At 60.2% G+C, this 56761-nt stretch carries 52 protein-coding genes and 1 riboswitch (2 of these 53 cut by a window edge); of the genes, 30 read left to right on the forward strand and 22 right to left on the reverse strand.

The features are described from left to right. Window positions 1–456, forward strand: partial view of a class I SAM-dependent methyltransferase gene (locus DW732_RS06215; RefSeq protein ID WP_117734563.1) — the 3' portion only. It extends 249 nt beyond the left edge of the window; the window shows 456 of its 705 coding nt (coding positions 250–705); the start codon falls outside the window, past its left edge; the stop codon is at window positions 454–456. 48 nt (window positions 457–504) lie between these two features. Here the strand turns inward: DW732_RS06215 and DW732_RS06220 are convergent, their stop codons facing one another. Then, window positions 505–801, reverse strand: coding sequence for a hypothetical protein (locus DW732_RS06220; RefSeq protein WP_055310006.1), 297 nt, complete (start codon window positions 799–801; stop codon window positions 505–507). A gap of 76 nt (window positions 802–877) precedes the next feature. Between DW732_RS06220 and DW732_RS06225 the strand changes: the two genes are divergently transcribed. The 4 genes from DW732_RS06225 to DW732_RS06240 all read left to right on the forward strand — a co-directional run bounded on the left by DW732_RS06225 (window position 878) and on the right by DW732_RS06240 (window position 6770). Continuing rightward, the gene (locus DW732_RS06225) at window positions 878–1366 is read left to right on the forward strand and encodes an N-acetyltransferase (RefSeq protein ID WP_117734562.1); all 489 of its coding nucleotides are present in this window, start codon (window positions 878–880) and stop codon (window positions 1364–1366) included. 254 nt (window positions 1367–1620) lie between these two features. Beyond that, the gene (locus DW732_RS06230) at window positions 1621–3624 is read left to right on the forward strand and encodes a translation factor GTPase family protein (RefSeq protein ID WP_117798950.1); all 2004 of its coding nucleotides are present in this window, start codon (window positions 1621–1623) and stop codon (window positions 3622–3624) included. 46 nt (window positions 3625–3670) lie between these two features. Beyond that, on the forward strand, window positions 3671–4225 hold the full coding sequence (locus DW732_RS06235; RefSeq protein ID WP_117743304.1) for a GNAT family N-acetyltransferase: 555 nt from the start codon (window positions 3671–3673) through the stop codon (window positions 4223–4225). A gap of 52 nt (window positions 4226–4277) precedes the next feature. After that, window positions 4278–6770, forward strand: coding sequence for an excinuclease ABC subunit UvrA (locus tag DW732_RS06240; RefSeq protein WP_118099074.1), 2493 nt, complete (start codon window positions 4278–4280; stop codon window positions 6768–6770). A gap of 29 nt (window positions 6771–6799) precedes the next feature. Here DW732_RS06240 and DW732_RS06245 read toward each other — a convergent pair whose 3' ends face one another. The 4 genes from DW732_RS06245 to DW732_RS06260 form a co-directional block, all read right to left on the reverse strand. Then, window positions 6800–7399 (reverse strand): tRNA (cytidine(34)-2'-O)-methyltransferase, encoded by a 600-nt coding sequence (locus DW732_RS06245; protein ID WP_117794365.1) that lies wholly within the window; start codon window positions 7397–7399, stop codon window positions 6800–6802. Between the two features lie 99 nt (window positions 7400–7498). Continuing rightward, on the reverse strand, window positions 7499–8629 hold the full coding sequence (locus DW732_RS06250) for a GTP-binding protein (RefSeq protein WP_117763684.1): 1131 nt from the start codon (window positions 8627–8629) through the stop codon (window positions 7499–7501). 86 nt (window positions 8630–8715) lie between these two features. Beyond that, window positions 8716–9057 (reverse strand): arsenate reductase family protein, encoded by a 342-nt coding sequence (locus tag DW732_RS06255; RefSeq protein ID WP_055252194.1) that lies wholly within the window; start codon window positions 9055–9057, stop codon window positions 8716–8718. A gap of 17 nt (window positions 9058–9074) precedes the next feature. Next, window positions 9075–9698, reverse strand: coding sequence for a flavodoxin family protein (locus DW732_RS06260; RefSeq protein ID WP_117763685.1), 624 nt, complete (start codon window positions 9696–9698; stop codon window positions 9075–9077). A gap of 257 nt (window positions 9699–9955) precedes the next feature. Between DW732_RS06260 and DW732_RS06265 the strand changes: the two genes are divergently transcribed. Then, on the forward strand, window positions 9956–10825 hold the full coding sequence (locus DW732_RS06265; RefSeq protein WP_117743299.1) for a patatin family protein: 870 nt from the start codon (window positions 9956–9958) through the stop codon (window positions 10823–10825). A gap of 100 nt (window positions 10826–10925) precedes the next feature. Here the strand turns inward: DW732_RS06265 and DW732_RS06270 are convergent, their stop codons facing one another. Genes DW732_RS06270 through thiM form a run of 3 tightly spaced genes read right to left on the reverse strand, consistent with a single transcriptional unit; the run spans window position 10926 to window position 12802 of the window. Then, complete coding sequence (locus DW732_RS06270) at window positions 10926–11621, reverse strand: thiamine phosphate synthase (RefSeq protein WP_117743298.1); 696 nt, start codon at window positions 11619–11621, stop codon at window positions 10926–10928. Further along, the gene (locus DW732_RS06275; RefSeq protein WP_233505090.1) at window positions 11618–11959 is read right to left on the reverse strand and encodes a thiamine-binding protein; all 342 of its coding nucleotides are present in this window, start codon (window positions 11957–11959) and stop codon (window positions 11618–11620) included. Before DW732_RS06275 ends, DW732_RS06270 begins: the two co-directional genes overlap by 4 nt. Before the next feature lie 3 nt (window positions 11960–11962). Then, complete coding sequence (gene thiM, locus DW732_RS06280; protein ID WP_117763686.1) at window positions 11963–12802, reverse strand: hydroxyethylthiazole kinase; 840 nt, start codon at window positions 12800–12802, stop codon at window positions 11963–11965. Window positions 12803–12853: 51 nt separating this feature from the next. After that, a riboswitch (TPP riboswitch) is annotated at window positions 12854–12964 on the reverse strand. 61 nt (window positions 12965–13025) lie between these two features. Between thiM and DW732_RS06285 the strand changes: the two genes are divergently transcribed. From DW732_RS06285 to DW732_RS06300, 4 genes are all read left to right on the forward strand, one after another. Next, window positions 13026–13934 (forward strand): HAD-IIB family hydrolase, encoded by a 909-nt coding sequence (locus tag DW732_RS06285; RefSeq protein ID WP_117798948.1) that lies wholly within the window; start codon window positions 13026–13028, stop codon window positions 13932–13934. Between the two features lie 10 nt (window positions 13935–13944). After that, window positions 13945–14841 carry a LysR family transcriptional regulator gene (locus tag DW732_RS06290; RefSeq protein ID WP_118099075.1) on the forward strand — a complete coding sequence of 299 codons (897 nt, stop codon included), beginning with the start codon at window positions 13945–13947 and terminating at the stop codon, window positions 14839–14841. A gap of 156 nt (window positions 14842–14997) precedes the next feature. After that, window positions 14998–16131 (forward strand): 5-methyltetrahydropteroyltriglutamate--homocysteine S-methyltransferase, encoded by a 1134-nt coding sequence (locus tag DW732_RS06295; protein WP_118099076.1) that lies wholly within the window; start codon window positions 14998–15000, stop codon window positions 16129–16131. 122 nt (window positions 16132–16253) lie between these two features. Beyond that, window positions 16254–17588, forward strand: coding sequence for a uracil-xanthine permease family protein (locus DW732_RS06300; RefSeq protein WP_117743294.1), 1335 nt, complete (start codon window positions 16254–16256; stop codon window positions 17586–17588). Window positions 17589–17649: 61 nt separating this feature from the next. On the opposite strand, the gene DW732_RS06305 is transcribed toward DW732_RS06300, so the two are convergent. Further along, the gene (locus DW732_RS06305; protein ID WP_118099077.1) at window positions 17650–18273 is read right to left on the reverse strand and encodes an alpha/beta hydrolase; all 624 of its coding nucleotides are present in this window, start codon (window positions 18271–18273) and stop codon (window positions 17650–17652) included. 179 nt (window positions 18274–18452) lie between these two features. After that, complete coding sequence (locus tag DW732_RS06310; protein WP_117763691.1) at window positions 18453–19766, reverse strand: NCS2 family permease; 1314 nt, start codon at window positions 19764–19766, stop codon at window positions 18453–18455. A 193-nt stretch (window positions 19767–19959) separates the two neighbouring features. On the opposite strand from DW732_RS06310, the gene DW732_RS06315 reads away from it, so the two are divergent. Both DW732_RS06315 and bsh read left to right on the forward strand, forming a co-directional pair. Beyond that, window positions 19960–20379, forward strand: a complete 420-nt coding sequence (locus DW732_RS06315) for a peptide deformylase (RefSeq protein ID WP_117734546.1) — start codon at window positions 19960–19962, stop codon at window positions 20377–20379. A 243-nt stretch (window positions 20380–20622) separates the two neighbouring features. Further along, complete coding sequence (gene bsh / locus DW732_RS06320) at window positions 20623–21588, forward strand: choloylglycine hydrolase (RefSeq protein ID WP_117734545.1); 966 nt, start codon at window positions 20623–20625, stop codon at window positions 21586–21588. Between the two features lie 79 nt (window positions 21589–21667). On the opposite strand, the gene DW732_RS06325 is transcribed toward bsh, so the two are convergent. Both DW732_RS06325 and DW732_RS06330 read right to left on the reverse strand, forming a co-directional pair. Next, the gene (locus DW732_RS06325) at window positions 21668–23917 is read right to left on the reverse strand and encodes a KUP/HAK/KT family potassium transporter (RefSeq protein ID WP_118099078.1); all 2250 of its coding nucleotides are present in this window, start codon (window positions 23915–23917) and stop codon (window positions 21668–21670) included. A 140-nt stretch (window positions 23918–24057) separates the two neighbouring features. Then, window positions 24058–24969 (reverse strand): DMT family transporter, encoded by a 912-nt coding sequence (locus DW732_RS06330; RefSeq protein WP_118099079.1) that lies wholly within the window; start codon window positions 24967–24969, stop codon window positions 24058–24060. 118 nt (window positions 24970–25087) lie between these two features. Between DW732_RS06330 and DW732_RS06335 the strand changes: the two genes are divergently transcribed. Then, window positions 25088–25945 carry a LysR family transcriptional regulator gene (locus DW732_RS06335; RefSeq protein WP_118099080.1) on the forward strand — a complete coding sequence of 286 codons (858 nt, stop codon included), beginning with the start codon at window positions 25088–25090 and terminating at the stop codon, window positions 25943–25945. Window positions 25946–26147: 202 nt separating this feature from the next. Further along, window positions 26148–27629 carry an aminotransferase class I/II-fold pyridoxal phosphate-dependent enzyme gene (locus DW732_RS06340; RefSeq protein WP_117734733.1) on the forward strand — a complete coding sequence of 494 codons (1482 nt, stop codon included), beginning with the start codon at window positions 26148–26150 and terminating at the stop codon, window positions 27627–27629. A gap of 75 nt (window positions 27630–27704) precedes the next feature. On the opposite strand, the gene DW732_RS06345 is transcribed toward DW732_RS06340, so the two are convergent. Beyond that, on the reverse strand, window positions 27705–28115 hold the full coding sequence (locus tag DW732_RS06345; RefSeq protein WP_117734541.1) for a peptide deformylase: 411 nt from the start codon (window positions 28113–28115) through the stop codon (window positions 27705–27707). Between the two features lie 214 nt (window positions 28116–28329). Here DW732_RS06345 and DW732_RS06350 point away from each other — a divergent pair, with 214 nt between their 5' ends. Continuing rightward, entirely contained in the window at window positions 28330–29223 is an 894-nt protein-coding gene (locus tag DW732_RS06350; protein ID WP_118099081.1) for a hypothetical protein, read from the forward strand. A 67-nt stretch (window positions 29224–29290) separates the two neighbouring features. On the opposite strand, the gene DW732_RS09885 is transcribed toward DW732_RS06350, so the two are convergent. The 3 genes from DW732_RS09885 to pdxS form a co-directional block, all read right to left on the reverse strand. Continuing rightward, window positions 29291–29467, reverse strand: coding sequence for a hypothetical protein (locus tag DW732_RS09885; RefSeq protein ID WP_158557570.1), 177 nt, complete (start codon window positions 29465–29467; stop codon window positions 29291–29293). 184 nt (window positions 29468–29651) lie between these two features. Further along, window positions 29652–30239 carry a pyridoxal 5'-phosphate synthase glutaminase subunit PdxT gene (gene pdxT / locus DW732_RS06355; protein ID WP_117743387.1) on the reverse strand — a complete coding sequence of 196 codons (588 nt, stop codon included), beginning with the start codon at window positions 30237–30239 and terminating at the stop codon, window positions 29652–29654. Between the two features lie 20 nt (window positions 30240–30259). Next, window positions 30260–31150: a pyridoxal 5'-phosphate synthase lyase subunit PdxS gene (gene pdxS, locus DW732_RS06360; protein WP_117743388.1), complete on the reverse strand. Its 891-nt coding sequence runs from the start codon at window positions 31148–31150 to the stop codon at window positions 30260–30262. A 145-nt stretch (window positions 31151–31295) separates the two neighbouring features. Here pdxS and DW732_RS06365 point away from each other — a divergent pair, with 145 nt between their 5' ends. The 3 genes from DW732_RS06365 (at window position 31296) to DW732_RS06370 (ending at window position 34154) form a co-directional block, all read left to right on the forward strand. After that, entirely contained in the window at window positions 31296–32735 is a 1440-nt protein-coding gene (locus tag DW732_RS06365) for a PLP-dependent aminotransferase family protein (RefSeq protein ID WP_118099082.1), read from the forward strand. Window positions 32736–32802: 67 nt separating this feature from the next. After that, window positions 32803–33030 carry a hypothetical protein gene (locus DW732_RS10090; protein WP_233539384.1) on the forward strand — a complete coding sequence of 76 codons (228 nt, stop codon included), beginning with the start codon at window positions 32803–32805 and terminating at the stop codon, window positions 33028–33030. Beyond that, window positions 33027–34154: a hypothetical protein gene (locus tag DW732_RS06370; RefSeq protein WP_158567369.1), complete on the forward strand. Its 1128-nt coding sequence runs from the start codon at window positions 33027–33029 to the stop codon at window positions 34152–34154. Before DW732_RS10090 ends, DW732_RS06370 begins: the two co-directional genes overlap by 4 nt. A gap of 242 nt (window positions 34155–34396) precedes the next feature. Here the strand turns inward: DW732_RS06370 and DW732_RS06375 are convergent, their stop codons facing one another. After that, window positions 34397–34960: a ferritin family protein gene (locus DW732_RS06375; protein ID WP_118099118.1), complete on the reverse strand. Its 564-nt coding sequence runs from the start codon at window positions 34958–34960 to the stop codon at window positions 34397–34399. Window positions 34961–35212: 252 nt separating this feature from the next. On the opposite strand from DW732_RS06375, the gene DW732_RS06380 reads away from it, so the two are divergent. The 8 genes from DW732_RS06380 (at window position 35213) to DW732_RS06420 (ending at window position 43687) form a co-directional block, all read left to right on the forward strand. Further along, window positions 35213–36433 carry an iron-containing alcohol dehydrogenase gene (locus tag DW732_RS06380; RefSeq protein ID WP_118099084.1) on the forward strand — a complete coding sequence of 407 codons (1221 nt, stop codon included), beginning with the start codon at window positions 35213–35215 and terminating at the stop codon, window positions 36431–36433. Window positions 36434–36441: 8 nt separating this feature from the next. After that, window positions 36442–37821, forward strand: coding sequence for an aldehyde dehydrogenase (locus DW732_RS06385; RefSeq protein WP_118099085.1), 1380 nt, complete (start codon window positions 36442–36444; stop codon window positions 37819–37821). A gap of 478 nt (window positions 37822–38299) precedes the next feature. After that, entirely contained in the window at window positions 38300–39262 is a 963-nt protein-coding gene (locus tag DW732_RS06390) for an MFS transporter (RefSeq protein ID WP_158567370.1), read from the forward strand. 226 nt (window positions 39263–39488) lie between these two features. Continuing rightward, entirely contained in the window at window positions 39489–40253 is a 765-nt protein-coding gene (locus tag DW732_RS06400) for a ChbG/HpnK family deacetylase (RefSeq protein WP_118099088.1), read from the forward strand. Between the two features lie 401 nt (window positions 40254–40654). Next, the gene (locus DW732_RS06405) at window positions 40655–40981 is read left to right on the forward strand and encodes an HIRAN domain-containing protein (RefSeq protein ID WP_117821479.1); all 327 of its coding nucleotides are present in this window, start codon (window positions 40655–40657) and stop codon (window positions 40979–40981) included. 18 nt (window positions 40982–40999) lie between these two features. Next, a complete protein-coding gene (locus DW732_RS06410) occupies window positions 41000–41179 on the forward strand; it encodes a hypothetical protein (protein WP_118099089.1) in 180 nt (59 codons plus the stop codon). A gap of 66 nt (window positions 41180–41245) precedes the next feature. Beyond that, entirely contained in the window at window positions 41246–41791 is a 546-nt protein-coding gene (locus DW732_RS06415; RefSeq protein WP_118099090.1) for a metallophosphoesterase, read from the forward strand. 138 nt (window positions 41792–41929) lie between these two features. Next, window positions 41930–43687, forward strand: coding sequence for a DUF2130 domain-containing protein (locus DW732_RS06420; RefSeq protein WP_118099091.1), 1758 nt, complete (start codon window positions 41930–41932; stop codon window positions 43685–43687). A 78-nt stretch (window positions 43688–43765) separates the two neighbouring features. Here DW732_RS06420 and DW732_RS06425 read toward each other — a convergent pair whose 3' ends face one another. The 3 genes from DW732_RS06425 to DW732_RS06435 form a co-directional block, all read right to left on the reverse strand. After that, entirely contained in the window at window positions 43766–46447 is a 2682-nt protein-coding gene (locus DW732_RS06425) for an RNA helicase (RefSeq protein WP_118099092.1), read from the reverse strand. A gap of 309 nt (window positions 46448–46756) precedes the next feature. Further along, entirely contained in the window at window positions 46757–47596 is an 840-nt protein-coding gene (locus tag DW732_RS06430) for a tRNA (guanosine(46)-N(7))-methyltransferase TrmB (RefSeq protein WP_118099093.1), read from the reverse strand. 117 nt (window positions 47597–47713) lie between these two features. Continuing rightward, complete coding sequence (locus DW732_RS06435) at window positions 47714–48709, reverse strand: class I SAM-dependent methyltransferase (RefSeq protein ID WP_158567371.1); 996 nt, start codon at window positions 48707–48709, stop codon at window positions 47714–47716. Window positions 48710–48851: 142 nt separating this feature from the next. Between DW732_RS06435 and DW732_RS06440 the strand changes: the two genes are divergently transcribed. The 4 genes from DW732_RS06440 to DW732_RS06455 all read left to right on the forward strand — a co-directional run bounded on the left by DW732_RS06440 (window position 48852) and on the right by DW732_RS06455 (window position 53348). Then, entirely contained in the window at window positions 48852–49568 is a 717-nt protein-coding gene (locus DW732_RS06440) for a helix-turn-helix domain-containing protein (RefSeq protein WP_118099094.1), read from the forward strand. Then, window positions 49568–50464, forward strand: coding sequence for a DUF4097 family beta strand repeat-containing protein (locus DW732_RS06445; protein WP_158567372.1), 897 nt, complete (start codon window positions 49568–49570; stop codon window positions 50462–50464). The genes DW732_RS06440 and DW732_RS06445 overlap by 1 nt, the downstream gene beginning before the upstream one ends. Before the next feature lie 97 nt (window positions 50465–50561). Then, on the forward strand, window positions 50562–52469 hold the full coding sequence (locus DW732_RS06450; protein WP_118099096.1) for an elongator complex protein 3: 1908 nt from the start codon (window positions 50562–50564) through the stop codon (window positions 52467–52469). After that, entirely contained in the window at window positions 52470–53348 is an 879-nt protein-coding gene (locus DW732_RS06455) for a spermidine synthase (RefSeq protein WP_118099097.1), read from the forward strand. Between the two features lie 26 nt (window positions 53349–53374). On the opposite strand, the gene DW732_RS06460 is transcribed toward DW732_RS06455, so the two are convergent. Then, window positions 53375–55819 (reverse strand): DEAD/DEAH box helicase, encoded by a 2445-nt coding sequence (locus tag DW732_RS06460; protein WP_118099098.1) that lies wholly within the window; start codon window positions 55817–55819, stop codon window positions 53375–53377. 116 nt (window positions 55820–55935) lie between these two features. After that, window positions 55936–56761, reverse strand: the 3' portion of a protein-coding gene (locus DW732_RS06465; RefSeq protein WP_118099099.1) for an ATP-binding protein. 470 nt of this gene lie beyond the right edge of the window; only the last 826 of its 1296 coding nucleotides appear in the window; the start codon falls outside the window, past its right edge; it ends in the stop codon at window positions 55936–55938.

Genomic DNA, 56761 nt, shown 5'->3' on the forward strand with positions numbered 1-56761 from the left:
GCCACGGGCTTTACCGTCGATCTGTATGAACAGGATTGCGTGATTGCGGCATTGCTCAAGGATGCCTTGGACCGCGCGGCGGATGATCCGGCGCTTGCGGCTGCCGTGGCACGCATGCGCTTGCATGCGGGCGAGGACAGCATTGCCGGCCTTCGCCATACGGCTGAGCTGGTCGAGCGCGGTGAGCTCGCGGCTCCCGATGTGGTGTATTTGGACCCCATGTTTCCCGAGCGCACCAAGAGCGCGGCGGTTAAAAAGAAGTTCCAGCTCTTGCACCATTTGGAGCAGCCGTGTGCCGATGAGGAGACGCTGGTCGAGGCTGCTCTTGCGTCGTGCCCGCGCAAGGTTGTTATCAAGCGGCCAGTGAAGGGGCCGCTGCTTGCCGGTGTTAAGCCGAGCTATCAGCTTGCGGGCAAGGCCGTTCGCTACGATGTTTTGGTGCCGCCGCGCCCGTAGCTTGCGTGCGATGGTTGGCGCTCCGTCAGTGCCGTGCCGATGCGGCGTCTATTTCCATGGATGCGACGTCAGATGCCAGCCGCCGCAGTACTCGCATTTGTAGCAGGCCAGCCCGCGGCGTCCGCGGTTTTCGCAGTCAGCCATAACTGCCTCGGCCTCGGCGCGCGTGTCGTAACGGTTTTTTCGCTCGCACGACTTGTAGCGCCAGGCCTCATCTCGCTCGGCGTCCAGGGCGTCGCGGCGCTCATCCTCGCGCGCAAACAGGTCGCTCATATCGCCGCCCGTAGCAGCGCCCAAAAACTCGCTTTTGGCCTTTGACCAGGCGGCTCGCTTTTTGCTCCCCATCTGCTTCGTGTCCTTTCCAAACGCTGGTATCATTGCTCAATCAAAGTGATACCAATAAACGTGAGGTCGCCGCGTGATGATCAGAAAAACCCTCGATACCGACATTCCTGCCGTCATGGCCATCTATGACGTCGCCCGCGCCTTTATGCGCGCGCATGGCAACGCCACGCAGTGGCCCGAGGGCACGCCTTCGGCCGAGCAGCTGACTGCCGATATCGCCGCCGGCGGCAGCTATGTGTGCGAAGTCGACGGTCGCGTGGTGGCGACGTTTGCCTTTTTGCCGGGCCCGGACGAGTGCTATGACGTCATCGAGGACGGTCAGTGGCGTAGCGACACTCCGTACGCCGTGCTGCACCGCGTGGCGTCCGACGGCACCGTGCACGGTATCGCGGCCGCGATGTTTGCCTTTGCCAAGGAGCGTGCCGACCATCTGCGTATCGATACGCACGCGGACAACCTGCCCATGCAGGGTGCGAGCATGAAGGCGGGGTTCGAGCGCGCCGGAGTCGTGTATGTGTCGGACGGCACGCCGCGTGTTGCGTTCGACTGGCTGCGCGAGGCATAAGAGCGAGGACGCGTATCAACAATCCATGTACATGAAAATGGCCCCGGGCGGGGCCATTTTCGTTCGATGCGCTGTTTTGCAAGCCGGCTTTCGCAAGGCGCGAACCTGCGAAAATCGCCGCGCGGCAACGCGGGGCGATGAGCTCGGTCGGGGGATAGGGCCCGCTTCGCCCGCCGGCCCGTAAATTGTATCATCCAGTGTGGAACGAGGGTGCCCGTTGCCACGTGCGATGGGCTTGCAATAAGAGGAGAGCCATGTCGAAGCAAGCGGTCGTTGGAATCTTGGCGCATGTCGATGCCGGCAAGACTACGCTGGCCGAGGCCATGCTGTTCAACGCAGGTCGCATTCGCAAGCGCGGCCGTGTGGACGACGGCGACTCGCACCTGGATACCAACGCTATCGAACGCGAGCGCGGCATCACGATTTTCTCGTCGCAGGCCGTGCTCGACCACGGAGATGCCCACGTCATGCTCGTGGATGCACCGGGGCATGTCGATTTTTCTGCCGAGGCAGAGCGCACATTGCGCGCGCTCGACTACGCGATTTTGGTTGTGGGCGCCAACGACGGCGTGCAGGGACACACCGAAACCCTGTGGCGCCTGCTTGCGCGCTATGACATCCCGACGTTCGTCTTTATCAACAAAATTGATTTAGAGAATCCCGGCCGCGATGTTTTGCTGGCGCAACTTGGGCAGCGTCTTTCCGAGGGCTGCCTGGATGCCAGCGAACTGCTGGCGGGCGGTGCCGCTTGGGAGGACGCTGCCGCGTTGGACGAGGCGGCGCTCGAGGAGTTTCTTGAGACGGGTGAGCTTTCCGTTGCAACGCTGTCGCGCATGGTTGCCGAGCGCAGGCTCTTTCCCTGCTTTGCCGGCTCGGCGCTCAAGGACCAAGGCGTGGGCGAGCTGCTGGATGGCATGTGTACACTGATGCGTGAACAGGCGTGGGCCCCGGAGTTCGCCGCGCGTGTCTATCGTGTCAGCCGAGGCGTTCGTGGCGAGCGCTTGGCTTGGGTTAAAGTGACCGGCGGCGCGCTACGTGCAAAACAGATGATCGAGGGGCGCTCCGGTGCCGAGGTATGGGGGCAGAAAGTCGATCAGGTGCGCATCTATAACGGAGAGAAGTACGAGCTCGCCCAGGAAGTTGCTGCTGGCGGTATTTGTGCCGTGACGGGTCTTGCGCACGTTCGCCCGGGGGATGCCTTGGGTGCGGAGCCCGGGTGCGATGCACCCGTCATTGCGCCGGTCCTCACCTATACGGTGCTACCGGGCGAACATGATGTCCATGCGGTGTTTAAAGCGCTGATCGAGCTGGCGGACGAAGACCCCATGCTCGGCGTAAGCTGGAACACGCATCTTGAGCAGATTCACTTGCAGTTGATGGGCGCCGTGCAGCTTGAAGTCGTGCAGCGGGTGTTGGCCGATCGCTTTGGCCTTGCGGTCGAGTTTGAGCCTGGCGGCATTCTCTATAAGGAGACTATTTCGCAGCCGGTCGAGGGCGTGGGCCACTTTGAGCCACTGCGCCACTATGCCGAGGTGCATCTGCGCCTGGAGCCGTTGCCAGCGGGTTCGGGCGTGCAGTTTGGGACCGTGACCTCGACCGACGAGCTCGATCTTAACTGGCAGCGTTTGGCACTCACCAACGCCATGGAGCGCGATCACCTGGGCGTGCTGACCGGCTCGCCCATCACCGATGTGCGCATTGCGCTCACGGGCGGCCGTGCGCATGCCAAACATACCGAGGGCGGCGATTTTCGCCAGGCCACGTACCGCGCGATTCGCCAGGGTTTGATGCAGGCGCGTGAGGCCGGCGCGGCGGTGCTGTTGGAGCCGTGGTACCACTTTGAGCTCGAGGTGCCGGGGGAGTGCGTGGGCAGGGCGTTGTCAGACGCTACGCGCATGGGTGCCGAGTACGAGCCGCCGACGATAACAGGCGACCGGGCGAAGCTTGTGGGTCGCGTGCCGGCATCCGAAGTGCAGGATTATGCGCTGGAGGTGGCTGCCTACACGAGCGGTCGCGGTCATCTGTACCTGGAGTTCGCCGGCTATTCGGCTTGCCATGATGCCGAGCGCGTAATCGAGACGGCCGCCTATGAGCCCGAGGCCGATCTGCCCAACACGCCCGACTCGGTCTTTTGCTCTCACGGCGCCGGTTACACGGTCAAATGGTACGACGTGCCCGCCGCGGCGCACGTAAAGGTCGATCCCGCCACCTTCCGTCCCTATCGCCCCGCCGACGCGGAATTTTTCGGCTACATGTGACAAAGGGACAGTCCCTTTGTCACATCGATAATTGAGAGGTTGAAACGTGGTGATTCATACTGAGCGCTTGGTGCTTCGTCCGTGGCGCGAGACGGATGCGGCGAGCCTGTTTGCATACGCGAGCGACCCGGACGTGGGGCCGGCTGCGGGCTGGCCACCCCATCGAAGCATTGAGGAAAGCAGAGAGATCATTCAGACGGTCTTTACGGCGCCCCATACCTTTGCCATTTGCCTGCCCGAGACAGACGAGCCCGTGGGCAGCATTGGACTCATGCCGCCGCGCTGCGAATCGAACGGCCAAAGCGTTGGACTTGAGCTCGAGGTGGGGTATTGGATCGCCAAGCCGTTTTGGGGTCGAGGCTTTGCTCCGGAAGCAGTGCGAGCTATGCAACGCTATGCGTTTGAAACGCTTGGCTGCAAGGCGCTTTGGTGCGGATACTATGAGGGCAATAACAAGTCGTTACGCGTCCAACAAAAATGTGGGTTCGTGCCACATCACGTTGAGCGCGACGTGCCCTGCGAGCTTATGGGCGATGTGCGTACCGAGTACTTTACCTATTTGACCTGCGAAGACTGGCGCGGGCGAGCACAGTGCGAGTAACGTGACAAAGGGACAGTCCCTTTGCCACGTTCGGCTAACAGGAAGGGGAGCGATGACGGTGTCGCAACAACCAAGTGCTATCGAGGTACGTGGCGCACGTGTCCATAACCTTAAGGACATCGATATCGATATTCCGCTGGGAAAGCTGGTGGGTATTGCCGGCGTATCGGGTTCGGGCAAGAGCTCGCTGGCGCTGGGGGTTCTTTATGCCGAGGGCTCGCGTCGCTACTTGGAGGCGCTCAGCACCTATACTCGACGTCGCCTGACGCAAGCCGAGCACGCCCAGGTGGACGAGGTGCTGCACGTGCCGGCGGCGCTCGCATTGCATCAGCGCCCCAGCGTGCCGGGCGTGCGCTCGACCTTTGGCACCATGACCGAGCTCAACAACAGCCTGCGTCTGCTCTTTAGCCGCTGTGCCCATCACGTTTGCCCGCACTGCGGGGCGCGCGTGGAGCCGAGCCTTAACGTCGCCGCGGGCCTGTCGCTCACGTGCCCCGCATGCGGCCGTGAATTCTACGCGCCGAGTGCCGAGGACCTTGCCTTTAACAGCGGCGGCGCGTGTCCTACCTGCGGCGGTACCGGCGTCATGCGCGAGGTGGACGAGGCGAGCCTGGTGCCCGACGAGTCAAAGACTATCAACGAGGGCGCGGTGCTTCCTTGGGGCACACTCATGTGGGATCTGATGAAGCAGGTAGCCGGCGAGATGGGCGTGCGTACCGACGTGCCGTTTAGCCAGCTCACGCCCGCCGAACGCGACATCGTGTTCCATGGTCCGGCGGTTAAAAAGCACATTCTCTACGTTCCCAAAAACGGTGAGGGTGCCACGCCGCTCGACTTTACCTATTACAACGCCGTCTATACCGTTGAGAATGCGCTCGCCAAGGTTAAGGACGACAAGGGGCTCAAGCGCGTTGCACGCTTTTTGCACGAGGGGCCGTGCCGCGACTGCGGAGGCACGCGTCTTTCCGAGGCCGCGCGCCAGTCTCAGGTGCGCGGTATCAATCTGGCGCAGGCGGCGGCCATGACGCTGGGCGAGGCGATTGAGTGGGTGCGTGGGGTGCCCGCATCCTTGCCGACCGAGATGCGGCCCATGGCGACGGACATCTGCGATTCGTTTTTGAGTACGGCTCGCCGCCTGATCGATCTGGGCCTCGATTACCTTTCGCTCGACCGCGCCGGTGCCACGCTGTCTACGGGTGAGCGCCAGCGCGTGCAGCTTGCCCGCGTGGTGCGCAACCGATCGACGGGCGTGCTGTATGTGCTGGACGAGCCTTCGATCGGCTTGCATCCTGCCAATGTCGACGGCTTGGTGGACGTGATGCGCGATCTGGTGGACGACGGCAACACCGTGGTTGTTGTCGACCACGACACGCGCGTACTGGCGGAAGCCGACTATCTGGTCGAGATGGGCCCCGTTGCTGGAGCAGGCGGCGGTCATGTAATCGCCGCCGGTACGGTGGGTGAGGTCGAACAATCGCAGGACAGCCGCATCGCCCCGTTTTTGCGCGCAGAGCCCAAGCGTCTGCGCCCGCAGGTGGCTGACGACGAAATGTTCGACCAAGGCCATATCCGCATAGCGACCGGTGCCATCCATACCGTCAAACCACTCGAAGTCGATATCCCGCGCGGCCGCCTTGTCGCGGTGACGGGCGTTTCGGGTTCGGGCAAGACGACGCTGGTGCTCGAGACGCTCATCCCGGCACTCAAGGCGCAGGCGGCCGGCGAGCGCCTGCCCAGACGCGTGCGTTGGGTCGATGCCGAGGGTATCGCGCGCGCCAACCTGATTGACGCCACGCCCATCGGCGCCAACGTGCGCTCGACGGTGGCGACCTATGCCGACATCCACGATGAGCTGCGCCGTGCCTTCGCCCGCACGCCCGAGGCCAAGGCGGCGGGGTATAAGGCGGGTGCCTTTAGCTACAACACCGGCGCTTTGCGTTGCCCTACGTGCGATGGCACGGGATCGATATCGCTTGACGTGCAGTTTTTGCCCGATGTCGAGATCGTCTGCCCTGCATGCCGTGGCTCGCGTTATGCAGACGCAGCATCACATGTCCATCGCGAGGGAAAGGACGGCAGCCTGCTTACGTTGCCGCAACTTATGGATATGAGCGTGGATGAGGCCCTCGACGCGACCGTCGGACTCAAGAAAGTTCAGGCACGCCTGCAGACGCTTCACGATCTGGGGCTGGGATACCTGACACTTGGCGAGCCCACACCGGCGCTTTCGGGCGGCGAGGCGCAGCGCCTTAAGCTCGCGAGCGAGATGGGCCGCGTGCAGGATGATGCCGTATTCGTATTTGACGAGCCCACGATCGGCCTGCATCCGCTCGATGTTCAGGTGCTGTTGAACGTGTTTGACGGCCTCGTTGCCAAGGGCGCCACGGTTATCGTGATCGAACACGATCTCGACCTTATCCGTAACGCCGACTACGTGATCGACATGGGCCCGGGCGGTGGCGACGCCGGCGGGCAAATCGTCTGCGCCGGCACGCCGGACGACATCGCGGCCTGCCCCAAGAGCATCACCGGTCGCTACCTATAACCGAATGTGACAAAGGAACAGTTCCTTTGTCACATTCCCGGAAAGCCTGTTTGGCGCAGGGCCTCGTAGAGGACGATGGCGGCGCTGTTGGAGAGGTTGAGTGCACTAATGCGGTAGTCGGCCGGGTCGATAAAGTTGCCGCAGATATCCTGCCGAAGGATGGCTTCGTGGCTGTCCTCGGTATGTCCGAGCGCCTCCTCGTGGGCTTCCCAAGCCTCGGCGTTATCGAGTGAGTCGCAATCGCGCAGCATCGGGATGCGCTCACAGCGCTCGGGCGCCGCGGCAAGCAGTGGCTCGGGAATCCCCGAGCTCTCACTGCCAAAGACCAGATAGTCACCGTCGCGGTAGGTGCTTTGCGCATAGGTGCGGCGCGCCTTTTTGGTCAGCAGGTGCAGGCGTTCGTCGGCGGGGGAGAGGTCGTTGCGCGTAAGGAAATCCTCCCAGCCGGCATAGATCGTCACGTCCAAGTTTTGCCAGTAGCCCAGGCCGGCGCGACGTACCGTCTTGTCGTCGAGCGAAAAGCCCAGCGGCTCCACCAGGTGCAGGCGGGTACCGGTGACCACGCAGGTGCGGCCGATATTGCCCGTATTGGCCGGAATCTCGGGCGCGTACAGCACGATATTGAACATGAATCTCCTTGGCTCAGAATGAAAAACCACCACGAAGGGGACAGGCACCTTCGTGGTGGTTTGGCGGTAACGTGGGCGGTAAATGCCCGCTCGATAACTCTAGGCGCGGTGCCAGTCGGTCAGGCAGGCATCGAGGGCGGCGATGAGCGCGTCCTTGTCCATGTGACGGCCGATGATGCACAGGCTCGTCATGCGATCGCCCGTCTCGTCGTCCCAAATCTGCATGATCTCGGGGTTCTCGTCGATAATCTTCTGCTTCTCATCCTCGGGTGCAGAATCGACAAACAGACCGTTCTCCATCAGGCGCATCTGGTGGCCGGCCTGCTCAAACATGTAGCACATGTCCGGATCGCCGGTCTGCCACAGCGGGCCCTTGACGCGAATGACCTCGTCGGGCCACTCCTGCTCGACAAAATCGGTGAACTTCTGCAGGTCAAATGGCTTGCGGCGCGAGTACACAAAGGTCTCGATGTCGTACTCGAGCACCTCGGGGTCGTCGTGCTCCTCGGGATGCTCCATGGCCTCGATCCAGGCGGCGGAGTTGTAGGCGCGCATAAAGTCGAAGCGGTCGGTGTCGAGCAGCTCCTCCATGGGGACCTCGCCGTTTTGGGCCTCGACAATCACGGCGTCCTTCTGCAGGCTGCGCACGATGGCCTTGAGCTCGGCGATCTGCTCAGGCGTCACGGTGTCGGTCTTGTTGAGGACCAGCGTGGAGCAGAATTCGATCTGCTGGATGAGCAGACTCTCGATGTCGTCCTCGTCGATATCCTCGGCTAGCAGGTCGCGACCGCCGTTGAACTCGTCGTACATGCGGGCGCAGTCGACCACAGCCACGATGTTGTCGAGCGCAAGCTTGGGCTCGCCGCTCACCTTGGCCTCGTCGCAGAAGCTCGAGATGGTGTAGGCGATGGGGATAGGCTCGCAAATCCCCGAAGCCTCGATGATGATGTAGTCGAACTTGCCCGAATCGGCGATGCCCTGCAGCTGGTTGGCCAGGTCGTCCGAAAGCGTGCAGCAGATGCAGCCGTTGGTGAGCGGGATAAGGTCGTCGGTCTCGGAAAGGCCGCCGTCGGCGATGAGGCTGGCGTCGACGTTGATCTCGCCGATATCGTTGACGATCACGGCAGCGCGGATGCCACCGTCGTTGGCGAGGATGTGGTTGAGCAGCGTGGTCTTGCCGGCACCGAGGTATCCGGTAAGCATGATGATCTTCACGGGTTTGTTGGGCATGTGCCCTCCTTTGTTAGACATGGCTTACAGCTGAATCTTATGCCAAACGCCTGCTCTTATACCCACGCACGGGCAAATAACACAGGCTACTCCCAGGCTCCCCATACGTCGGGACAATAGCCGACGGTGGCCTTTTTGCCGTTGCGCACGATGGGTTCGGCCAGAACCTGCTGGTTCTCGAGCAGCTTATCAAAGCGCTGACTGGGGGTGAGATGCTGGATGAGCGCGAGCGTCTCCTCGTCCTTGGCTTTGGGGTTGAGCAGCTTGTCGATGCCGCCGACCGCCTGCATCACGCTCGTGAGCTCGCCCTTGCTCATCTCCTTTTCCTTAAGGTCGATAAACTGCACCTTAATGCGGCGCTCCTTAAAATAGCGCTGGGCCTTCTTGGTATCGAAGGACTTTTTGGTACCGAAGATCTGCACGTTCATTGTTTGGTTCCGCCGTTCTACCTGATGAAGTTGGTCCTAGCGCGATCGGCCTGGGGGGCTTCGATGCCGGCGGCCTTTCCCGCCTCGATGCAACGCAGTAGCCAGGCCATGTTATTGCCGATGTTTCGCATGGTGGCGAGGCCCTCGGCGTCTTGGGTGGCCTCACCCGGCATGGCACCAAAGACGTTGTTCCAGTAGGTGGATGCTACCACGGGCATCTGGTTGATGGTGAAGTACTTGTTGAGCACGTCGAAGGTGGTCGACGTGCCGCCGCGGCGGGCAACGGCGACAGCGGCGCCCGGCTTGTGCGCAAAGGCCTTGCTGCCTGCATAGAATGCGCGGTCGAGTGCCGAGAGGATGCGTCCGCTGGGATGTGCGTAGTAGACGGGCGAGCCAAAGACAAAGCCGTCTGCCTGCTCGGCAGCGGCAATCAGCTCGTTGACCACATCGTCGTCAAAGGTGCAACGGCAATCGAGCTTGCCGCACTGGCCGCAACCGATGCAATCGCGAATAGGCTTGGCGCCCAGCTGAAACATCTCGGCCTCGATGCCCTCGGCGTTGAGCTGCTCGGCGACCTCGGCGAGTGCGCGGGCCGTGTTGCCGTTTGCCTTGGGGCTGCCATTGACCAAAAGAACCTTCATCACAAACTCCATCTGCTATCGGTGAATTCTGCTGAGAATTATCTCACGTTGTGTGCGACGGCGTTGGCACGGTGCAGGCGATGTTTATTTCGCAACGTTCTTAAGGGCGTTCATGCCCAAGGCCATCTAGGGGCATTGCGGTGCGGCATGGGGATACATCGGGAAACGTTCGATAAATGCTTATAAACACGTTTTTGACGGCATACGTTGACAGATATACTTGTTTAGTTCAAAAGCATGAGAACGGAGATGGTTGCATGGCACAGCCAGATACGACGCGCACGGTGGGGCTTGCGCTCGAGGGAGGCGGCTACCGTGGTATGTATACGGCGGGCGTGCTCGACGTATGGATGGAGCACGGCTTGACCTGCGACCATATGGTGGGAGTCTCGGCGGGCGCGGCGTTTGGCTACAACTTTAAATCGCGCCAGATCGGCCGCGCCATTCGCTACAACAAGGCCTATTGCGCCGACAAGCGCTATGCGAGCGTGACGAGCTGGTTGCGAACCGGCGATATGTTCAATGCCGAGTTTGCCTATCATGAGGTACCCATCGAGCGCGATCCCATCGATCTGGAGGCATATCGCGCCTGCCCCATGCGGTTTACGTGCGTATGTACCGATCTTAAGACGGGGCAGGCCGTCTACCATGACCTGCCCTATGGCGACGAGCGCGATATTGAGTGGATCCGGGCGTCGTCGGCGATTCCCGTAGCGACGCGTCCTGTTGCCATCGAGGGTCGTAAGTACTTGGATGGCGGTGTTGCCGATTCCATTCCCAGCACTTGGCTGTTTGAGCAGGGTTATGACCGCAACGTGGTGGTGCTGACGCAGCCGGCGGGCTTTGTAAAGCAACCCAATAGCGTGATGCCCATGCTGCGTCGCGTGTATCGTCACTATCCGGAGTTTGTCGCGGCTCTTGAGCATCGGCACGAGGTCTACAATGCCACGCTCGATGACCTGGCGCGCCGCGAAGCCGCTGGCGAGATCTTTGTGGTGCGGCCGAGCGAATCGGTGAAGGTGCCGTCGCTGTGCCGCGAGCCCGATGAGCTCGAGCGCATCTATCAGATCGGCCGTCGCGATGCGGAGGCGACGCTGCCGGCGCTGGAAGCGTATCTGGCGGGGTAGGGGCCACGGCGGAAAGCGCATCCCAAAATGGACGTCCAAACTGGGATGCGCTTTCCGCTATTGAAGATATGGGGCTGCGGAGCAGCTGCTTGGCATGGGCCTATGCCTGCTGCCAGGTATCGACGAGCTCCTTGGCTGCGGCGTAGGGGTCGTCGGCACTGCAGACGGCGCTCACCACAAAGAAGCCGTCGACGCCGGTGGTCTTGAGCTGCGGAAGATCGGCCGTTTTGACGCCGCCGCCCACCACGATGGGCACGGGGCTTGCCGCATGGAGGGCAGCCAGGTCCTCAAAGCTCTTGGTGATGATGGAGCCGTCGGCAGCACGTCCGCAGTCGCGCTTGGTCTCGGTCTCGTGGAGCGGGCCTACGCCCAGGTAATCGACCAGGCTCATGTCGGCGGTCTTGACGTACTCGAGCATCTCCTCGCAGCGGGCCGAAAGGCCCACGATGGCATCTGGGCCCAAAAGTTTGCGGCAGACCTCGACGGGGATGTCGCTCTGGCCAACATGCACGCCGTCGACAGCGATGCCCTGCTCGCGTGCGGCGAGTACGCAGTCAAGACGGTCATCGATCAGCAGAGCGACCTGTCCGGTTTTGCCGGCCTGAGCGATGGCCTGTGCGGCATCGCCCGTCAGTGCGATGATCTCGCGGGCACTTGCCACCTTGGAGCGCACCTGGATGCAGGTAAAGCCGGCATCGAGCGCCTGGGTCACCACATCGCTCACGGGGCGTCCGAGGGTGTTTTCGGGGCCGAGTACCAGGTAGGCCGAGATATCAAGGTTGTCGCGGATGCTCATCGTGCTTCCTCCTGCTTTTTGATCTGCGCTTCCATGCGCTCGAGTTTGCCGGTCATGGTGTCGGTAAATCCGGGTCGAATATCGGCTTTGAGCACGACTTCGGTGCGGATGCCCTTGCTCGCCAACACGAAGGTCGCGTCGCGCACGACCTGCATGACCTCGTCCCAGTCGCCCTCGATCTCGGTGAACATCGAGGTGGTGCGGTTGGGAAGGCCGCTCTCGCGAATGACGTGTACGACCTCGGCGACTTCGGCAGATAGCTCGTCGCCGGTGCCGCACGGGGCGATGGCCACAGCGACGAGTGTGTTCATGCCGGCATTGGTTGCGGGCTTGGACATGGCTTATGCCTCCTCGAGCTCGAGTTGGTTATCGGCAATGTCCTGGGCGGTTGCGAGGTAGAGCTCGTCGATAAAGGCGACCTTAAAGCTTGCCGGGGCATCGGCGACGGCGGCGGCACGCGTGCCGGCAACGTTGTAGACGGCGGTGCCGCAGATGGCCGCCGTAAACGGGTCGGTGGCGCAGGCGTACACGGCCAGCACGCCGCCCTGCGAACAGCCGCAGCCGGTGATCTTGGACATGAGTGGGCTGCCGCCGTGGGACTTGGCAACGGTCGTGCCGTCGGTAATCAGGTCGACTTCGCCCGAGACCACTACGGCGCCGCCGGTGTAGCGGGCGAGCGCCACGGCGGCATCACGGGCGGCGTCTACCGTGTCGGTGGTATCGACGCCACGCACGCGGCTCAGATCGGCCGCTTCGCCCTCAAGGCCCCACAGACCGGCGAGCGCGATAATCTCGGAGGCATTGCCGCGCACGATGGCGGGCTTGTACTGCTTGAGTTCGTTTACCAGTTGGGTGCGCAGGCTGCCGATGCCCAGGCCCACCGGATCGAGCACCCAGGGCTTGCCGGCGTCATGTGCCGCCTTGGCCGCGCGGGGAATCGTCTGCTCGTAGATGGGGAAGAGCGTGCCCATGTTCAGATAGATGGCGCCGCCGCCGGCAACGAGTGCCTCGCCCTCGTCGGGCAGATAGACCATGGCGGCCGAACCGCCCACGGCGAGCTGCGCGTTGGCGACAAAGTCAATCGTTACCGTGTTGGTGATGGAGCCGGCCATGGGATTGGTGGCACGAATCTCCTCCACGGCCTTGACCACGTTTTGCTTAAGCTGTTCCGAATCGATCACTGCACATGCCTCCTTGGCATAGAAAAGGGGCGCTGTGCATAGACAGCGCCCCTAAAAAGGCGGCATGCTCCCTACGCCAGCATTAACTGACAGGTTCAAAGGATTGGGCCCCATGCCCTCTCAGCCTTGTGGTTTGCACCGCCGGCACTCCCGCATCGAATCTGTTGTTCCCTATACTAGCGCATCGGTACAATGGTTAGGATGAAAACGACTGGGGGACCTTATGATCAAACTCGTGCTGACCGATATGGACGATACGCTGATTCCGGCCGGGCATGACGGCGCCAGCGACTATGCCATCGAGGGCATTCATGCCATGCAGGCGGCGGGTCTGCACTTTGGTCCGGTTTCGGGTCGCCAACCGTCTGCGATGGGCTGGATGTTTAAAAATCATTCCGAGTGTTTTTCGACCGGTGCATTCTGCAACGGCCAGGTCATGTTTGTCGATGGCGAAGTGGTCGCCTCGCGTGCGACCGATAACGATGCGCTTATGCGCTTGGCCGCCTATCTGGAAGAAGAAACCGACGATACCTATCTGAAGGTATACAGCTTGGGTGATGGCTTTTGGGATAACGATGCCTATTGCGTGACACGTGATGCCGAGCGTGTGCGCCGCGCTATGGAATCGGGCGGCAATGCGTGGCTCAAGGGCGAAGAGGCCCCGTGCCGCCCTGTCGTCGATGATGCGCCGGTGTTCAAGGCGAATATCTGGAGCGCCCGTTCGCGTGAGGAACTCGCGGAGCTACGCGAGCACGTTGCCGCCGAGGTGCCGGAGCTCTCGCTTGTGTTTCCCAACAACCGTGTGCGCCTGTTCGACATCCTTCCGGCTGGTTGGGACAAGGGCTGCGCTGCGCTGGAGCTGGCGCGCGCTTTGGGCCTAACGCCCGACGAGGTGGCCGTATTTGGCGATTCCGATAACGACCTGCCCATGATCGATGCCGTTCCCAACTCCGTTGCGGTCGCCAATGCCAACGAGGCCGTCACGGCTGCCGCACGCTGGCATATCGGCGCTGCGGCAGATGATGCGGTTGCCGCAGCGCTGCATCAGATTGCCGCCTGCGCCGCGACGGGTGAGATGCCGTCATTTATGCGTCAGATGAACGCGGCAGACTTCGGCATCGCGAACGTCTAGGGAGAAAGCCATGAAGCTTCAGCAGCTCAGGTACGTTGTAAAGGTTGCCGAATGTGGCAGCATCACCGAGGCCTCGCGTCGCCTCTATGTGTCGCAGCCTTCGATTACCGCGTCGATTCGCGATCTCGAAAACGAGATGGGCGTGCATATCTTTGAGCGCACCAACAAGGGCGTCATTGTGTCCGAGGAGGGCGAGACCTTCTTGGGCTATGCGCGCCAGGTGCTCGATCAGGCTGATCTGCTCGAGGGTAAGTACAAAGGAGCATCCGAGCAGGTGCCGCATTTTAGCGTGAGCTGCCAGCATTACTCCTTTGCCGTCAACGCGTTTGTCGATGTGATCCGTGAGTTCGATGCCGCGCGCTACGACTTTACCCTGCGCGAGGAGCAGACTCACGAGATTATCGAGGACGTCGCGCATATGAAAAGCGAACTGGGCATCCTATATCTGTCCGAGCACAACCGCGAGGTCATCGAGCGCATGCTGGCGGCCAACGAGCTCGTGTTCGAAGGGCTCTTCTGTGCCGCGCCTCATATCTTCGTCTGTGCCGACCATCCGCTGGCGGACCGCTCCAGCGTGACGCTCGAGGATCTGGAAGACTACCCGTTCCTATCCTACGAGCAGGGCAGCTACAACTCGTTTTACTATTCCGAGGAGCTGACCTCGACGTTTGAGCGTCGCAAGAATATCCGCGTGCGCGACCGCGCGACGTTGTTCAACCTGGTCATGGGTCTCAACGGCTACACGGTGTGTTCGGGCGTGATTAGCCACGAGCTCAACGGCCCCGGCATTATCTCGATTCCGCTCGACGTGGACGAGTACATGGAGATTGGCATTATCACGCGCAAGAACACGACGCTCACGCGCTACGGTCGGGCCTATATCGACGCGATTCGTCAGCATATCTAGGCTGCTGTGTTCCCCACGGTTCAAGTCCCTTTATGGCAGTCCAGAGTGACATAGGAAGCATCTATATCAAACTGTTATAAACGTATATTTTACGATGGCCATATGAACGCTCATACTCTGTCCCGGTAAAGCAACCAATGCAAAAGGGAGATATCTATGAGCACTTCGATTCAACCGAACGCACCGTTTCGCGCCGATATCGTCGGCAGCTTTCTTCGTCCGCAGGCCGTAAAGGACGCTCGTGCTGCCTATACGGCAGGCACGCTTGATGCCGAGGGGCTTAAGGCCGTCGAGGACGATGCCATCCGCGATTTGGTGGCAAGGCAAAAGGCCGCCGGCCTGCAGGTCATCACCGATGGCGAGTTTCGCCGCAGCTACTGGCACCTCGATTTTATGTGGGGGCTGAACGGCGTCGAGCGTCGCACCTCGCGTACAGGCTATATGTTCCACGATGAGGAGACTACCGCCGACACCGCCGTGGTAACCGGTCCCATTAGCGGCGAGAATCATCCGTTCGTCGAGCACTTCAAATTTGTCAAGGCGCTCGAGGGGGAGGGTCAGGTCGCGCGACAGACCATTCCGGCGCCGATTCAGACGTTCTCCGAAGTCACGCTCGACCGCTGCGATGGCCAGCAGGAGAGCCTGCGCGCCGTCTACAAGACCGACGAAGATCTCGCCGATGCCATCGCCGCAGCATACCGCACCGTTATTGCCGACCTGTATGCCGCAGGCTGCCGCAACATTCAATTTGATGACTGCACCTGGGGCATCTATTGCGATGCCGACTTTGTGTCCAAGACCGGTATGAGCCCGGTTGACCTGCAAAAGGTGAGCGAGCTGGGCGTGGCGCTCAACAACGCCGCCATCGAGGGCAAGCCCGATGACCTTGTCATTAACACGCACGTGTGCCGCGGCAACTATCACTCCACCTATGCTTTTGAGGGCGGCTACGACCCCATCGCGCCGTACCTGTTCGTACACGAGAACGTCGATGCGTTCTATCTTGAGTTCGATACGCCGCGTGCCGGTGGCTTTGAGCCGCTCAAGTACGTTGCCCCCGGCAAGAAGGTCGTGTTGGGCCTGGTGACCACCAAGGCGGCAGAGCTCGAGAACGAAGACGCCATCGTCGAGCGCATCCGCGAGGCGACAAAGTACGTGCCGCTCGAGAACCTGTATCTGTCTCCGCAGTGTGGCTTTGCCAGCTGCGAGATTGGCAACAAGCTGACCGAGGACGAGCAGTGGGCAAAGATTGCGCTGGTCAAGCGTATTGTGGAGCGTGTCTGGAAATAACGATGCCGTTCGCAGGCGGCGGCGCGTGCGAGGCGCTGCGTATCGCGTACAATGGTTCGGATCGTATCGTTCGGGCAGGTTATCCGATATGCCCGATCGCCCTTCCATTCGAAAGGACATCAATGTCCCAGTTCTCGACGCCCGCCGTTAGCGATGCCATCTACGACGCATCGTCGCTCGGCCGCCCGCGCATGTTCCTGCTCGGTCTGCAGCACCTGTTTGCCATGTTTGGCGCCACGGTGCTGGTGCCCGTGCTCACCGGTCTCTCGGTGTCGGCAACGCTTTTGTTTGCCGGCTTGGGCACGCTGCTGTTCCACTTCCTATCGCGCGGTAAGGTGCCGGCATTTTTGGGCTCATCGTTTGCCTTTATTGCCGGTTATGCCGCAATTGCGCCCAACGGCGAGGCCGAGCTTTTGCCCTACGCCTGCCTGGGCGTTGCCTGCGCCGGTCTGCTCTATCCGGTGCTGGCAGCGCTGTTCCGCGCCTTTGGCGCCAAGCGCGTTATGCGCTTCTTTCCGCCGGTGGTGACCGGCCCCATCGTCATTTCCATCGGCCTGATCTTGGCAAGCTCTGCTATCGCCAACTGCCAGACCAATTGGCTTGTTGCCGTTGTCGCTGTGGCCGTCATTGTCGTATGCAATATTTGGGGCCGCGGCATGGTCAAGATCGTGCCGATCCTGCTGGGCGTCGTGGTGAGCTATGCCGTCGCGGCTGCGTTGGGTGAGGTCGATTTTTCGGGCGTTGCCGCCGCTCCGTGGGTCGGTCTGCCCATCGTGTGGGACAACACCGTGTTTGCGCTCTTTGGCCCGCAGTTCGATAGCGGCCTTGCCACGACGGCCATCATCACCATTATGCCGTTGGCCTTTGCGACCATGATCGAGCATATCGGTGACATCTCGGCTATCGGCTCCACTTGCGAGCGTAACTACATCGCCGATCCTGGTCTGCATCGCACGCTGCTCGGTGACGGCTTTGCCACGATTCTGGCTTCGCTCTTTGGCGCTCCGGCCAACACCACCTATGGCGAGAACACCGGCGTGCTCGCCCTGACGCGCGTGTTCGACCCGCGCGTGATCCGCATTGCCGCGTGTTGTGCCATCGTGCTTTCGTTCTGCCCCAAGTTCGCTGCGGTCATCGCAGCCATGCCGGCATGCGTTATCGGCGGCGTGTCGCTCGTGCTCTACGGCATGATCAGCGCTGTGGGCGTCCGTAACCTCATCGAGAACCAGGTCGATTTCCAGAACAACCGCAACGTGCTGGTGGCCGCTCTGGTGCTTGTGCTTTCGCTCGGTATTGCGTACAGCACCGCTGGCGCCATCGTGCTGGAGCTGGGCGGCGTGACGATTTCGCTTTCCGGTCTTGCCGTGGGCTCGCTGGTGGGTATCGTGCTCAATGCGATTCTGCCCGGCAATGATTTTGAGTTCGATACTTCTGAGCTTGAGGAGGCTGCTAAGTAGCAGCTGCGTTCAGCTAAAACAAGATATGGTGCCCATGCGTATATGCGCGTGGGCACCATTTTTAATGCGTCAGTATCCAGTGGATGCCGCGCGCCATGCGCAGGTCAGTTTGGGCAAAGTGATTGCCGGGGTTGAGCTCCAGCGTTGTTGGAATGTCGCGCTCGATAAACAGCTCTTCCATCGCGCGCGTATCGTCGAGTACGTGCCGCATCATGCGGTTGGGCGTCTTGGTTTCCTTTTTACCGAGCGACAGATAGGTGGCGTCGGGCGTAGCTGTCATCGTGCGCTCGCGCGCGTAGTCGATAAAGCCGGGGAACCACAGCGACCCCGATGCACTCGCCGCGCGCTCAAAGACATCTGTTTGCCAAAGTGCCCACAGTGCAAAAAGACCCGCCAACGAGTAGCCGGCAACGCCGCGCCAGGCGGGCGGTTGCGGGAGCGATGATTCGGCCTGGGGGATTATCTGCTTCAACAACTCGTCAAGAAAGCCAGCAGCCTGTCCGCCAAAGGGCTCGGCATCTCGTATAGCTCCGTCGCATGCCCAGGGACTCAGCTCGCGATTCCAATCGAGCCCTCCAATGGCGACAAGGGTGAACGGCGGGCAGTCGAGCTCTCGGCAGCGCTCGTAGGCTTCACTACCGTCGCCCATGGCAACGGGGAGGTAGATGACGGGCGCGCCTTCCACACACTCTGAATAAACGGTTATCTGCTTATGATGCGCTTCCAAGGCAGGCTTCTCTCGGTGTTGTGATATTGACAGCCTCAATTGTCGCACGCCGGCACGGGGACAGACGCTAAAAGAAAGGCGCGGAGCCGTTCGATGCGACTCCGCGCCTTGTTGTTTTGCGTTAGCAGACTATGCCGTTACGCCACGAAGAAGTAGACGAGGAAGGCAAGGGCTGCGATCCACATGAGCGGCTTGATCTTGGAGGCCTCGCCCTTAAAGAGCGCGACGACCACGTAGGCGATAAAGCCCAGGCCAATACCGGCAGAGATGGAGTAGGTGAAGGGCACGCCGGCGACAATCATGAACGCCGGGAAGCCCTGCGACACGTCGGACCAGTCGATCTCGGAGACCTCGCTCATCATGAGGTAGCCGACGTAGACCAGGGCGCCGCAGGTGGCGGCACTGGAAACGATGGAGACGACGGGGGAGAAGAACGCGGCGAGGATGAACAACACGCCGGTGGTGACGGAGGTGAGGCCCGTGCGGCCACCGTCGGCAGCGCCGGAGGTGGACTCGACGAAGGTGGTGATGGAGGAGACGCCCATAAAGCCACCGGCAGCGGCGGCCACGGAGTCAACGACCAGGATGGGGCGGATGTCCTCGACATTGCCGTCCTCGGTTAGGAACTCGCCCTGCTTGGCGACGGCCATCGCGGTGCCCATGGTGTCGAAGAAGTCACTCATGAGCAGCGAGAAGGCAACGACGAGCAGCATCGGGTCGGTCAGAACCTTCACGATGGCCATGTTGCCGTCGGTGGTGCTGGCAAACGGGGCGCCAAAGGTCGAGAAGTCGAGCGGGGCGATAAGGCCCTCGGGCGCATGGGTGACGCCCAGCGGGATACCGGCGATAACGGCGACGATGATGCCGATGAGCAGCGAGCCCGGCACGTTGCGGGAAGCCAGGGCAACCGTCACGACGATGGAGATGATGCCGACGATAAAGGTGGGGGAGGTGATGTCGCCCAGGCCGACAAGCGTACCGGCGCCAGCGGTGATGATGCCGGCATCGCACAGGCCGATCATGGCGATGAACATGCCCAGACCAACCGAGATGGCGTGGCGCAGGACCACGGGGATGGCGTCCATAATGGCCTCGCGCAGGCCGCAAAGGACGAGCAGCAAGATGACGACACCCTCGAGGAAGATAACGCTCATGGCCACGTGCCAGTCACCGCCGCACATGGTGGTGGTGATGCCCGCAATCATGGCGTTGATGCCCAGACCCGACGCGCAGGCGAGCGGGCGGTTGGCGAAGATGCCCATGCAGATGGTCATGATGCCGGCGCCCAGACAAGTGGCGCAGGCGAGCGCTCCCGCATCGATGCCGGCGCCCGAGAGCACCGCGGGGTTGACGGCGATGATGTAGGCCATCGCCAGGAATGTTGTCAGTCCAGCGCGAAGTTCGGTCCCGATTGTGGACTTGCGCTCACTGACGTGAAAAAGTTCGTCCATGCATACCCTTTCCTTGTTCGGCCCCGAGTTTAGGCCGATTGACACGAACTTCCTTACTATATCGCCTTTTTATAGTTAGTGTTCCTCGCATGTTGATGTTCGCGCTTTGGGGGCAGACGTGCGGTATTTTTCGTATGAAAATGTGTAGGTACCGTATACTTAAGCGGTTACAACGAACTCTTTGGAGGAACGTATGATTAAAGAGCTCTGCCGCGACGAGGTCATCCTGTCCCAGCGCTGCGAGGTTGCGACTGTCGAGGACGAGTCGGTCGCACAGGACCTGATCGATACCATTAAGTCGCTCGAGGATGCCGGCTGCCTTGCCGCCAACCAGATTGGCGTCACCAAGAAGGTCTGCGTCTATCTGGACGATGCCGGCGAGCCCCACGTGCTCTACAACCCCCGTCTGGTGTTTGGCCTGGGCGCCAGCAAGATGGAGGAGAGCTGCCTGACGCACGACGAGATCACCAAGTCCACGCGCTACATCAAGTGCAAGGTTGCCTTTGACCAGATCGTCGACGGCAAGATGAAGGAGTGCCGCCGCGACTACGCAGGTTTTGAGGCACAGATGATCCAACACATGATTGATCACTGTCTTGGCAAGTTGGTCTAAGGGGACCAAAGCACCGCACCTTGCCGCTCAATCGTCGCTCGCGTACCTTAAGTACGCTTCGCTCCTCTTTCGTGGCAATCTGCGGCACTTTGACCCCTTAGACGACCTGCGGGGTTGACTTGGTTGGGTCTATCTTGCTTGTAAAGTCCGGGTATGACATTGTTGTCATGTCCGGACTTTTTGTTTAGCGCTCCTTTGTTTGGTGACAATGAGCCTAGTAAGAACATTGAGCTAGGAGGCGCTATGTGCACGAGCATTCGATTTACCGATAATTCTGGCCACATGTATCTAGGCCGCAACCTCGACTGGAGCTTTGACTACGGCCAACAGGTTCGTGTGATGCCGCGCGGGTTTCACATTCCGTATTCGTTTATCGACGATGCGTCGGCGGCACACGCGGTAATCGGCATGTGCATCGATTACAAGAACTATCCCATGTTTTTTGACTGTGGTAACGATGCGGGTCTGGCTGTGGCGGGGCTCAACTTTCCCGGCTATGCCGAGTATGCCGAGGGCCCGGTTGATGGAAAGACCAATATCGCGGCCTATGAGTTTCCTCTGTGGGTGGCAGCGACGTTCTCGACGGTCGATGAGGTCGAGGCCGCGCTGCGCGACACGGTGATTGTCGCCAAATCTGCCGGAGAGGGGCTGGGCGTGTCGCTGCTCCATTGGATTATCGGCGACAGCCAGCGCAGCATCGTGGTCGAGATGATGGCTGACGGCCTGCATGTATACGACGATCCGGTCGACACCCTTGCCAACCAGCCGACCTTCCCGTGGCACATGGAAAACCTGCGCACCTATATCACAGCCACAAGCGATTTTCCGCAGACGGCGACATGGCGCACCGCCGAGCTCAAGCCCTATGGCGCGGGTGCCGGCATGCGCGGTATTCCGGGTGACTGCTATTCGCCGAGCCGTTTTGTAAAGGCGGCGTACCTCAATGCCAATTACCCGCAAAAGGAGAGCGAGGCCGAAAACGTCGTCCGCATGTTCCGCTCACTCGAGGGCGTGGTGATGATTGAGGGGGCGTCCAGGATGGGCGATGGCAAGTTCGAGAAGACTATCTACACCGGATGCTTTAGCGCGCGCACGGGCAATTATTACTACGCGATGTATGAGGATCCGTCGATTCGCTACGTGAGCCTGATGGATGCCGAGGGCGCGAGCCCCGATAGGCTCGTGGTTCCCGAGCCGCGTCGTTCGTAGCCGTTAGCTTTACTGCAATGCAAGGCGGCCCTGCGTCTCTCGTGAGGTGCAGGGCCGCTGTCGTTGATTTGTGACGTCGCTAGAAGTTGGCGTCGTTGAGTTGTTCGTTCTCAAGACCGTCGAGCTGTTGCTGTTCGGGCGTATCGGCGACGCTCTCGAGCAGCTCTGTGGGATCGACGTTCATGTCCCTACCGGCCTCGTTGCCGTTGACCAAGTCGTCCGAGAAGATGTCGACTTCCATTTCCTCGGCCTCTTCGATCTGAACCTCGAGTGGCACCTGGGTGCGCACGAGCTTAACGGCCGGGCGCATGCGGGCAAACAGCGGCACGTACTCGATGATGATGGCCGAGTTCTCAAGACCGTACCAGCGTGCTGGGCTTCCGCAGGCGCGGCGGACGGCGTACTTGATGGCCATCACGCGGTGGTCGTTGCGGTTGATGTCCGTTTCGGGGGCGAGCATCTTGCGCAGCATGCAAAAACGGAAGTCGCCCACGTTGCCGCGCGTCTCATAGATGGAGTAGGTGTGGTGCTGCGGCGGCAGCTCGCCCGATGCCATCAGGTCGCCAACGATCTGGCGCAGGTAGGCATTAACGCGCTGGTTGACCTTAAAGCCCAGGTTCAGGCGCACGCGGAACAAAAAGTCCGTGCCAAAGGTCTCGACGGAATACTCGTGCGTATAGGGCTCATCGGTGACATGCACGTTAATGAACCAGTATGCCTTGGCGCGCTTGGGATGTTTGTCCAGGATGGAATAGAGCACGTCGCGGTCGAGTGTGAGCGGATCGGGGCTGTTGGTGAGGAACACCAGGTTGTCGGCGAGCACGGGATAGGTCTCGTCGTTGCGCAGGCGGTTGAGCTGATCGATGTACTTGGAGACCGGCAGCAGGATCGTCTGCGTGCGCTCGATGGCGGTGCCGCGGCGCCACACATACATAAGGCCAAACAGTAGCGAGGCCAGGAAGATCATCACATAGCCGCCGTCAAAGAACATGGTAAGGCACGAGGCGAAGAAGCACAGCTCAATGGCACCGAAGAGCAGGGCGAAGACGCAGGCACCCAGCTTGTGCTTGAGAATGCCGGCGATATAGCTCGTCAAAAGCGTCGTGGTCATGAGCATGGTCACGGTGATGGCGAGGCCATAGGCGCTTTCCATGCGCTCGGAGTTCTGGAACAGCAGCACGATAAAGATGCAGCCGACCCACATGAGTTTGTTGACGAGCGGAATATAGAGCTGGCCCTTGGTGTCGCTGGGGTAGTGGATGCGCAGATGCGGCATAAGGTTGAGGCGCGTTGCCTCGGATACCAGCGAGAACGAGCCGGTGATGAGCGCCTGTGAGGCGATGATGGCCGCCACGGCCGAAAGCACGATGGCAAAGGGGCGTAGGGGCTCGGGGAGCATCATATAGAACGGGTTGACGATATCCATCGCGAGCATCTGGGGGTTGGAGTTATTGGCGAGTAGCCAAGCTCCCTGACCCAGATAGTTGAGGATAAGGGCCGCCTTAACAAATGGCCAGGATGCATAGATGTTTGCCTTGCCCACGTGGCCCATGTCCGAGTAGAGTGCCTCGGCACCGGTTGTCGACAGGAAGACAAAGCCGAGCACCATAATGCCCGAATGGTTGATGGGCGAGAACAGGAACATAATGCCGCGGATGGGGTTGAGCGCGCGCAAGATGGACAGGTTGCCGAGCATGTTGAACAGACCGGCGCCTGCCAGGAACAGGAACCACAGCGTCATGAGCGGGCCGAAGAGCTTGCCGATTGACGAGGTACCGGCGCGCTGCATGGCAAATAGGCCGCAGATAATGATGATGGTGATGATGATGACGTTGGTCTGGCCGTCGCCCAGCAGCGCATGGCCCCATTCGATGGTGCGCAGACCCTCGATGGCTGTGGTGACCGTGACGGCGGGGGTGAGGATGCCGTCGGCAAGCAGTGCCGCACCGCCGATCATGGCGGGCAGAATCAGCCATGGTGCCACCTTGCGTACGAGGCTGAACAGGGCGAAGATGCCGCCCTCGTTGTGGTTGTCGGCCTTCATGGCGATTACCACGTACTTGACCGTGGTCACGAGCGTCATGGTCCAGATGACGAGCGAAAGCGCGCCCAGGATCATGTCCTCGCTGACGGTACCGATGCCGCCGTTGTTGGCGACGATTGATTTCATGGTGTACATGGGGCTCGTGCCGATGTCGCCATAGACGACGCCGAGCGTTACGAGCAGCATGCCAGCGGAGAGGGGGATGGCTCCGTGCCCGCCTTGCCCGCGCTGGTCTTGGAGGTTTGCCTCCAACTTGTTGTGTGCCACGTGGACTCCCTTAGACATCCGGTTATCTGTCCTGAGCAGATAACTTTTATGCCGTCTTTATACATATAAGAGCAGTTTGGCACATCGGGTATTTTTAGACAATAATCCCCAGCTGGGGATTATTTATGTACGTAGGTAGCATTTCAAAACAGGGGCTTTTAAGCGCGTACTGTCTGGGCGATACCGGCCTTGGCGCTTGCGCGCTTGCCAGCGAGTTCGCAAAAAATCGCGCCGCCGATGATAAGTGCGGCGCCCATCAGGCGGACTGGCGTTATAACTTCACCCAAAAGGACGGCGGAGAACACGACGGCCGAGAGCGGCTCGAGGTAGCCGACAACCGCGACGGTCTGCACGGGCAGCTTGGCGACGGCGCTAAAGTAGAGCAGGCAACCGATGCCGGTGTTGACGACGCCGAGCATAGCGACGGCGCGCCAATCGATGCCTGCGGCGATGCCGGGGGAGAAAAACGAGGGAGCGCCTTGGGTGACGAGCGTAAGGACCAGCGCGGTCACAAAGGCGGCGCTCAACTGGAGCGCGGGGTTCTCGAGACCCTCGATGTGTGGCGCACCCTTGCTAGCGATGACCATCAGCGCATAGCAAAATGCCGAGGCGATGCCGCAGACGATGCCCGCAATGGGCATGTTGCCGCCGAGACCTTGCGCTGCAATGAGAAAAGCGCCGCAGGCGACGGCGATAAAGCCGGCGATTTTGCTGCCGGTCAGTTTTTCGCCAAAGATAAACGGCGAGAGGGCCATGACGATGATGGGGCCGCAGTAGTACAGCAGCGAGGATACGCCGACGCCGATCGTCTGGTAGGCGCGGAACAGAAAAATCCAGCTGGCGCCCAGCGCGGCTCCCGAGAGAAGGAGTGCTGCGGCTTCGCGGGGACGAGATGGCGCCTGCAGCTTATGGCGTTGGGTGATAACGAGGATGGTGACAAGCGAGAGGGCTCCCAGAAAGGTGCGCAGCAGCACGATATCGGAGCTCGGCAGCGCGATGGCAGCGGCGATGATGCCGTTGGAGCCAAACAATAGCAATGCTGCTAAGTACGTAAACAGTCCGTTGTTCATGTGCTTCTGTCCCCTTTATATCCGAACATGTTCACTATGGGTGAGGTGGCTATAGAAGAAAAGCGAATATAATGCATGGATAACATGACAAAAACTCATGTAAAGGTGGAGGGGTGCCGTGGAAACGAATATTCAAAAGATGCAGGTGCTGCTCGAGACCGTGCGCGCCGGCAGTTTTACGCGCGCCGCCGAGCGGCTGAGCTATTCGCAGTCGGGCGTGAGCCGTATGGTGGCCGATCTTGAGGCAGACTGGGGCTTTAAAGTGCTCGATAGAAGCCGCGAGGGCGTAGTGCTTTCTGCCGATGGGCGGCAAGTTATGCCGGCGGTCGAGGCGTTATGCGGGGAATTTGTTCGTTTGCAGCGACGGGTGGATGAGATGCGTGGGCTCATGCGCGGCAAAATCTGCATCGGTACGTTTTCGAGTGTGGCGACCCATGTGCTGCCGCCGGTGATTGCGCGCTTTCGTGCCGATCACCCGGACGTCGATTATGAGTTGCTGATGGGCGATTACTCGGAGATTGAGCAATGGGTGGCGGAAGGGCGCTGCGACCTGGGCTTTATTCCGCGTGAGCCCCGAGGAAACGGCATGACATCGCGGGCGTTGGTGCAAGATGAGCTGATGGCGGTGGTGCCGGCAAACTCTTCACTTGCCACTGCAAAGGCCGTTTCTCTTGCTGATTTGGCCAACGAGCAGTTTATTCTGCTGGAACGTGGCAGTGACGATGAGATTACGCCACTGTTCCGTCGTGCGGGCCTGGCGGTGCGCTCGAAGCTGTCAACCTGGGATGACTATGCGATTATGGCCATGGTCGAGGACGGTCTGGGTGTGAGCATTCTTCCGGCGCTCATCTTGCGCCGCTGCCAGTTCGATGTTGCCGTGCGTCCGCTCGAGGGACATCCTCATCGGCTGATCAATGCGATATATCGCACGGCCGATGTTTCGCTTGCCGCCGCTCGTTTCCTCGAATACCTCTAAACGAGCGCACGTCGTTATCGCCTTGGGATAAATCTCGAGGTTTGGCTCACTTTATTTTTGAAATTGAACTTTTCGAAATAGCACGGCGTTATACTGCTGCCTAAATTGAACTCAGGTTCAATTCGTGTTCTACAAATTGAACTTTGCCAGCAAGGAGGTTCTAGTGGCCCAAGAGACGTTTAGCGATCGCCTGCGACAGGCTATGTCCGATCGCGACGTTCGCCAGTCGGACGTGATCCGCGCATCAGAGATGCTCGGCAAAAAACTCGGCAAGAGTCAGATGAGCCAATATGTGAGCGGCAAGACGATTCCGCGGCGCGATGTGGCAGAGCTGCTCGCCCGTATTTTGGAGGTCGATGTTACCTGGCTGCTCGCCAGTGACGCCGATCAAGGCGAGACATCATCGCCCCGCAACGTTTCTAAACCCGAACCCAACCCCTCGGCTCAAATTGCAAGGAGCGCCACCATGCGTACTTTTTCTAAATCCAGCAAGCTCGACAACGTCCTCTATGACGTGCGCGGTCCCGTCGTTGACGAGGCCGCCCGCATGGAGGACGAGGGCGAGCGCATTCTCAAGCTCAATATCGGCAACCCCGCGCCCTTTGGTTTTCGCACGCCCGACGAGGTCATTAAGGACATGCGCCAGCAGCTGCCCGACTGCGAAGGCTATTCCAACTCGCGCGGCCTGTTCTCCGCGCGCAAGGCGATCATGCAGTACTCGCAGATCAAGGGCCTGCCCAATGTTCAGATGGAGCACATCTACACGGGCAACGGCGTGTCCGAGCTCATTCAGCTTTCGATGAACGCACTGCTCGATAACGGCGACGAGATCCTGATTCCCAGCCCCGATTACCCGCTGTGGACGGCGTGCGCAACTCTTGCCGGCGGACATCCCGTGCACTATCTGTGCGACGAGCAGGCGGATTGGTATCCCGATCTGGAGGATATGGAGTCCAAGATCACGAGCGCGACCAAAGCCCTCGTGATCATCAACCCCAACAACCCCACGGGTTCCGTCTATCCGCGCGAGGTGCTCGAGGGCATCGTCGAGATTGCACGCAGGCATCAGCTGATGATCTTTGCTGATGAGATCTACGACCGTCTGTGCATGGACGGCTACGAGCACGTCTCCATTGCATCGCTTGCCCCCGACCTGCCCTGCGTTACGTTTAGCGGCCTGTCCAAGTCGCACATGATTGCGGGCTATCGCATCGGTTGGATGGTGCTTTCGGGCAACCAGCGCTGCATGAGCGACTTCATCATGGGCATCAACATGCTCTCCAACATGCGCCTGTGCTCCAACGTGCCGGCTCAATCGATCGTTCAGACGGCACTCGGTGGACATCAGTCCGTCAACGACTACATCCGTCCCGGCGGCCGTGTCTACGAGCAGCGCAACTTTGTGTATGAGGCGCTCAACAAGATTGATGGCATCTCGGTGGTCAAGCCGCGTGCGGCGTTCTACATCTTCCCCAAGATGGATGTTAAGAAGTTCAACATCACCGATGACGAGCAGTTTGCCCTTGACCTGCTGCACGAGAAGAAGATCCTGATCACGCGCGGCGGCGGCTTTAACTGGGCCGAGCCCGACCACTTCCGCATCGTGTACCTGCCGCGCATGGAAGTACTAAAGGAGTCGCTCGAGGACCTCGCCGACTTCTTCGATCACTACCGCCAGAGCTAGTGGGATAGAAGTTCCGCACTATGAAAAGCTCCCTGCAGTTGCTTGGCTGCAGGGAGCCTTCTTGAATTGGCGGAACTATATAACGATTCCTTGGCAGTGGTCGATTTCGTGTTGGATGATCTCGGCGGTGTAGCCTGAGAAGTTTTTGATGCGGTGGACAAAGCTCTCGTCCAGATATTCCACCTTAATGCGGCGATAACGAGTGCAGGGACGCTCGCCGACGAGCGAAAGACATCCTTCACTCGTCTGGTAGGCGTTGACCTTCTCAAGAATTTGAGGGTTGTACATCAGCAGCGCCCTGTTGTCGTCCTTTACGCAGATGATGCGCTTGCGTACGCCGATCATGTTGGCGGCAAGGCCCACGCACTCGTGCTCGTGTTCGTGCAGCGTGTCCAGAAGATCCTGCCCGGTCGCGGCGTCGTCGGGCCCCGCGTCTTCGGAAGGCAGGCGCAAAAAGAACTCGGATTTCATGATGGGCTTAATCATGGCGGGCTCCTTAAGGTGGATGCGTTTGGTTCAGGCCATGATACCGCGACATGTCGCATTAATGTGTGCACATAGATTCTGCAGCTAGATTGGATGGCGACACCATAAACTAATGGACGTTTTGCCGAGAGGCATGAATGTTTAAAGCGCAAAGAGTGCGCGACGGGCCCCGCGAATGGGGCGATGATGCCCGAGAGGGCCAAGAAGGAGTCTCATGTCTGAGAACGAAGAGATCATGAACGAGATCGAGAACGAGACCATGGCTGCCGAGGTTGAGGCAGTCGAGACCGTGGAGACCGAAGCTGCCGAGGTTTCCGCCGAGGAGGAGGCCGAGGTTGTCGAGGCCGCCGCTGATTACGATGACGAAGAGCTGATGGACAAGATGCAGAAGGCCGCCCGCCTGCTGCGTAGCCGTCGCTTTGCTATTTCCAAGGAGGAGGAGGCCAAGGCCGAGCGCATGGCGAACATCGAGCGCGCCATCAAGCTTCTTGACCTCAAGCCCAAGATGGAGCAGAAGGAAATGTCCGATCTGCTGGGCATGCGCCTTCGCGAGCTCGATGGCCTGATGGCCGAGGCCGAGGCTGCCGATCTGGTCGGCCGCATCGACGACGCCGAGGGCGATATGCGCAAGATCGTTGTCTTCGCTGCCGAGGATGCCGCTGAGGGCCTGGTCGAGCTTGCCAATAAGAAGGAGAAGCTCCTGCCCGAGCTTTCTTACGAGGAGGCCACCGAGCTGATGGCCGCTCTCGATAAGGTTATCGCTCCGCTCGTCGCCATGGGCCTGGATGAGGACCGCGGTCCTCGCGGCGGCCGTGACGATCGTGGTGGCCGTGGCGGTGACCGTGGCGGCCGTGGCGGCTTTGGCGATCGCGGTGGCCGTGGTGGCGACCGTGGCGGTCGCGGTGGCGATCGCGGCGGCCGTGGCGGCTTTGGTGACCGCGGCGGCGACCGTGGCGGCCGCGGCGGCTTTGGCGGCAACCGTGGTGGCTATGGCGACCGCGGTGGCAACCGTGGCGGCTTCGGCGGCAACCGTGGTAACGACCGTGGCGGCCGCGGTGGCGATCGTGGCGGCCGCAACGGCGGCGGCTTCCGCGGCAACCGTTTCTAATTAGTTACGGCGTTTTACCAAACGCCGTAACAACTTGACGCTGCGCGCCACCCAGGGCGACAATTTGTCATTCAAAAGGCAAGGCATGACCAGAAGGTCTATGCCTTGCCTTTTTCATGCCAACTTGTTCGCCCTGGGCGGCGCTCGCTGGCGTTTCCGAAACATCAGCGTAATTGCTGTTGCCAAAATGATCTGTTGGGTAGCTTATTTCCGGCACTTGGGGACGTTCCTTTTCTGCTGGCACTTGGGGACACTCCTTGTGGTTGCTGGACGTTCTTGTTTGACTAGTTGTTTAAGAACGTCCCCAACGACTACATAGCATGAGAGTGGATAATCTCCCGGTTTGAGCCTGTATTCAAACTCAAAGTGGGAGATTATCCACTCTCATTTGTTGTGTGTCTGAAAATCCACGCTCGTTTCTACTCCGCCTACATTTGTAGGAACAGTTCGTGGAGGTGGGTGTCGTCGTCGAGTTCGGGATGGAAGGTGACGCCGAGCTGGTTGCCCTGGCGGGCGGCGACGATGCGCCCATCGACTTTCGCTAAGGCCCTGGCGTCGCCGTGGACCTCGACGATGCGGGGCGCGCGGATAAACGTCAGCGGCACTTCAGCGTCGATGCCGGCTACCTGCCCCTTGGTTCGAAAGCTGCCGAGCTGCCTGCCGTAAGCATTACGCTCAACGAGCACATCCATGGTTGCCAAACGCGGCGTGCCCTTATCGTCGTGGGTGGCAAGATCGCGTGCCAAGAGAATCAAGCCGGCGCAGGTGCCCAGGACGGGCATGCCGTCCGCAATGCGAGCGCGAAGGTCCTCGAGCATCCCAAGCTCAGCAAGGAGTTTGCCTTGAACAGTCGACTCGCCGCCGGGGAGGACCAGACGGTCAAAGTCCTGCTTCAAATCAGCCGCCTGCCTCAGCTCAATACAACGTGCGCCCAGCTCGGACAGCCTTGCCTCGTGCTCGACAAAAGCACCTTGGACCGCCAGCACGGCGACCGTCTGGTCTGCGTAATCGCTCATGTGCGATCCTTTCTACCGGACTAGCGTCCGCGTTCCTCCATGATTATCTCGATCTCGTCGGCGTTGATGCCGACCATGGCCTCGCCTAGATCCTCCGAAAGCTCAGCGATGAGCCTGGCGTCGGTGAAGTTGGCCACGGCCTTGACGATGGCGGCGGCGCGCTTGGCCGGGTCGCCGCTCTTAAAGATGCCCGAGCCGACAAAGACGCCTTCGGCGCCCAACTGCATCATCAGCGCGGCGTCGGCAGGGGTTGCTACACCGCCAGCAGCAAAGTTCACCACGGGAAGCTTACCCGTGGCATGGATATCGCGCACCAGCTCGACCGGAACCTGCAGTTGCTTGGCTGCCTCAAAGAGCTCATCGTCACGCAGGGCGACAACGTCACGGATCTGCTTTTGGATCTTGCGCATGTGGCGCACGGCCTGGACCACGTCGCCCGTGCCCGGCTCGCCCTTGGTGCGAATCATCGTGGCGCCCTCGGCAACACGGCGCAGCGCCTCGCCCAGATCGCGGGCGCCGCAGACAAACGGCACGTCAAACTGGGTCTTGTCGATGTGGTAGACATCGTCGGCGGGGGAGAGAACCTCGGACTCGTCGATGTAATCGATCTCGATGGCCTGAAGGACCTGCGCCTCGACGATGTGACCGATGCGGCACTTTGCCATGACGGGGATGGAGACGGCCTCCTGAATGCCCTCGATCATCTTGGGGTCACTCATGCGCGACACGCCGCCGGCGGCGCGGATGTCGGCCGGGATGCGCTCAAGCGCCATGACGGCGCAGGCGCCTGCCTTCTCGGCGATGCGGGCCTGCTCGGGCGTGGTAACGTCCATGATGACGCCGCCCTTGAGCATCTGCGCGAGCTCTCGGTTGAGTTTGACGCGATCGGCCTTGCTGGTCTGTTCTGCCATGGTCGCTCCCTTGATTGGCATGTGCATTGCTTGACGGAACATCCTATCGGGGAGCTGGGTATGGCGAAATACTCAGTTTTCGAGATAATAACAAGGCCAGACTAATACCAGATTGAATGACTCGATAAGATCAGATGATAGACTCATGCTTGACTACAATTTGGAACAACGCGGCGAAGCGTCGCTCTATGAGTATGTTTACCAGCAAATTCGAGATGATATCGTTGCTGGACGCATTGCGGCGGGGGAGCATCTGCCGTCTAAGCGCGCCTTTGCCAGTCATCTGGGAATCAGTGTCATTACCATCGAGAATGCATATAGTCAGCTGCTTGCCGAGGGTTATATTCGCTCAAAGCCGCGTCGCGGCTACTATGCTTGCGAGCTTCCGGATGCACCGATTTTGGCTTTGGTTACGGGGGATATCGACCGGGATACTGTCTCTATGGACCCCGGGGCGCATGACGCCGATGGACAGATCGAGCGATTCGATGCGCTTTCTCCTTCCGCTTTGGAGGCGGCTAGGCTTTGGCAAGGCACACTACGGGCAACGCTGGCATCCGAAGACGAACGCGAGATCTTTTCGCCCGCACCAGCGCAGGGCACCGCTCGGCTACGACGCGCAATCGCTCGCCATCTGCGCGGGACACGGGGCATGAATGTTAATCCCGACAACATTGTTATCGGTGCGGGCGCCCAGCTGCTCGATACCATGTTGGTTCAGTTGCTTGGCGCGGACAAGGTGTATGCCGTCGAGGATCCGGGTTATTTGCGTCTGACACGCATCTATCAGGCTATGGGTTGCGAAGTTCGCCATATCCCGCTGGATGGTGAGGGCGTGGACTTGAGCGCTTTGCAGAAAACCGGAACAGATGTCCTTCACCTGATGCCGTCCCATCAGTATCCGACCGGCCTTGTGACGAGCATCGCGCGTCGCTATGCGCTGCTGAGCTGGGCTGCCGAGCGGCCAGACCGGTATCTCATCGAAGATGACTTCGATTGCGAGTTTCGCCTTGCTGGCAAGCCGATTCCCGCGCTCGCGTCGATCGATGCCGCTCAGTCGGTTATCTACACCAACACGTTTTCGAAGAGCCTTTCCTCGGCGTTGCGTTTGGCGTATATGGTCCTGCCCGATGACCTGATGGAGCGGTTCGGGCGCGACCTTGGTTTTTACGCCTCGTCGGTGAGCTCTGTTGACCAGGTCGCTTTAGCGCGCTTGCTGGAATCGGGTGATTACGAGCGACATGTGAACCGCGTGCGTGTTCGTGCTCGCGAGGCGCGTGATGGCCTGGCGGCGCTTGTACGGAAGACGTTTCCGGCGGGGGAGGTCTCGATCGAACATGCGGATGCGGGTCTTTACTGCATCGTGGTTGCGGAGCGTGGCGCGGGCGGAAGCTCTTTTACGCTGGCCCTCACGCGCTCGAGTATCCCTTTTATCGATATCAGTGACTGCTTTTGGTGTGCCGATGGCGCATCTGTCCCTGAAAGCTCGGCTCGAATCCTTGTCCAGTATGACGACTTGAGTCCAAATGCGCTAAACACCCTGGAATCACAGCTAATGGGGGTGCCCTCTAGCCTAAGTGAGTAGACCTTTAGCTCTTTGGTGACCAGGCAGTTTTGTAACAAGCTATCTACCTGCGGTTTTGAAAAGCAGGATGACCGGCCTGCTCGGGATGTTCCAAAAAGTCTACTCACTTGCCGCGCAAAGCTTCTCCATAAGAAAAAAAGGGGTTTTCAACAGGGCTTCGTCCAGTTCTTGGCAAGCTATTGGTCAGTTGGGGAGGGCTGTTGAAAACTTAGCGGTCCGCTCGGTGCCATTTTTGGTGCGTTCGCGCCAATGCGAGACTGGCTGGGTTGAAATTCGTGTTTTCCTGTGCCTATGAAGGATCTACTTTGTGACATATCGGCTTTTAGGTACTGGCGTTTGCCTCCTCAAGCCCTCGCTTTGTGTCCGCCACTTCCACGACCGGAAGAAGACCGGCAGCGATATGGCCTCGCCCGTAACCCGACGGCTGCGGTCGTGCTCGGCTTGCCGTTGCATACATTGGTTGGGACGAGAAATAAGCGGACTTGTCCTGCCAGCGTTAGGCAACGGCTGTTCCTTGGTGAGCTTCCCAGGGAATCCGTGCTGGAAACGGAACATGGGTTTTTGGTCACATCTCCTTTGCTGACGGCATTCATCATGTCGCGGCATCTGACGGATCTCCAGCTGCTTTTGGTATTAGCGGAGATGTGCGGCTTGTTTACGGTTTGTGCCTTGCCAGCAGCACTCGAGGCAGAGCTTTCGCGTGCAATTGAGTCGGGCGCGATTCCGGCAACCTTTGGTTGGGCACGTTGCCCGTCCGAGGACGGTGCCGCCTCAAATTTGTGGCGGCGCGACGCTTTGGTTTTGGGCGGAGACCTTGACCGTTTTTGTTCAGATGTTTGTGGGATGCGTTACGGCAAGCGATTTGTCGCGGTATCGCATCTCGTTCCACTGGGCGCCGCATCGCCTTTTGAGGTTGAGACGTATTTGTTGCTTGGGTTGCCACGATCCCTGGGAGGCGAAGGTTTTTGCGGCATAGAGCTTAATGTTGAAGTGATGCTAAGCACAAGTGCTCGATCGATTGTGGGAAAGTCCCGCGTATATATCGACCTACTGTTGTCTTCGCCGAACGGAAAGCGGCAGGTGGCCATCGAATGTCAGGGGAAGGCCTCGCACGGGCGAGCCGGGGATGGTTTGCGTGACGCCGACCGCATGACGGCGCTTCAGGCAATGGGCTACGATGTATTTCTCCTGACACACGGACAGATATCCGATGAGGATAGATTCCGCGCGATCGTTAAGGCCGTATGCAGGTTGCTCGATGTTGAATATCGCGATAACAGCTCGGAGGAGCAAGGGGCCGAGGCGTTACTCCGGTCTGAGCTATTCGTTGACTGGTCAAAACTGGGAGAAATCGACAAAAAGATGCCCGTTAGATACAAAAAGGCCCGATCGTGGACGGCTGCGGATCTAAGTGAGTAGACTTATGGCGTGATGGCGACCAGATTGTTTTGCGGCAAGCTATCTACCTGCGGTTTTATAAAGCAATACGGGTGGTCTGCTCGACAAGTTCCCAAAAGGCTACTCACTTAGTTTTTGACGCGAAGCCGATGTCAAAGGTGGTCCTATTTTTGGGACGTTAACTGGTTCGCAAGACACGAAAAAGGCCCGAACCATGCGGTCCGGGCCTTATCGAGCTAGAGATTATCTCTCAGGCGATTGGCTTAGCCAAAGTAGCGCTTGAGCAGGCCGGCGAAAGCCTTGCCGTGGCGAGCCTCGTCGCGAGCCATCTCGTGCACGGTGTCGTGGATGGCATCGAGGCCAGCGGCCTTGGCGCGCTTGGCAAGATCGGTCTTTCCGACGGTGGCGCCGTTCTCGGCCTCAACGCGCATCTCGAGGTTCTTCTTGGTGGAGTCGGTCACGACCTCGCCCAGGAGCTCAGCGAACTTGGCGGCATGCTCGGCCTCCTCGTGCGCAGCCTTCTCCCAGTACAGGCCGATCTCGGGATAGCCCTCGCGATGAGCGACGCGAGCCATGGCCAGGTACATACCGACCTCGGAGCACTCGCCCTCAAAGTTGGCGCGCAGGTCAGCAACGATATCCTCGGAGACACCCTCCATCTTGGCGACGCCCACGACGTGCTCGGCAGCCCACTCGAGCTGGCCCTCCTCCTGCTTCAGGAAACGAGAACCGGGAACGCCGCACTGGGGGCATTTGAAATCCTCGGGCAGCTGGTCGCCGTCGAACTCTTCCACATAACCGCAAACGGGGCAAACAAACTTCATGATTCGATCCTTTCGATCGATGGCGATGGAGCGCTCGTCCGGTTCCGTAAGGGCCCTCTCCGGACGCGCGTCTTGACGAGTTCTATTATCCATAAATGCAACCGAATGTGAAGCCTATTAGGAATGATTTTTAATAAAAAATTTGAGCTTGTGAAGATGTTGATTGATTAACGATTGGCAGGCCGCCCGAGACCTCCGATGAGTACAATCGGTCGAGCAAATGTTGACCCATCAACAAATGAAGGAGCTTCCTTTATGCATCTAGCCCGTCGCGCCTGGTGCCGAACGTATCAGATGGTTTTTCGCATCGCATTGCCGGTGCTGCCCTATACCGAGCCGCATATTCTGGAGCATGCCGAGGATGTCCCCGCGGTGCTTCAAAAACGCTCGATACAGCGGGTTCTTATCGTGACGGATCCCGGTATTGCCCGTCTGGGGCTTACGGCACCGCTCGAGACGGCGCTCGCGTCCAAGGGAATCGGCGTTGCGATCTATGCCAAAACATCGGCAAACCCTACGGTCTCAAACGTGGAGGAAGCGGCGTCCCTGTATCGGGAGAACGCCTGCCAGGCCGTTATCGGCTTTGGCGGCGGCTCGGCCATGGACTGTGCCAAGGGTGTGGGCGCACGCATCGCACAGCCAAACAAGCCCATCAACAAGATGCGTGGCCTGCTGCGCGTTCATCGTCGCCTGCCGCTGCTCATCGCCGTCCCCACCACGGCAGGCACGGGAAGCGAGGTCACACTTGCAGCGGTCATTACCGATGACAAGACGCACTACAAGTACCCCATTAACGACTTTGTGCTTATCCCGCGCTTTGCGGTGTACGACCCCGAGTTTACGCGCGGCCTGCCCGCCTCCATTACGGGACAAACGGGTATGGATGCCCTGACGCATGCCGTCGAGGCCTTTATCGGCCGCAGCACCACGCCCTATACGCGCAAGATGGCGCGTCAGGCGGTACAGCTCATCCACGATTATTTGCTCGAGGCCTATGAGCACGGCGACAACATGCGTGCGCGCCGCAATATGCTTTCTGCAGCGTATAAGGCGGGCGTTGCGTTTACGCGCTCCTACGTTGGATACGTTCATGCCATTGCACACAGCCTGGGCGGACGATACGGGATTCCGCATGGCCTGGCCAACGCCATCATCCTGCCGCATATGCTTCGCGCTTATGGTGACGCCGCCGCCCCCAAGCTCGCCGATCTTGCCCGCATGGCGGACATTGCGCCGGCTACCGCGCAGGACGGTCTTGCGGCCGAGGCCTTTATCGATTGGGTCGACCGCATGAACGTTGCCCTGGGTATCCCCAAATATGTGACAGGCATTCGCCGCTCCGACATTCCCGAAATGGCAATGCATGCCGATGCCGAGGCTAATCCGCTATACCCCGTTCCACTTTTGATGGACCGTTTGGAGCTCGAGCGTATGTACGAGGTCGTAGCGGGTGGTATGTTTGAGGGCGAGAACTAGGAGGGCCCATGAACACCGAGGAAATCGCGCGCATCGTTGCCGATCAGCGCGCCTATTTTAAGACGCATGCCACGTTTGATGTCGATGCTCGCCGTCGCGCGCTCGTGAGCTTGCGTGATGCGGTACAGGCGCACGAGGCCAATATTGCCCATGCGCTCAAGACCGATTTGGGTAAGTCGCACGACGAGGCATATATGTGCGAGATCGGCACGTCGCTTTCCGAGATTCGTCATCAGATTGCGCACGTGGCTCGATGGAGTCGTCCGCGCCTGCGCCCGTGTGACCTCGCCAACGCCGTGAGTGTGTGCAAGACGCAGGCCGTGCCCTATGGCGTCACGCTCATCATGGCGCCCTGGAACTATCCGTTTTTGCTGACACTCGAGCCGCTCGCCGGCGCGCTCGCTGCAGGCAACACCGTGGTCATCAAGCCGAGTGCCTATGCGCCGGCTTCTAGCGCGGTGCTCAGGCAGATTTGCGAGGAAGCATTTGATCCGCGCCTGGTGACGGTCGTCGAAGGCGGGCGTGCCGAGAACGAGGCGCTGCTCGATGAGTGCTGGGACAAAATCTTCTTTACCGGAAGCGTTCCGGTCGGCAAGCTCGTCATGGAGCGCGCAAGTAAAAACCTTACGCCCGTGACGCTTGAGCTGGGCGGAAAGAGCCCCTGCATCGTGGATGCGACGGCAAACTTGAAGGTCGCGGCACGGCGTATCGCCTTTGGTAAATGGCTCAACGTGGGGCAGACCTGCGTGGCACCCGACTACCTGCTGGTCGATACGCGCGTGCATGACGAGCTGCTGGGCCTCATCAAGGAGGAGGTCCGTCGCATGTTTGGCGAGCACCCGCTCGACAACGAGGACTACGGTCATATTGTCAACGCCAAGCACTTTGCGCGCGTGCGCGGGCTGATCGATCCCGATAAGGTTGTGCTTGGTGGCGCGGCGCGCGAGATGTCGCTCAAGATTGAGCCGACGATTCTGGATGGCGTGACCCCCGATGACGCCGTAATGCAGGAGGAGATTTTCGGCCCCATCTTGCCGGTGCTGACGTTTGAGGGTTTGGATGAGGTCGAGGCGTTCATCGCGAATCGCCCGACGCCGCTGGCCCTGTACGTCTTTAGTCGGGACCGTGCGGTTCAGCAGCGCTTTGTGCGCTACGTGCCCTTTGGCGGCGGCTGCATTAACGATACGATCATGCACCTGGCCACGAGCCATATGGGCTTTGGCGGCATGGGCGCGAGCGGCATGGGGCAGTACCATGGCCGCGAGAGCTTCGATACGTTTAGCCACAAGAAGAGCATCGTGAACAAGGCAACCTGGCTGGACGTGCCGTTTCGGTATGCGCCCTACGCAAGCTGGAAACACAAATTCGTGCGCATGTTTGTGCATTAGAATCGATGACACAGAGACAAGCCAAATGGCCGCCCCCGCGTAAGCGAAGGCGGCCATTTCTCATGCCCAAGCGCTGGGGCGTGGAGCGTTCTGATGGCAACGCGCAGGGGCGAGACGCCAGATCGGTGCTAGAATACGGGACGACCGCAGCAAAGGGGAGATTATGCATATGTTCGAGAGCTACATGGACTGATGACGCTCGGGCTGTCTCGTTTGGTTTTCATATGCATGAGGGGTTTGCTATGTCCCGCCTTCTTTCTCCATCGCACCGTTTGGTTGCGGTAAATTTCTTTATACAGCTTGCATTTCAGTCGACGTATTTTGTCGGCATCATTGGCTGCGGCACCTACGTTCTCGGGGCCGGCGCATTTGAGACGTCCGCACTCGTGTTTGGACTCAACCTGGTGCTCATCTTTGCAACGTTTTGCTCCGGCGCACTTGTGGACTCCTTGGGCCCGCGTCATGTGCTTCTAGCCGTTTGCGTCCTGCTTTGCGCATCGGGCGTTTTGGTCTTGTTGCTCCCGTGTCCTATTCCGCGCTTGCGCTACTCGCCATCTCTACCGGGCTGTTGTTTGGCGCGGGGACTACGGCCATGGACGCCTATCCGCGCTTTTTGACGGAAGTCCCCGATGAGCTTCTGCGCATTAACGGTCTCAATAACATCGCGACAAGTGTCGCGGTGATCGTTGGACCTGCGCTTGGAGGCGTTATCGCTTCGGTCTTTTCCAACCAAGGGGTGTTTTTCCTGCTTGCGGTGGCACCTGTTCCCGCTCTGCTGCTTGCGACCTCGTTGCGTGAAGGCGCTGCTGTTCAGGGCTTCGCTAAGCCGGAGTCTCGCGCTGAGGCGACGGGCTTGCGATCGCTTTGGGAAGGCGTTATTGCCACGGCAGCTGATGCCGACCTGCGCCTGATTTTTCTCATGGGCTTTATGGGCTTCTTTTCCTACGGGGCATTCGATTCGCTCGAGTCGCTGTTCTACCGCGATGTTCTCTGCGTGGGTACGGAGTGGATGGGATGGTTGTCGGCCATTGCTGGCATCGGCGGAACACTGGGGTCGTACCTAATCATGCGTGTGTCGTCGGGACGCATCAGGCTGGAGCTTCTGGCGGCGATGCTGCTGGTGACGGGTGTGGGCTCCGTTGTGTATGTGGGTACCGCCCATGTTGCCGTTGCTGCGGTGGGGCAGCTTGTCTGTGGCATTGGTTTTGGCGCCATGGGACCGGTGCGCGTCACACTCACCCAGCGCTTGAGCGACCCTGCCAAGGTGGGGCGCGTGCTGGGCGTGATGCGCGTGGGGCTCAACGGCGCAGGCGTGCTGCCTCTGGTCGTTGCTCCGTTTTTGGCCGACGCCTTTGGCGTGCAGGGAGTGCTTGTTGGCGCAAGCCTGGCAACGGCCGCTATCGCCTGCACGTTTTGGGCAATCGCCCGGCGTCGGGGCTAGGCTCTCGGCATTCCGCTTGCCTTGCTGAATAGGTCGCATGGGGAAAGCGAAATGCGCGCAGCCGCGATTGCGAGCGCTCGATCCTGCGCTATGACGCGGGGCTCGATGTTAACGGTCACAAGTCCGCAAGCCGCGACTGGAGCCTTGGATTCTTCGAGCTGTAATTCTCGAACCATCACAAAGGTATCCCCTTGTGGTGAGTTTTCCATAGATTGGGGGAGTTGTTATGAAACGGCTTTTAATCCGTGCCGATGACATTGGGTATTCGTATGCCGTTGACCTGGGAATCGCCCGCAGCGTCAACGAGGGTCTGGTGCGCTCGGTAGGCCTTATGCCCAATATGCCCGAGGCCGAACGTGGCTGGTCGCTCGTGGCAGACGCCGGTGTTGCAGTGGGCCAGCATACCAACGTGTGTCTGGGTAAGCCGTGTGCCGACCCGGCGCTCATTCCGAGCATGCTCAACGAGAACGGTGAATTCCATAGCAGCCGTACCTTCCGTGAGCATTTTAAGCGCGGTGAGGAGTTGATAGACTTCGACGAGGCCTGTATCGAGATCCGCGCGCAGCATGACCGCTTTGTCGAGATCGTGGGTCGCGAGCCCGATTACTTTGAGGCCCATGCTGTCATGAGCAAAAACCTTAACCGAGCTATCTCGGCGGCTGCCCAGGAACTGGGTCTTAAGGAGCAAAAGGCGAGCTTCGACCCTGTGGCAGTGGTGCATTGCGGAGATGCCGACCTGCGCATGGTGATGCGCTCGATGGAGCCGGGCTACGAACCCAAAGAGGCAATCATGCAGACGGTCCGCGAGATGGCAGAAGGTGAGACGGTGATCTTTGTCTGCCATCCGGGTTATCTCGACCGCTTTATCCTCGAGAACAGCTCGCTTACGACCGATCGCACCAAGGAAGTCGATGCTCTGATCGATCCCGGGCTTCGCGCTTGGCTTGAGTCTCAACCCGATCTTCGCCTGATCGACTACCGCGACCTGTAAGGACCCAAGCCGCCACAAAGGGGACAGGCACCTTTGTGGTGGTTTTGGCGCCGTTGCCATTATGGCGGCGGCGCCTTTTTTCCATGCGGCGCAATAGAGTCAGGGCAACGTGTCATGCGTGCCTTTTTGTGCATTAGAGTCGATGGTATAGGAATAAACAAAGTGGCCGCCCCGCGTAAGCGAAGACGGCCACTTCTCACGATGAAAACGTGTATCGGAGTTGGCAAGACCCGCGGCAACGGGTGCCATTCGTGTTCCTATCTTATCTGCAAGCGTTCTGTCGCGCAAGCGTTGCGGCAAACGATTGAAGGATGCAGACAGGATGAATTTGTGTCCGCACGGGCCCGTAGACTTCTCAATAAGGTTACATGCCGGTTTATCCGGCCGTTAGAGGAGTTGCCATGTACGAGCCTTCACGCCTTCTTCTGTCATTTCATATCGCTGGATTTCAGTATGCCGACGGCGCTTTGGTCCTAGGCGATCTTAAAGCGGGTGATAAGCTGACGCTGTGTGCGGAGCGTGATAATCCCCATGACCCCGAGGCGGTTGCGATTTATTACGGCAACACCAAGCTCGGCTATGTTCCGGGAAATGAGGTCGGCCCGCTGTCCTTGATGATGTATTACGGCCACGAGGACGTATTTGAGGCCCGCGTGCAGCAGGTTGCCCCTGAGCTCAGCCCGTGGCATCAGGTGCGCGTTGGCCTCTATGTGGTGGATGCCCGCTAATCGGTAAGGGAGGCTGCCATGTTTGATGACGATGACCTGTTCGATCTGACAGACGATCCGTTTGAGTGGGATATGCTACTCGATGACGATGAGTTGGAGCGGGACCGCAAAAAGCAAAAGGATAAGAACACCCCGGGCAAAGATTCGAATAAAAAGGACAAGCGCCGCCGCGGGCTGTTCGGCGGGCTCTTTGGATAACTGCCGCATCGCTACGCCTGTATACTTAGCACGAGTTGAACGCATAGCGAAATGAGGACGTAGACGATGATGTGGTTTACCGCCGACCTGCACCTGGGTGATACGAATATCTTGCACGACATGGGTCGACCGTTTGGTTCGATCGAGGAGATGAACCGCAAGGTCATCGATGCCATCAATGAGTGTGTTGCTGCGGATGACCGCCTCTATATTCTGGGTGACTTTACCTATCGTTTGCCCCTGGCGGAGGCGGTGCGCCTGCGCGAGCGTATCGAATGCAAGAACGTGGCGCTCATTCGTGGCAACCATGACGGCGATTGGGAAGATCCGGACGCGCCGCATATTTGGGATGAAGTGCGCGATTATCTGGAGGTCGCTCCCGGTTACGCCAAGGGCCATCGTCTGGTGATGAGCCACTACCCCATGCTCAGCTGGAATGGCAAGGCGCGCGGTGCCATCATGCTGCACGGGCACATTCACAGCAGGGGAGACCGTGCCAACGTCCGCAACCGCGATCGCGAGCGCCCGGTTCTGCGCTATGACGTGGGACTTGACGCTAATGGCTACGAGCCCGTAAGCCGCGACCAGATCCTAGACTTTTTTGGGCTGTAATTCTCGAACCACCACAAAGGGGACAGACACCTTTGTGGTGGTTTTGGCGCCGTTGCCATTATGGCGGCGGCGCCTTTTTTGTCCGTGCGGCGCGGTAGAGTGTATGCGGTTGATATTTGCGTCCATCGAGGAGCTGCCATGAACGAGATTAAGTGCCCGCATTGCGGCGAAGTTTTTAAGGTCGATGCGTCCGGCTATGCGGATATCGTCAAGCAGGTGCGCGATACCGAGTTCTCGCACGACCTGGATGAGCGTGTGAAGGCGGTCCAGCGCGAGGGCGAGCAGGCGCTGGAGCTTGAGCGCTCGCGTTCGACGGCCGCTTTGCAAAAGGCGGAGTCCCAACGTAACGCCCAGCTTGTCGAGCAGAAGAATGCCGCAGCTCAACAGCTGGCGCAAGAGGTCGCCAAGCGCGATGCCGAACTTGCCGAGCTGCGCGCCAAGCTCGAGGGCGCTGCTGCAGAGCGCGAGAGCGCAAGCCAGCGCGCGGCGGTAGAGGCCCGCGCCGATGCTCAAAAGGAGAACGCCGAGCTCCAGCGCGAAATCGACAGCTTGCGCGCACAGCTGGGACGTAAGGATGACGAAGCCAAGCTTGCCGAGTCGGCGGTGCGTAACGCTGCTCAAAGCGATCTGGCCGCACGCGATGCGCAGATTGCCGAGCTGCAGGCCAAGCTTGCCGCGGCGGACAGGGCCCAGGAGATGGCGCTTGCCGCGGCCGCGGCCGAGTCGCAGCGCGCGCTTGATGCTGCTCGCAGCGAGGCTGAACGCACATTTGCTGACTATCAGGCGAAGGTGCAGGAGAAGTTTTCCGCCGCAAAGGCTCAGTCTGAGCAGGAGGCCGAGGGCCTGCGCGCCCAGCTGCGCGAGCAGGAGCTGACAGCAAAAATGAACCTGTCGGAGGCGGTTGCCGCGGCGGAGCGAGAGCGCGACGAGGCGCGTGCCAAGCTGACGAGCGAGCTGGCGGTGCGCGATTCGCGCGAGGAGCAGGCCAAGGCGGCACACGAGCTCGAACTTGCGCAGACCAAGCGCGCGAACGAGGAACTGATTCGCTATAAGGATGAAGAGATTGAGCGCCTTAAGGACATGAAGGTCCGCCTGTCCACCAAGATGGTGGGCGAGTCGCTCGAGCAGCACTGCGAGACCGAGTTTAACCGCCTACGCATGACGGCGTTTCCCAACGCGTACTTCGAGAAAGACAACGATGCGTCCGAGGGCACCAAGGGAGACTTTATCTTCCGTGAGTGTGACGCGAGCGGCAACGAGATCATTTCGATTATGTTCGAGATGAAAAACGAGAACGACGAGACCGCGACCAAGCATAAGAACGAGGACTTCTTTAAGAAGCTCGACCACGATCGTCGCCAGAAAGGCTGTGAGTACGCGGTGCTCTGCACGTTGCTCGAGCCCGAGAGCGAGCTTTATAACGCAGGAATCGTGGACGTGAGCTATCGCTACGAGAAGATGTACGTGATCCGCCCACAGTTTTTCATTCCCATGATTACGCTGCTGCGCAACGCCGCTGTGGGTTCGCTTCGCTATAAGCAGGAACTGGCGGAGTACAAACAGCAAAACATCGATGTCACGAACTTCGAAGCCAAGATGGAGAAGTTCAAGGATGGCTTCTCGCGCAACTACAACCTGGCGAGCAAGCAATTCGAGTCGGCAATCAAGGAGATCGATGCCGCCATTAAGCAGCTCGAGAAGACCAAGGACGACTTGCGCCGCAGCACCGAGAACCTACGCTTGGCCCACAACAAGGCCGATGAGCTTACCATTCGCAAGCTCACATGGGGCAACAAGACCATGAAGACAGCGTTTGACGAGGCGCGCGAGGCTGCGCCAGAGTCAAGCAATGAGCCGGCCGAGGCGGATTCGTATGAGGTTGAGGATGCCGAGTAGGGCATAGTCGATAGCGCAAAAGCGGGGCCGCTGGCGATGTTGCCAGCGGCCCCGCTTCGTTTCGTCCCATTATGTTGGCTACTCTTCGAGCAAGTCCTCGATAAAGCCGACGCGGTAGTTTTTGAAGATGACCTCGCCGCCGTCCTGTGTGGCGTCCAGATCGACATCGCCCATGATGCCAAAATCGTGGTCGCCGTCCTCGTCGGCAAAAATCTGGTGCACGTGCCACACGTGGAACGCCTTCTCGTCGGACTCGTCGATCGAGAACATTGCGGAGCTGCGCGCGTCGCCGTCGGTGAGAATCTCCTCGTGCTGCTCATGGTAGGCATCGAGCACTTTTTGCCAGCGGACCTCGCTCATGCCCCAGTCCTCGTCGAGCTCGCCTAGGTCGCTCGTATGCTCGCGGGCGGCAAGGGTTACGCGGCGGAAGAGGGCGTTGCGCACCAGCAGCGTGCAGCCGCGGCGGTCCGCCACGACCTCGTCGAGGCCCTGCGGCGGCGCGGCGTCGAGTGCGGCCGGGTTGCCGGCGTTCTCCCACTCGTCCACCAGGCTCGAGTCCACCGAACGCACCACAAAGCCCAGCCACGAGATGATGTCGCGCAGGCGCTCGTCGCGCTTCTCGATCGGTACGGTGCGATCGAGGGAACGGTATGCCTCGGCTAGGTAGCGCAGCAGAATGCCCTCGGAGCGGGCGATGCCGAGCTTTTGGATATAGCCCTTAAAATCGCTCGCGCTCTCCAGCATGTCGCGCAGGACGCTCTTGGGCGAGAGCTGGTAGTCGTTGGCCCAGGGTACTTCTTGGCAGTACTTGTCAAAGGCGGCATCGAGCAAGTCCTCGAGCGGCTTTTCGTACGTGACGTCTTGGATGCGCTCCAAGCGCTCCTCGTACTCGACGCCATCGGCCTTCATCTCGGCCATGGCGCGGTCGCGCGCGGCACGCTCCTGGGCGCGGAGCACCTGCTTAGGGTCTTCGAGTGTGGCCTCGACCATGCTGATGAGATCCATGGTATAGGTCTCGCTCTCGGGGTCGAGCAGCTCCAGCGCGGCAAGCAAAAATGGCGAGAGCGGTTGATCGAGCGCGAAGTCCTCGGGCAGATCGACCGTCAGCGCATAGTCGATGTCTGGCGTGGCGTCGGCCGGGGCGTCGGGTGCGGGCGGTACCTCGGTACGCACGACGACGCCGGAATCGATGAGCGTGGCGAAGATTTCGTCGGCGCGAACCTCGAGCTTAGCCTTTTCCTCGGGAGTCTGCAGGCTCGTCTCGATGAGGTCGTGTACGCGGGCGCAGGCATCGCCGCCCTGCTCGACCACGTTAATCACCATGGAGTGTGTGATGCGCAGGCGCGGCTTGAGTGTCTCGGGCTGCGTCTCGATCAGGCGCTCAAAGGTCTGCTTGTTCCAGGTGACAAAGCCCTCGGGCGCCTTCTTCTTTTTAATCTTGCGAAGCTTTTTGGGGTCGTCGCCCGCCTTGGCCATGAGCTTGGCGTTCTCGATCTCGTGCTCGGGTGCCTCGGCAATCACCATGCCCTCGGTATCGAAGCCCGAGCGGCCGGCGCGGCCGGCAATCTGGTGGAACTCGCGGGCACGCAGGCGACGCATCTTGTAGCCGTCGAACTTGGTGAGTGCGGTGAGCACCACGGTGTGGATGGGTACGTTGATGCCGACGCCGAGCGTATCGGTACCGCAGATGACGGGCAGTAGGCCCTGCTGCGCCAAGCGCTCGACCAGCAGGCGATAGCGCGGCAGCATGCCGGCATGGTGCACGCCGACGCCGCATCCGAGCAGGCGCTTGAGAATCTTGCCAAAGGCCGTGGAGAAGCTCGTGCCTTTGGCGGCTTCCTTAATAGCCTCGCGCTGCTCCTTGCTGGCGATGCCAAAATTGGCGAGTGACTGCGCCGTTGCAAGTGCGGCATCCTGGCTAAAATGCACGATATAGAGCGGGGCCTCGCCGCGGCGCATTGCGAGCTCGACGGTGCCCTCGAGCGAGGTCGTCACGTAGTCGTAGCTCAGCGGCACGGGGCGTGGGGCATCGACGACCAAGTCGCAGGCGGCGCCGGTGTGCTCCTCGAGTGAGGCGGCGATCGCGGTGACATCGCCGAGCGTGGCGCTCATGAGCATGAATTGTGTGTGAGGCAGGGTGAGCAGCGGTACCTGCCAGGCCCAGCCGCGGTCGGGGTCGGCAAAGTAATGGAACTCGTCCATGGCCACGCAGCCCACGTCGGCGTCCTCACCCTCGCGCAGCGCATCGTTGGCAAGGATTTCGGCCGTGCAGCAGATGACGGGCGCCTTGGTGTTGATATGCGTGTCGCCGGTGATCATGCCTACGTTATCGCGGCCGAGCACCTGCACCAGGTCGAAAAACTTTTCGCTGACCAGGGCCTTGATGGGGGCCGTGTAATAACAGCGCTTGCCCTGCGCCATGCCCATAAAGAGCATGCCCAGCGCGACGAGCGATTTGCCCGATCCGGTCGGCGTGCCTAAGATGACGTGATCGCCGGCGGCCAGGTCCATGAGGGCCTCTTCTTGGTGGTCCCACAGCTCAATGCCGCGGTCGCTCGTCCATTCAAAGAAGCGCTCGAAGGCCTGATCGGGCGTGAGCCACGGTTCGGGCTCGCTGCCATCCTCGGGCTCCCACCAAGTGGGGGAGAGCGCGCCGAGCGAGCCGAACTCTGCCTCGGTTCCCGTGCCGCCCGAGAATGAGCTGGCAGCGCCGGCGCCGGAGACGGTGCTGGCGGCGGTATCTGTCGTGGTCTGTGCCATGTGGTTGCTTTCTCTCGCGTTTGTCCGCCAACTATTATGGCGTAGCGTCGCATCGATGCGTTCGCAGGCAAGAAAATGCAGGAAATGGGCGTTCTGCCCAGCTGTTTGGGGCGGCCGCTAACTAAGTGAGTAGACTTTTTGCGATATCGCGAGCACGCGAATTTTACGCAAGGGCTCTACCTGCGATTTTAGTTTTCGCCATACGGGTCGTGCTTGGCTATTGCCAAAAAGTCTACTCACTTAGGTTTGAGGGTCGTTCGTCGGCGCCTATTTGCGTTTGGCTACCGGCGCCGCGACTGCCAAAAGCCCCTAGGACTCTTGCGGCAGGCGCTTCTTGCCCTTGCGGGCGCGGTTTTTAAAATTCTCGACGGCCTCTTCCATGCCCAGGGGCACGTACGTGAGCTCATTAAGGTCGTCGGGCAGGTAGCAGGCAAGACTTTGCTCCTGCATGCGCCCCGCCGTGAGCTCATCGTCACCGGGCTGTGCGCCGGGTGTGGCGCAAATGCCGTAGACAGCGGCACCCATCTCGCGCGTACGGCACTCATATTCGGTCTCGGGATACTCGGGATGGTCGCGGCGGACGTCGTCACTTATCCAACGCGTGTCGTAGCCTGCCGCGGCAAACTGCCCCAGGGCGTAGTCGCGCAATGGTTTACTGTCGGTGCGCAGCGTGACGGTGGCGCCAGCTGCAAGGAGCGGGCGGTAGAGCATCAGATGGTCGACATGGACGAGCCGCTTTTTGGCGTACTTGGCTTTGGGCTGCGGCGTGGGAAAGTTGATGGTGATGGCATCGAGCTCGCCTGCGGCAAACAGCGCGGGCAACGCTGCAGCTCCGCGCGGGAGTACGAGCGCGTTGGGCAGCCCCTGCTCGCAGATTTTCTGTGCGGCATAGGCGATGCAGATGGGCTCCTGGTCCATACCGACAAAGAGCGTGTCGGGTTCACGGCGAGCTCGCTCAACCAGATAGGTGCCTTTGCCGCAGCCTAGATCCAGATGAAGGCGGGTAAAGGACAGGCCGCCGGCTGGCGCGCAGGCTTCGCGCCAATTCCCGGCATAGGCCTCGGGGTTCGTCTCAATCGCATCGGCGTAGCGCTCCAGGCGCTCTTCGAGCACAAAGTTCTTAGGCGTGCGAACGTGGACGGCTCCCATGAGGCTCCTTGGTTATACGCATGGAACGCATGACTGCGCGTTCGGTCAACGGGCTGGAAAAGGTGGGCATGGTTTGCCCGGAAGTTGCGGCGCGACTCGGCGGCGGGTCGCCGATGCCTACAGGCGCTTGAGGATCACATAGCGGTTGAGCTCGCCGCTGCGACCGTCGGCGTGGAAACGCTCGAGCTCGCGTACGGGAACCTCGCCACTCTTGTAGAACGTACGAACGCCGCGCACCAGGTCGGTGATCTGCTGATCGTCAAAGTGATGGCAATAGCGGTAGGCATGGCGGTCGTTTTGCCATCCAATGAGGTGGTCGCCGGCTTCGAACTGCGCGGAATCGTAGTCCTCAAACGGCGGGGTGAGCTCAGCGCGGGCCTCGGCGCGAACGGCTTTGCGTGCCATACGCTCGTCGTTCATAAACTCCCAAAAGCTGATGGCGATGATACCGCCCGGGCGCGTCTGGCGCACCAGGGCGTCGAGCACGCGCACGCGATACTCGCACGACGGCACGTGGTGCATAAAGCCAAAGCAGACCGAGATGTCGGCGAGCGGGGCGTCGAAAAGCGCGTCGGGTGTCTCGGCGGGGTTGAGCTTCATGAGGGCATCGAGCACGTCGAGTTCCTGGAAGTGCAGGTTGGGGATGCGCAGGGCGTGGCCATGAGCATCGATGGCCAGGTCTTGGCACGAGTCGACGCCATAGAATTCAAGCGGGCAGCTGGCGTCTGCCGAGGGACTCGTGCCGTCGACGCCTTTGGCGGCAAGTGTGCCGCCGGCGGCAAAGTTCTCAAAGCGCATATTGCCGCAGGCGAGATCGAAGACGCGGACGGGATGCTCGATCGTGGCGACGTCGAGCTGCCCGAGCGCGATGTCCATGGTGCGCACCCAGCCGGGCCACGGGGCCTGGCGCGTATCGGAAAAAGAGGCGGAGTGCTCGCGATAGAACGTATTGTTGAGCTGGATGAGCGATGAGGCGAAATCGCGGTTCACGGCGCGGAACTCCCTCCGTTGGCGGTGCGGAATAAACAGTACGACCATACTACCGTTAACGCCGCAACGGGGACAACCGAGCTGCGGGTCATTGCTTTGTTTGGACGCATTTTCGCAGCTCATATGTGCCCGCAACCGTCGGTTGTCAAAAATCTCACTAGAATAGGTGGCATGCTTTTGGCGGTGGCGGATAGATTTTTAACTGTGCAAGGCGCCTTAAGAAAAAACGGTCCGGCGGCACGGCTGGCATCGCATAGGAGGAACCATGAATGTAGAAACTGCGCAGCGGCTCGCCGACCTTCGCCGCAGCAAGGGCTTTAGCCAAGAGGGATTGGCGCGAAAGCTGGGACTGTCGCGCCAGGCGGTCAGTAAATGGGAGCGCGCGGAGAGCTCGCCCGATACCGAGAACCTGATCTCGCTCGCCAAGCTCTATGGTGTGAGTCTGGACGAGCTGCTCAATCCGAGCGACGAGATCGAGGACGATATCGAGTTTGAGAATGAGGACCGCGCCCGCCAGCGCGAGGCCGAGGCGGCGGAGCGAGCCCGTACCCACGAGGCGGCGGCGCGCGCTACCGAGGCCGCAACGCAGGCGAGTGATGCCGCGGCTAAGGCGGCGCAGGCTGCAAGCTGGAGCGCGCAGGCGGCTAACGCCGCGACGGCGCAAGCGACGAACGCCGGTGCGGTCAATCCGGCTCCGGTGAAAGGACCGTTCCAGTCGTTCCCGTATTGGGCTGTGTGCTGGATGCTGTTCTTTCTGCTGATGTTCCTGTTTGGCGCCGGTCCCTTTGCCGCGCTGATCTTCTTTACGATTCCCATCTATCACTGGGTGGCGCGTGCGCTCGATGGTGATTGGGCGCGCGGGGATATTCAGGTTGGTCCGGCACCGGTGACAGCTAGGGCTCAGAATGTTTCCGCTGCGGTTGACGCTGACGTGACCACCGCGGCCACCGCTGAGCCGATTGCCAAAGAGGGTGATGAATGATGAAGCTTTCGCATGAATCCAAGGTGCGCTTGGGCGTTGGCATCGGAGCGTTTGTGCTCATCATCGGGCTTGTCTTTGGCATTTCGCGGCTATTGGCTCATTCCGATATGGTGCGTACGACCGGTATTCTATCTGGCAATTTGTCTGATTTTGACGATATGTTTGACGACGATGATCTCTTGGATAGCGGTAACTATTCCGCTCGGCCTCAACAACTTTCGAGCGAAACGTTTGATGCCGGCGCGTTCACATCGCTTGACTTGGACGTGACGTCGGGCACGGTCGAGGTCAAACACGTCACCGGCGGCCCGGTGCGTGTTATCGAAAGCGGCCGCGTTGCGAAGGGGACGTCTGCTTCTGATGCGGCTACCCGGAACCTTGCTGAGGTCAAGGGCTCTACGCTCAAGATCAGTCAGTTCTACTACGATGGTAAGCGCGCGATTGACCGCACAATTACCATTGAGCTGCCGCGAGATGTTGCGGATAGCCTGGTGGGCATTACGGCGAATGTAGGATCAGGCGACCTGACGGTCGCGGACATTGCGTGCCATGATCTGGATATAACGTTGAATTCGGGAGACGTCGAGTTTACGGGCGCCGTGACCGATACCCTGAATGCCGAGGTTGGTTCGGGCGGTGCGACGTTCGAGCTCTACCAGGCCCCCGCGAGCTCGATGGACGTTACCGTGGGCTCGGGCGATGTAGAGATAACGGTTCCGAACTCTACGGGCTTTAAGGCGAGCCTTACCCTGGGCAGTGGCGACTTCGAGAGTGATTTCCTTCCGCTTGGCTACGATGGCGAGACCATATTGAATTCTGAGTTCGACAATGGCGATAAGTCCGCCACGTATCGTTTTGAGATCGGCTCGGGCGACGTGTCGTTTGATTCGGAGTAACGGGCGCTTTTCGAAAACCCGTAAGCATAGACGCGCTGTTTGATGAAGGCGCCGAAGCCGAGGTCGGCTCCGGCGCCTTTGCCTTTACAATGGGGGCATGGAACAGATTATCTTGAACATACTCGAGGCCCTGCGCCGCGGCGATACCGTGGACGACAAGGCGCTCGTCAAACTGATACATGCCGAGGCGCGCCGCGAGGGTGCCGACAAACGCGATTTGGCCAAGCGCCGTCTGCTGCCGTTCTACCAGCGGGTTAAACGTGAGGAGCCGGCTCGGTGGGCTGCGTGGAATGTCGATTCCGATCTGGAACGTCAACTGCTGCAGGTGCTGCGTATGAAGCCGCGCCGAACGGCCTCGGGCGTGGCGACCATTACCGTCATTACCAAGCCGTGGCCGTGCTCGGGCGATTGCCTGTTTTGCCCCAACGACCTGCGCATGCCCAAGAGCTATCTGCACGCTGAGCCGGCGTGTGCCCGTGCGGAGCAAAACTGCTTCGACCCGTATCTGCAGGTGAGTGCCCGTTTGACGGCGCTTTCGCAGATGGGGCATGCGACCGATAAGATTGAGCTCATTGTGCTCGGCGGTACCTGGAGCGACTATCCGCAAGGGTATCAAACATGGCTTGTGTCGGAGCTTTTCCGTGCGCTCAATGACGATGCCGTGGCCGGCGTGGCAGCCAACCCCATGTTGGCGCGTCCGGGCATCAGCCGTGCCGAGGCGGGGCGCCTGCTCGATGACGCTCCCGCCGATGCCCTGCCTCCGGTGGCGGCGGAGCGTCGCGAGCGCTATAGGACTGCCGGCATTGCGACCGATGAGGCTGAGCTTGCCGCAGGCGTTGCCGGCGAGCAAGGGCGTGTGGATGCTGCCGTGGGTGGCTATAACCGCGCGGTGCGAAAGCTCTATGGCCCCGGCACGCCGTGGGGCCGGGTTGCCGAGTGGCAGACGGCAACAATGGAGGAGCTTGAGCGCCAGCAGCGCATCAACGAGACGGCGAAGCATCGCGTGGTGGGGCTCGTTATCGAGACGCGCCCCGATGCCGTGACGCCGCAGGCGCTCACGCTCATCCGCCGTCTGGGCTGCACCAAGATTCAGATGGGCATCCAGAGTCTCGACCAGCACCTGCTCGATATCAACGAGCGTCGCATTTCGGTGGCGCAGATCGAGCGGGCGTTTTCGCTTGCACGCCTGTTTGGCTTTAAGATCCACGCGCATTTTATGCTCAACTTGCTGGGCGCCACGCCCGAAGGGGACAAGCGCGATTACGAGCGCTTTATGACCGAGAGCGCCTTTATGCCCGACGAGGTCAAGGTCTACCCGTGCGCGCTCATCGAGGGCTCGCGTCTGGTGGGATGCTACGAGCGCGGCGAGTGGCGCCCCTATACCGAGGACGAGCTGCTCGATGTGCTGGCCGACGACATCGTGGTGACGCCGGCGTTCTGCCGCATTAGCCGTATGATTCGCGACTTTAGTTCCGACGATATTATGGTGGGCAACAAGAAGCCCAACCTTCGCCAGCTGGTCGAGAATCGCCTGGCGGCGCAGGGCAAGGGCGCCAAGGTGCGCGAGATTCGGTATCGCGAGATTAGCACGGCGGGCGCCGACCTGGGCGAGTTGACCCTTAACGAGGAGGTGGCGTACGAGACGTCGGTGACGCATGAGCGCTTTTTGCAGTGGGTGACGCCGCAGGGCAAGATCGCGGGCTTTTTGCGGTTGTCGCTGCCCGACCATTCGTTTGTTGCCGCGCATGCGGACGAGTTGCCGACGACGCCGGACGAGGCGATGATTCGTGAGGTGCACGTGTATGGTATGGCCGCGCGCGTGGGCGATCAAGGCCAGGCGGCTCAGCATCATGGATTGGGGCGTTTGCTCGTAGAGCGTGCGTGCGAGATTGCCCGGGATGCCGGCTATGCGCGCATCAACGTGATCAGCGCGATCGGTACGCGCGAGTACTATCGCCATCTTGGATTTTATGACCATGGCCTTTATCTGCAAAAGGAGCTCTAGATGAACAAGCCGAGTGTTTCTGCCGGCGTCGTTGCCGGCGTTGCTCTGGGAGCCGCGGCGCTTGGTGCGGCCGCTGTCGCTGTTCGTGCTGCCTGTCTGCAGGTCGCGCGAACCCGCAATGGGTTGGCGCGTGTGAAACGCGTGCACGACGAGGGCGGCGACGAAGTCCGCATATTGGTGCAAGGCGGCGTCTACCAAAGCGCGAGTTACGTTGGTGAGCGCTGGGCGGAGCCCGTCTTTGCGTACTATCGCGCGTTTGACGACGTGTTTGAGGCCGAGGATGCGATGCGCGACGCTTATGGTCACGGTATCAGCCGTATGCTTATGCTGGGCGGCGGCGGGTTTGCCTATCCTAAATTCGCCCTGATGTCGCACGAGGGCTTGCGCATGGACGTCATCGAGTATGACGGAGAGGTTACGCGCCTGGCGCGCCGCTGGTTCTACCTAGACGAGCTGGAGCGCGCGGTGGGCGATCGCCTGCGGGCGATAACCGCCGAGGCTCGCTCGTATCTGGGCGTGACGAGCGTGGGCCATCGTCGCTACGACGTGGTCGTGAGCGATTGCTTTGGCGGCGCCGAGCCCGTGCGCGAGCTGGCGACCGTTGAGGCGCTGCGCCTGGTGCGGGGCAGCCTGAACCCCGGGGGTATCTACGTGGCCAATATCGTGAGCGCAAACGAGGGGAGCGATGTGGCGTTCCTGCGCGACTGCGCTGCCACGGCACTCGAGGTATTCGCCCGCGCCTGGGTGGTCCCATGTGGCGATGCGAAGTTCGGCGGCGAGGAAAACTACCTGCTCATTGCCAGCAACGGCAACTACGCCTTTGCCGAAGCCGTGCCCTTCGACACCGACTTCCTCGGCACCGTCCTTCACGACAAATAAGTCTCCCCGTCCCAAAAAGACTGGTCTTAGGCGTGGTCGCGCCAGCCGAGAACGCGCTGCTTCATGCCTTCGATGTCGAGCACGCCTTCGGCAAAGCCCTTGCGCACGAGCTCTTCGGGAACGAACTCATCGTAACGATCAAAGTAAGGCACCTCGCCGGGATAGACGAGGTCGATGGGGTCGAAGTCCTTCTCGGCTTCGGCGGCGAGCACCTCAAAGAACGTCTCTTCGTCGGCCTTCATCTTAAATTGCATAAAGTACGGGCGCGACGGGTCGAGTCCGCGAAGGCCCAGCTCAGCGGCACATTTAATCTTGAGCATGCGTTCGAGCGCCAAAAAGGCGTAGCTGCCCAGCCAGGGGAAGAGCACCCAGGTATCGCCGCCCAGGTTGATGAGTGGTTTAGTTCCCGCACCCGAAAGCTTGGCCGTATGACGAGCCTGCGCTAAGCGGGCCCGTGCGTTACCCATGAGGTACGGATATGCCGCGTGCTCGTTAAGCGCTTTGCGCATACGCTCGAGTACGTGTGTATTAATGTCGCCGGGGCAGTCGCCAAAGTAGGCCGGCACGCGACCTTTGACCTGTGTGGCAAAGACGGTATGACGCTTCCAGTCCACTTCCTCGACAATCCAGCAGTGTCCGGCGATGGCGATGCGCTCACCGGGCGGTGGCGGATTGACGATCGTGCCCAATTCGGCCGACTCGCTGCGAACGGTGAACTCCTCGTTTTCCTGAAATACGGCGTAGAACTTAAAGTTGTTAATGATGCGCTCGCCTGCGAGACCCACGATGAGCCCGCCGCCCTCGGTGATCTGAATATGGTCGATGGTAATGAGGTGACGGAGCAAGACGCGATAGTCATCGGCCGAGATGCGGTGAAAATAGCTGAGCGTGAGCACACGCTGGGCAAGTTCTGCCGGCGTGAGCTCACCGGTGCTGGCAAGTGTCGACATGGTCTGGTGATAGAGCAGGCTATAGGGGAGTCGATCGAGCTCGGGTGGCTCGACCCACTTTTCCTCACGATAGAGTTGTACGAGCGCGATGCCCTGCAGGAGCTTCCACGGAATGGTCTCGGGCATCATCGTGCGCGGCTCGGGCTCTTCCTCGCGCATGACAAACCACATCTCGGGTGGAAGATCGCGGCGTCCTGTGCGGCCCATGCGCTGCAAAAAGGAGCTGACGGTAAACGGTGCATCGATCTGGAATGCGCGCTCCAGACGACCGATATCGATGCCGAGCTCCAGTGTGGAGGTGGTGACGGTTGTCTGTGCCTGCTCCTCGTCACGCATCAGCTCCTCGGCGGTCTCGCGCAGCGATGCCGAAAGATTGCCGTGGTGGATGAGAAAGCGGTCGGGCTCGTGTCGGCTCTCGCAGTAGCTGCGCAGCATGGAGCATACGGCCTCTGCCTCCTCGCGCGAGTTGGCAAAGACCAGGCACTTGCGGCCGCGCGTATGTTCAAAGATGTAGCCCATGCCGGGGTCGGCGTTTTCGGGCGCGGTGTCGGTGGGGTTGAGAAGCGCCTGCTCGGTCGCCCGCGGGATATCGACTTCGCCCTCGGGGGCCGAGGAAGTGCGACGATCCCTAGAGGTAACCTTGCCCCGTGCCTGTTCGCGACGCTGACGGCGCTCCTCCTGCGTGAGCTGCCCGCTGTGACGTCTGTCTTGGGTGCCGGCGGGCAGTGCCGTGGACGTTGCCGCCTCGATGCGCTCGCACGCAAGCACCTCGGCCTCTTGGGGACCAGCACTCTCGAATCCTCGCTGCTGCGCCTGGGGGCCCGAGTTGTAGAAGTGCTCCATGGAGATGCGCCACACGCGACGCGGTTCCTCAAAACGGGGGATAACGCAGCTGCGTCCCGTTCCCTGCGAGAGAAAGGCGCCCGTGCGCTCGGGGTCGCCGATGGTAGCCGAAAGGCCAATGCGTCGGGGCTGCACACCTGCCATGCGCGAGAGGCGCTCGATAAGGCAGAGCGTCTGCCCGCCGCGGTCGCCGCGCATAAGCGAGTGAACCTCGTCGATGACCACATAGCGCAGGTCGCAAAACATGCGCGGGATCGCCATGTGCTTATGGATCAGGAGCGCCTCGAGCGATTCGGGCGTAATCTGCAAGATGCCGCTCGGCTTTTTAAAGAGCTTTGCCTTGTGCGACTGCGAGACGTCGCCATGCCAGTGCCAGACGGGGATATCGGCCTCTTCGCACAGGTCGTTGAGGCGGACGAACTGATCATTGATGAGTGCTTTGAGGGGACCAATGTAGAGGGCGCCTACGCTTGTGGGCGGGTTTTCCCAAAACTCGGTCAGGATGGGAAAGAAGGCTGCCTCGGTTTTGCCAGAAGCGGTGGATGCCGTTAGGAGGACATTGTCTTGCGTGTTAAAGATGGCGTCTGCCGCCGCAACCTGGATAGAGCGCAGGCTCTCCCAATCGTGGGAGTAGATGAAGTCTTGGATAAACGGGGCGTAGCGGTCGAAGGCGTTCACGGGGCCTCCTTTCAACAACGGATTATCAAACGCAACGGGCAATGGGTCGTCGAATTGCAATATCGTCATTTGCCCAGATAAAACCTGCCAAAATAAACCTGTCCCTTTTTGGCAGGTTAGATGGTGAACTCGGCGAAGTTGCGCGCATCGGATGACGCGGGCGATTCGCCTGCTGGCGCGAGAGTATCGCCACCGACGCTTTGCAGCAACTCGGCTACGCTAGCGTCGGGGTTCTGACACAGGATATCGAGCAACTCGATAAAGTCACGAATGACTTCACGCGGCGTCAGGTGCGTATCGGCTCCCACGCGACCGAACTCAATCTTGAGGAAGTCCACCAGGTCGTTCTCGGTAAGCGTGGGCGTCCAGCCAAAGTAGCCGGCATGGATCTGCATGAGTTTTTCGATGAGCACCAGCAGCTCCTCATAGGTGAGTGGCTGCAGGCGGATGATGGGCGCGAGCATGTCCTTAAGGTCCTCGCGTGCAAAGCGGCCCTGGGCGAGTCGGCTGCGTAGGGCCTCGTAGGAAAACACACCGCGGCGGCGGTCCTCGATGGAGGTCGGCGTGCCACCCATGATCATGCCCAGGTACTGCGCCTTGCCCTGAAGTGTGTCGTTGTACATGGTCAGGATTTTCTCGTAGTTGTACTGGCGCGTGATGGCGTTGGGAATCTTATACAGATTCACGAGCTCGTCAATGAGCACCAGCATGCCTTTGTAGCCGCTGCAAACCAAAAAACGCGCGATGAGTTTGACGTAGTCGTACCAGTCGTCATCGCTGATGATGGTTGAGGAGCCCAGCTCGGCGCGAGCCTCGCTCTTGGTGCGGTATTCGCCGCGGATCCATTTGGTCACGCGGCTCATGGCCTCTTCGTCGCCCTCGGATACGGCCGCGCGATAGCGGCGAAGCATGCGGGTGAAGTCGAAGCCGTGGACCATCTCC

The sequence above is a fragment of the Collinsella sp. AM28-11LB genome (assembly GCF_003469895.1).
In the GTDB taxonomy this organism is placed as follows: Bacteria; Actinomycetota; Coriobacteriia; order Coriobacteriales; family Coriobacteriaceae; genus Collinsella.

Excerpts from the sequence above, each read along its gene's own strand:
- DW732_RS06350 (WP_118099081.1), top strand. The coding sequence starts at position 28,330 with ATGTCTGAGAACGAAGAGATCATGAACGAGATCGAGAACGAGACCATG.
- DW732_RS06380 (WP_118099084.1), top strand. The coding sequence starts at position 35,213 with ATGCATCTAGCCCGTCGCGCCTGGTGCCGAACGTATCAGATGGTTTTT.
- bsh (WP_117734545.1), top strand. The coding sequence starts at position 20,623 with ATGTGCACGAGCATTCGATTTACCGATAATTCTGGCCACATGTATCTA.
- DW732_RS06440 (WP_118099094.1), top strand. The coding sequence starts at position 48,852 with ATGAATGTAGAAACTGCGCAGCGGCTCGCCGACCTTCGCCGCAGCAAG.
- DW732_RS06245 (WP_117794365.1), bottom strand. The coding sequence starts at position 7,399 with ATGTTCAATATCGTGCTGTACGCGCCCGAGATTCCGGCCAATACGGGC.
- DW732_RS06450 (WP_118099096.1), top strand. The coding sequence starts at position 50,562 with ATGGAACAGATTATCTTGAACATACTCGAGGCCCTGCGCCGCGGCGAT.
- DW732_RS06345 (WP_117734541.1), bottom strand. The coding sequence starts at position 28,115 with ATGATTAAGCCCATCATGAAATCCGAGTTCTTTTTGCGCCTGCCTTCC.
- DW732_RS06315 (WP_117734546.1), top strand. The coding sequence starts at position 19,960 with ATGATTAAAGAGCTCTGCCGCGACGAGGTCATCCTGTCCCAGCGCTGC.
- DW732_RS06225 (WP_117734562.1), top strand. The coding sequence starts at position 878 with ATGATCAGAAAAACCCTCGATACCGACATTCCTGCCGTCATGGCCATC.
- DW732_RS06230 (WP_117798950.1), top strand. The coding sequence starts at position 1,621 with ATGTCGAAGCAAGCGGTCGTTGGAATCTTGGCGCATGTCGATGCCGGC.
- DW732_RS06310 (WP_117763691.1), bottom strand. The coding sequence starts at position 19,766 with ATGGACGAACTTTTTCACGTCAGTGAGCGCAAGTCCACAATCGGGACC.
- DW732_RS06445 (WP_158567372.1), top strand. The coding sequence starts at position 49,568 with ATGAAGCTTTCGCATGAATCCAAGGTGCGCTTGGGCGTTGGCATCGGA.
- DW732_RS06300 (WP_117743294.1), top strand. The coding sequence starts at position 16,254 with ATGTCCCAGTTCTCGACGCCCGCCGTTAGCGATGCCATCTACGACGCA.
- DW732_RS06400 (WP_118099088.1), top strand. The coding sequence starts at position 39,489 with ATGAAACGGCTTTTAATCCGTGCCGATGACATTGGGTATTCGTATGCC.
- DW732_RS06220 (WP_055310006.1), bottom strand. The coding sequence starts at position 801 with ATGGGGAGCAAAAAGCGAGCCGCCTGGTCAAAGGCCAAAAGCGAGTTT.
- DW732_RS06430 (WP_118099093.1), bottom strand. The coding sequence starts at position 47,596 with ATGGGAGCCGTCCACGTTCGCACGCCTAAGAACTTTGTGCTCGAAGAG.
- DW732_RS06265 (WP_117743299.1), top strand. The coding sequence starts at position 9,956 with ATGGCACAGCCAGATACGACGCGCACGGTGGGGCTTGCGCTCGAGGGA.
- DW732_RS06255 (WP_055252194.1), bottom strand. The coding sequence starts at position 9,057 with ATGAACGTGCAGATCTTCGGTACCAAAAAGTCCTTCGATACCAAGAAG.
- DW732_RS06290 (WP_118099075.1), top strand. The coding sequence starts at position 13,945 with ATGAAGCTTCAGCAGCTCAGGTACGTTGTAAAGGTTGCCGAATGTGGC.
- DW732_RS06295 (WP_118099076.1), top strand. The coding sequence starts at position 14,998 with ATGAGCACTTCGATTCAACCGAACGCACCGTTTCGCGCCGATATCGTC.
- pdxS (WP_117743388.1), bottom strand. The coding sequence starts at position 31,150 with ATGGCAGAACAGACCAGCAAGGCCGATCGCGTCAAACTCAACCGAGAG.
- DW732_RS06370 (WP_158567369.1), top strand. The coding sequence starts at position 33,027 with ATGAAGGATCTACTTTGTGACATATCGGCTTTTAGGTACTGGCGTTTG.
- DW732_RS06340 (WP_117734733.1), top strand. The coding sequence starts at position 26,148 with ATGTCCGATCGCGACGTTCGCCAGTCGGACGTGATCCGCGCATCAGAG.
- DW732_RS06260 (WP_117763685.1), bottom strand. The coding sequence starts at position 9,698 with ATGAAGGTTCTTTTGGTCAATGGCAGCCCCAAGGCAAACGGCAACACG.
- DW732_RS06330 (WP_118099079.1), bottom strand. The coding sequence starts at position 24,969 with ATGAACAACGGACTGTTTACGTACTTAGCAGCATTGCTATTGTTTGGC.
- DW732_RS06435 (WP_158567371.1), bottom strand. The coding sequence starts at position 48,709 with ATGAGCTGCGAAAATGCGTCCAAACAAAGCAATGACCCGCAGCTCGGT.
- pdxT (WP_117743387.1), bottom strand. The coding sequence starts at position 30,239 with ATGAGCGATTACGCAGACCAGACGGTCGCCGTGCTGGCGGTCCAAGGT.
- DW732_RS06275 (WP_233505090.1), bottom strand. The coding sequence starts at position 11,959 with ATGTCCAAGCCCGCAACCAATGCCGGCATGAACACACTCGTCGCTGTG.
- DW732_RS10090 (WP_233539384.1), top strand. The coding sequence starts at position 32,803 with ATGACCGGCCTGCTCGGGATGTTCCAAAAAGTCTACTCACTTGCCGCG.
- DW732_RS06425 (WP_118099092.1), bottom strand. The coding sequence starts at position 46,447 with ATGGCACAGACCACGACAGATACCGCCGCCAGCACCGTCTCCGGCGCC.
- DW732_RS06270 (WP_117743298.1), bottom strand. The coding sequence starts at position 11,621 with ATGAGCATCCGCGACAACCTTGATATCTCGGCCTACCTGGTACTCGGC.
- DW732_RS06420 (WP_118099091.1), top strand. The coding sequence starts at position 41,930 with ATGAACGAGATTAAGTGCCCGCATTGCGGCGAAGTTTTTAAGGTCGAT.
- DW732_RS06410 (WP_118099089.1), top strand. The coding sequence starts at position 41,000 with ATGTTTGATGACGATGACCTGTTCGATCTGACAGACGATCCGTTTGAG.
- DW732_RS06415 (WP_118099090.1), top strand. The coding sequence starts at position 41,246 with ATGATGTGGTTTACCGCCGACCTGCACCTGGGTGATACGAATATCTTG.
- DW732_RS06405 (WP_117821479.1), top strand. The coding sequence starts at position 40,655 with ATGTACGAGCCTTCACGCCTTCTTCTGTCATTTCATATCGCTGGATTT.
- DW732_RS06325 (WP_118099078.1), bottom strand. The coding sequence starts at position 23,917 with ATGTCTAAGGGAGTCCACGTGGCACACAACAAGTTGGAGGCAAACCTC.
- DW732_RS06365 (WP_118099082.1), top strand. The coding sequence starts at position 31,296 with ATGCTTGACTACAATTTGGAACAACGCGGCGAAGCGTCGCTCTATGAG.
- DW732_RS06455 (WP_118099097.1), top strand. The coding sequence starts at position 52,470 with ATGAACAAGCCGAGTGTTTCTGCCGGCGTCGTTGCCGGCGTTGCTCTG.
- DW732_RS06285 (WP_117798948.1), top strand. The coding sequence starts at position 13,026 with ATGATCAAACTCGTGCTGACCGATATGGACGATACGCTGATTCCGGCC.
- DW732_RS06250 (WP_117763684.1), bottom strand. The coding sequence starts at position 8,629 with ATGCCCAACAAACCCGTGAAGATCATCATGCTTACCGGATACCTCGGT.
- DW732_RS06385 (WP_118099085.1), top strand. The coding sequence starts at position 36,442 with ATGAACACCGAGGAAATCGCGCGCATCGTTGCCGATCAGCGCGCCTAT.
- DW732_RS06240 (WP_118099074.1), top strand. The coding sequence starts at position 4,278 with ATGACGGTGTCGCAACAACCAAGTGCTATCGAGGTACGTGGCGCACGT.